Origin of the sequence: Paenarthrobacter aurescens, assembly GCF_025421775.1 — a bacterium.
Taxonomy (GTDB): Bacteria; Actinomycetota; Actinomycetes; order Actinomycetales; family Micrococcaceae; genus Arthrobacter; species Arthrobacter aurescens_B.
This window is the reverse complement of sequence record NZ_JAOEFX010000006.1, coordinates 286,981-344,651: the sequence shown is the minus strand read 5'-3', so window position 1 is coordinate 344,651 and position 57,671 is coordinate 286,981. Positions and strand designations below refer to the sequence as shown.

Here is a 57,671-nt window from a genome sequence, read left to right as displayed (position 1 = left end):
GATGGGACGTTGTAGCTGAAGTGGTTTCCCGTGACGGTGTTGTTGCTGCCGGCGATGTGCACCAGTCCATAAAGATCGTCCAGGCCGTTGTTGTACGGCTTGAGTGGATCGAACGGTTCCATCTGGCGGAGGAAGTGGTTGGCTCCCACCAGATTCTCCGTGCAGTTTCCCTCGAAATTCACCATGCCGGCATAGAAAGCGTGGAAACGGTTGGACGTAATGGAGGATCGGCCGCAGTCCTTGAAGTGCACGCTGCTCTTTCCGCGGGGGAACACGTTGTTCCCTGTCACCAGAAGGCCCCAATGGCCCTCGGCGAAGATGGAGAAACCCACGAATCCTGCGCCGATGAGGTTGTCTGTGACCTTGGAGGCCTGGCCTGATCCCGTCAGCTCTATGCACGATCCGCATTCAGCCAGGAAGTTGCCGCTGACGCTAAGGGCATCAGTGTCGCGCACCACCAGGCCGTGTTCGAGGTACACCATGCCCATGCCTTCAACCCTGCAGGAATCGTTGGCAGAGTCGAAGCGGATGCCTGTCTTGCCGTTGGTGTAGTCGTTTTCGTTGGAGCCGAAGGAGACACCGTCCAGGCAGAAGTTCTGGAACACGACGGAGCTCAGCCGCGGATCGCCGGTGCGGTAGACGCGGAAGGCGTCGCTGTTCCCGTCCGTATTTTCCACCCGGACCCGGCTGCCACCCGGGTTGATCTCATGCCACCCGGAGGTATTGCCGGCGTTGTACCGGATGCTCAGGGACGTAAAGCCGTGTCCTGATCCGCGGATCGTCAGGAAACTGATGTCCACGTTGACACGGGTCTTGAGCGAGTAGTCTCCCGGCGGAATGTAGATCACTGCGCCGGGTTTTGATGCTTGGTTGGTCTGCTGGCTCTTAATGTCAGCGATGATGCTGTTCATGATGAGCCCGATGTCGTTGTACGGGGTGGCGGCGGGGTTCCCTGGCACGCTCCAGGTGGTGACGTCGTAGACAGTGGTCAAAGCTGGTTCTCCTCATCGTTGGGGTACTGCTTGAACGGTCTGCTGCACGGATGTTGCGGCTAAAGCACTCCGATAATTGCCCGGTGGCCCGGCGCGGCTGGTACGGGGTTGACGTTCTGGTCCGGAACAGGGGTTTTCGCGGCCGCCTGATTGGCGGATAGCACGACGACGGCGGCCGCAGCTGCCGCTGCCGGAAACAGCCGGAGGATGCTCCTTCGGCTGATGGTGGGTGGTGGCTTCACGGTTCTCCTTTGAACGGGGTGCGGGTTGCTGGGACCTGCCAAAATCTGCCAAAACGGTTTGTCAGCCAGCAACGATGACTTTAGGCATCGCCAACGCCCCTCGTCAATAGCGCTGGGCCATCGAAAAGTGACTCTTGACACGGTCAAAGTTTCGCGCCTACTGTTGCTGCCAAGTCGTTTTGGCAAAACGATTCTTCACCCCAAACAGTCTTGCCATCCCGTTCGAGAGAAAGTGAGTCGACAGCGATGTCCACTCGAAACACCATCTCCAGGCTCGTCACCCTTGGCGGCCTCTGCACCGCCGTCGCACTCGCGGCTACCGGATGCGGCGCAGGGGGCCCGGCACCAACGTCGGGTAGCGCCGCCAGCACCGTCAACGTCCTGGTGGAGGCCGGCGGCCACGCCGAACTCACCGGCGTAGCCGAACAATGCAAGAAGGACGCCGGGATCGACGTCAACTTCGTCGAACTGCCCTACGACGGCATGTTCAACCGGCTCTCCAGCGAGTTCTCCTCCGGCAACGTTTCCTTCGACGTAGCCGCCCTCGACTCCGTCTGGCTCCCGAGCTTCAAGGACGCGGTCCAGCCCATCGATGAAATCTTCACCGATGAGGCCAAGAAGGACATCTTCCCCGCGCTGGTCAAGGAAGCAAACGTGGACGGCCACTTCATCGGCCTGCCAGCATGGACCAACGCCGAGATCATCCTCTACCGCAAGGACCTCTTCGAGGACGCCAAGAACAAGGCCGACTTCCAGGCCAAGTACGGCTACGAACTCGCCGCACCCACCACGTGGAAGCAGTACCAGGACATTTCGGAGTTCTTCACCAAGGACGGCATGTACGGCACGGACGTGAAGGGAGCCGTGGAAACTGAATGGCTGGCCCACGTCCTGCAGGCCGGCTCGCCGATGGTCCTCGACGGCGACAACGTCGTGATCGACAACGCGGCCCACAAAGAAGCGCTCGACTTCTACGTGAGCCTGACAAAGTCCGCCCCTCCGGGTGCCGCGCAGGTTGACTGGGCAGCCGCCCAGAACCTGTTCAACCAGGGCAAGACCGCCATGACGCGGTTCTGGGCCCACGCTTACCGCCAGATCCCCAAGGATTCACCGGTTGCCGGCAAGGTGGGCGCCGCAGCGATGATCGGCGGCAGCGCCGGCGTCGCGGGCGTCCCGGGCCCCTGGTACCTGTCCGTACCGAAGGCCACCAAGAACGCGGACTCCGCCAAGAAGTTCATCAAGTGCGCCTACGACCATAACGGTCTGGGCATCGAATCCAGCCTTGGCCTTGCCTCGCGCATCTCGGCATTCGAAAAGTACCAGGACCAGCCCGGCTACGAGAGCTTCAAGCCACTGATCGAAACCCTCAACGGCGAAGCCACAGCCACCCGACCGGCAACGGCCAAGTGGCAGCAGATCGTTGACACGGTACTGGTGCCGCTCCTGCAGAAGGCTGTGGCCGGCGGCGACTCCGCGACCCTCCTGGCTGAAGCCAAGAAGCAGATCCAGGACCTCCTCAAGTAAAGACTCCGCGGCCGGCACCCGGAACCATAAACCCCCGTGCCGGCCGCGGCCCCAACCAGCAGAAGAGAAAATCGTGCGCATCACCGATCGCCGCTTCGCCCTATATCTGATGACCCCAGCGGCGTTGTTCCTGGCCGTGTTCGTCGCCTACCCGCTGTTCCGCCTTATCGCAGACAGCTTCTTCAAGATCTCGCCCATCGCCGGTGGCCCGCGGGACTTCGTCGGATTCCAGAATTATGTGACGGCCTTTGCCTCCGAGGCCTTCATGGGCGCGGGCTGGCGGACCCTGGCCTACACCTTGGTAGTTGTCACCCTCGAGTTCGCCCTCGGCCTGGGAATGGCACTCCTGTTCACCACGCTCGGACGCAGCTCGCAGGTCTGGCGGACTGTCTTCCTTTACCCGCTCATGATCGCCCCCATTGTGGCGGGCTTGCTGTGGAAGTTCCTGATGATCGATAACTTCGGCCTCATCGGGACCCTCCTGCACCAAGCCGGCATCCTCTCCAACCCCAACCAGATCGGCTGGTTGTCGGATCCAAACATCGTGCTGTTCTCGGTGGCCATTCCGGACATCTGGCTCACCACGTCCTTCATGTGCCTCGTGCTGTTCGCCGGTCTCCAGAACATCCCCGGTGATCTCATCGAAGCTGCCCGGCTGGACGGCGCCAGGGCACCCGCCCTCCTGTTCCGCATCATTCTTCCGCTCCTCCGCCCGGTCATCGCCGTGGCGTTGGTGGTCCGGGGAATCGACGCCGCCCGCGCCTTCGACACCATATTGATTCAAACAAACGGCGGCCCACAGTCCGCTTCAGAAACCATGAGCCTGCTGATCTACCGCACCATGATCCGCTTTGGCGATCCCGGCCTGGCCAGTGCCATGGGCACCATCTACCTGCTGGCGATGCTCGCCGTCGCGTTCTTCGCGGTGGCCACCATCTGGCGGCCAGGAAAGGACAACTGATGAGCTCCCGGACCGCGATTTTACGAAACCGCGCCACAGCAGAGGGTGACGTGACAAGCCAAACCGCACTGCCGGCGTCGGACGTCACTGCACCCCATGGCCTGCGCAAGCGCCGCGGCGTCAACCGCGAAGGCCTGGAGGCCGGCCGCCGGAGCACCCGGACCATCCTCTGGATCCTGCTGGCAGTGGCCATGGTGCTGTACGGCTTCCCGTTCCTGTACCTGCTGTTTACCTCGTTCAAGACCCCGATCGACACCATCGCAGTGCCGCCCACCATCCTCCCCAAAGAATGGACACTGGAGAACTACGCCAACGCCCTGGGCCGAAGCGGAGTGCTGGCATCGTTCATCAACAGCGTGCAGACAGCCATCATCAGCACAGTGTTGTCCTTGGTCCTGGCCGTTCCGGCCGCCTACGGCATCACGCGTTACAAAACCCCCAGCGGCCGCGTGTTCATCATGGCCGCCTTGGTCACACGCATGGTCCCGCCGGTGGCCATCGGCATTCCCCTCGCGTCCATGATGTCCTCCGTAGGGCTGGCGGACACGCCGATCGCGCTGTCGATCGCCCACACCACCATCTCGCTGCCCCTGTCCATCTGGCTCATGTCCAGCTTCTTCGAGGCCGTCCCCCGCGACCTGGAGGAAGCGGCAACCGTGGATGGATGCAGCAGGCTCGGAGCGCTCTGGCGGGTGGTCATCCCGGTGGTCTCCGGAGGCATCGCCGTCACGGCGATCTTCGCCTTCCTGGCCTCGTGGAACGAGTTCCTCTTCGCCCTGCTCATGACGGCCATCCGGTCCCAGACAACCCCAGTGGTCATCGCGAACTTCCAGACCCAGTTCGGGCTGGATTGGGGATCCATGACGGCACTTGCGGCCGTCTACTCCATCCCGGTCATCCTCCTCACCCTCCTCCTGCAGCGCAAGATCGTCGCAGGCATGACGCTCGGTGCGGTTAAGGGCTAAGGGCGCGTCAGTGGCAAAGCAACTTCACGACAAAGGGAGGGAACCCATGTCAAGCAACAACTACTACGACGTCACCACGTGGCCCGTCGGTGATCCGTCCAAGGACGTTGGCGAGGTCATCAACAGCATCATCGCGGACATCAAGGACCGGCAGAAGGCCACGGATGAGAACGACGGCGGCAAGCCGGGAGCGGTGATTTATCTTCCGCCCGGGGACTACCACCTCCGCACACAGGTGCTGATTGACATCAGCTTCCTCAGGATCCAAGGCTCGGGGCACGGCTTCACGTCATCCAGCATCCGGTTCAATGTTCCCGAGGACGAATGGCCGGACCTGCATGAGCTGTGGCCCGGAGGGAGCCGCGTCATCGTCGATATTCCGCTGAGCGGAGACGAAGAGGAATCCAAGGGTGCCGCTTTCTACATTGAACGAAACGGCAGTCCCCGGATCAGCTCAGTGGAGTTCTCCAACTTCTGCATAGATGGTTTGCGCTTTACTTCGGACGGCTCCGGGCTGCCTGCGGCGAACAGCTACGTCAACGGCAAGACCGGCATCCATGTAGCGAGCGCCAACGATTCCTTCCGGATCAACGGCATGGGGTTCGTCTACCTTGAGAACGCGCTCACCATCTACAACGCGGACGCTCTTTCCATCCACGATAATTTCATTGCCGAATGCGGGAGCTGCATTGAACTGCGTGGCTGGGGGCAGGCGTCGAAGATTACCGACAACCTGATCGGAGCCGGCTTCAAGGGGCACTCGATCTACGCCCAGAATCATGGCGGGCTCCTGATAACGGCGAACAACGTCTTCCCCCGGGGCTCCAGCAGCGTCCACTTTGAGGGCGTCACGCGTTCAAGTGTCACCAACAACCGTCTGCACTCGTTCTACCCCGGTATGGTGGTCCTCGCAGCGAACAGTTCCGAGAACCTCGTGGCTACCAACCACTTCCTGCGGGACCACGAGCCCTGGACACCGTTCTTTGGGGTCGACAACGGACTGAACGACCTCTTCGGGCTGCTTTGTGTCAACGGCAGCAATAACTCCGTGATCGGCAACCACTTCTCCCAGATCGTCGACGCGCAGAGCATTCGGCCGGCAGGGGCGACGCCCGTCATCATCCGGTTGGCGGAGGGGGGTGGCAACTTCGTCTCCAACAACCACGTGGTGGCGATGGACGTTCACTCCACGTCGAGTGACTCCTGCTTCTCGGCCCAGGTTGATGCGTTGCTCAGCACCGCGGCGTCGGATGGCCTCGCGGTGACGGCAGTCCTGGTTGAGTCCGGTGCTGCGCGAAACACCATCCTTGATTCCGGGAGTGATGCCCAGGTGCTGGCAGACAGGGCTGTCAATGCTGTGCGGCCCACACCCACCATCGGTTTCCAGGCAGCAGCGGAGACGCCGAACCAGGCTGCGGGTATTCCTCGATAGCCTACTGGGACGAGCAAGCCGAACGTAGGATCAGCAACAAACATCAACACCATGAGGACGTGGGAAATCAATGAGCAACAGATCAGTTGGTATCAAAGACGTGGCGGCTGCGGCCGGAGTCTCTGTCACCACCGTCTCCCATGTCCTCAATGACGTTGCTTACGCCCGCGTGGGTACTGAAACAAGGGAACGGGTCCATGAAGCAGCCCAGCGTCTGGGCTACGGACCCAATCGTCTCGCCCAAGCCCTGCGCACCCAACGTTCGGGCATGATCGGGTTCATCAGCGAAGAAATTGCCACCACTCCGCACGCGGGCAGGATCATCCTGGGAGCTGAGGAAACAGCGCGTGCCCGCGGGTACAACATCATGATCATCAACTCCACCAGCAACGGCTCACAGGATTCCCGCGAGAGCGACGTCGCCGATCTGCTGGATCGCCAGGTGGACGGCATCCTCTACGCCACCATGTACCACCGGAAGCTGGCAGTCCCCAAAAATCTGGCCGGTGTTCCGGCAGTTCTGGTGGACTCCGAGGACATCAGCCACTCTGTCTCCTCGGTCATCCCCGATGAAGCCGGAGGTGCAAGGCTGGCGGTGCAGACCCTGATCGACGCCGGACACACGCGGATTGGCATGATCAACAACACCGACGACGTACCGGCTACGCACTCCCGGCTCAAAGCCTTCAAGGACACCTTGGCAGATGCCGGGCTGCCGTTCCACGAAGAGCTGGTCCACTCCGAACTTTCGGAAGTGCCGGGGGGCTACCAAGCGGCGCTGCGGGTTCTGGAGTCCTCCAACCGGCCCACGGCCATCTTCTGCTACAACGACCGTATGGCCATGGGCGCCTACAGGGCGGCCGGGAAACTTGGGCTGCGGATACCTGAGGATCTCTCCATCGTCGGATTCGATAACCAACAGCTCATCGCCGAAAACCTCTACCCCTCGCTGACAACAGTCGCCCTTCCGCACTATGAGATGGGTGCTTGGGCAACAAAAAACCTGATCGACGCCATCGAGGAAAAGACGGACCTCCAGCTGTTGACGGGGCAGCCAACTGTTCTTCCCTGCCCCTTGGTCCTGCGCAATTCGGTGGCCTCCCCACGGCCCAACGGAGACTCCAGCAGCGCAGACCTGTCCACACATACCAATACCTGAATTCATCGGCAGCCAGCATCGGACGCCCCAGACCACAAAGGACCATCAATGCACACCCGCCCAGTTCCCTCCTGCCCTGAAACGGATGTCGTAGTCGTCGGCGAAGCCCTCATTGACATCATCGACACCGCAGCGGGAGCCGTCGAATTTCCCGGAGGGTCCGGGCTGAACGTCGCGTTCGGACTCGGCCGGCTGGATGTCAGCACCACCTTCCTCACGGCGCTGGGCAAGGACGCACGGAGCGAGCGCATCCAGGAACACCTGGGAACGGCGGGAGTGCGATTACTTCCGGGCGCCGAACGCCTCCCCCGGACATCCACTGCCACGGCAGTCCTGGACAGCAATGGCTCGGCAGACTACGAATTCGACTTCCACTGGGACCTCCCCCACGTCAGTCCAACGTTCCTCCCGAAGGTGCTGCACACGGGGTCGCTGGCCGCGTTCATCGAGCCCGGTGCAACCCAGGTCAGGGCCTTGCTGGAACTCTTCTCCGGCCGATGCCTGATCACGTACGACCCCAACATCCGCCCGACGCTCCTCCCCCACCATGCTGAGGCTCTCCGAACCTTCGAAGACACAACAGCACTGGCTACTGTGGTGAAACTCAGTTCGGAAGATGCTTTGTGGCTATACCCCCGGTGGTCACTTGCCGCCGTCGGACGCCGGTTGCTGGATGTGGGGGCAGAAGCGGCGATCATCACTGATGGCGGCTCCGGGTCCTTCCTGTGCTCCAAGAGTGCCGAAGTCCATGTGCCGGCACGCGTTGTGGCCGTCAAGGATACTGTCGGCGCTGGTGATTCCTACATGTCAGCCTTGGTCGCGGGCCTCATCGAGGAAGGTGACGGCGATTTCGACGCCGCCAAACTCACGCGTCTGGGGACCGCTGCTTCACTCGCGGCGGCCATCACAGTGGGTCGGCACGGAGCCAACCCGCCCACACGGGCCGAACTGACCGAATCGTTGGAACTGGCACATGCTTCCCGGAAGGACTCCAATGTCTGATACAGACATGCACCTTGCCGGTCCCACCGAAGAGACCGCCCCTGCCAGCCGGCCGATACTTCACTACACGGCGAGGAACACGTGGCTGAACGACCCCAACGGCCTTGTGTTTCACCAAGGCGTTTACCACCTCTTCTACCAAAACAACCCGTTGGACAACGTCTGGGGCAATATGTCCTGGGGGCACGCCACGTCAGAGGACCTTCTGCACTGGACCGAACATCCCGTAGCCATTGCGTGCGACCAGCATGAGGACGTCTTTTCCGGCAGTGTTGTGGTGGATGAGGGCAATACGACCGGATTCGGCACCGCTGAAAATCCGGCATTGGTGGCCATCTACACGAGTGCTTTCAAGGAAGGCGCGGGACTCGAGGGGATCCAGGCCCAGTCCCTCGCGTTCTCCACTGATGCCGGCATGACCTGGTCCAAGTACGCGGGCAACCCGGTCCTCAACCGGGGTTCGGCCCATTTCAGGGACCCCAAAGTGTTTCGACACGAGGGCGACGCTGGTTCCTACTGGGTCATGGTGGCAGTAGAGGCACAGCACCAGCAGGTGGTTCTGTACCGCTCAGCCGACCTCAAGGACTGGCAGTATCTAAGCACGTTCGGCCCTGCCAATGCCACAGGCGGCGAATGGGAATGTCCCGATCTGTTTCCGCTTCCTGTCGACGGCAACCCGGACCACATCAAGTGGATCCTGGTGGTCAACATCAACCCCGGCGCTGTGGCAGGTGGCTCGGGAGGGCAGTACTTCGTGGGCCACTTCGATGGGGTGCAGTTCACCGCGGACACCGATTCGCTGGTTGCAGGTGAAGACGGACCCACGGATCTCCGGCAGTGTCTATGGCTGGATTGGGGGCGCGACTACTACGCCGCTGTCTCCTTCAGCAACGTTCCGGACAACCGCCGCATCATGATCGGGTGGATGAACAATTGGGACTACGCCAATTCCTTGCCCACGTCGCCCTGGCGGTCCAGCATGTCGCTGGCCCGTGAGCTTGAACTGGTGACGATCAACGGCCTGCCTCGCCTGGTGCAGCTCCCCGTCCTGTCAGCGGGCCCGGGGCGACCGCTCCGAACTTTGACTGACGTGGAGCTCCACGATGCCACGGTGACCTTGCCGGACGCAGATCCCGATTCCATGCAGGTGATTGACGCCGAGATCGTGCCCGGCGCGTCCCGGACAGTGGCCTTGAAGCTTCTCGCTGCAGCCGGCGACGGCCCCGCAACGGTTCTCCGCTTCGATGCGGCCACCAGCACGCTCACCCTGGATCGACGAAACTCCGGAAACACCGCTTTCCACGAAAAATTCGCATCGGCGGAGTCGGCAGCTGTGGCGCTTGAAGACGGTGTGCTCAAGCTTCGGGTGATTATCGATCACGGCTCGGTGGAGGTCTTCGCGCAGGGCGGCAAAGTGACCTTGACAGACCTGGTATTCCCTTCGCCCGGGAGCGTGGGCACCGAACTGAGCGTGAAGGGTGGCGCGGCAACAGTACGGAAACTTACCGTCTCGGCCTTATCCTGACTCCTATGGCCGAAACCATCCGCACCGCAACAACGCACGACGCCGGGAAGCTGGCAGAGCTTGCCGCTGTCACCTTTCCGTTGGCCTGCCCGCCAGGCTCCTCACAGGCCGACATCCAGGCCCACCTGGAGAAGACGCTGAGCGAAGCCAACTTTGGGGACTACCTCGCCGACGCGAACATCACCATTTTGGTGCTCGACGACGACGGGCAGCTCCTTGGGTACACCATGCTGATTGCCAAGCCGGCAAGCGACCCGGATGTGGCCTCGGTCCTTTCCGCCCTCCCCTCTACTGAACTGAGCAAGTGCTACGTCCACCCCGACCACCACGGCAAAGGCGCGGCATCACAGCTCATCAAGGCCTCGCTCGCTGATGCTGCAGACAAGGGCGCCGCAGGGGTGTGGCTCGGGGTGAACAGCGAGAACGCGAAAGCAATCCGTTTCTACGGGAAGAGCGGGTTCCAGCGGGTGGGCACCAAATCATTCAAGCTCGGCAACACCGTGGAGCACGACTTCGTCATGGAGCACCAGCTCTAGCCGAACAAGTCCCCCGTCAGCGGCGGCCGGGGATCGGACCGCAGTTCGAGCCCGGCCGGCAGCCCGGTTACCGTCCCGGAAGAACCAGTGGCCTCCACCGTGATCCGCGAGCGCCCCAGCAGCACGTTGTCGGCCTTGAACATGCCAAGGGAGTCGGGCAGGATCGGCGCCAAGTGGAGTACGTTCCGGGTGAAGTCCGGATCGAAGCGCAGCAGAATACGGGCGAGTTGCACGGGCGCCGCAGCCGCCCATGCTTGGGGGGAACACGCCGTCGGGTACGGAACCGGCTCCGAAAAATCTGTCCGGTCAAAGCCGCAGAACAACTCTGGAAGCTGGCCCCCAAAGTGCTCTGCGGCGTCGAACAGTCCGCTGGCAACCCGGCTGGCTTCCTTGACGAAGCCGTACCGCATAAGTCCAGTGGCGGCGAGCGCGGTATCGTGCGGCCAGACTGAGCCGTTGTGGTAGCTGACGGGGTTGTAGGCCCCCATGTCGGATCCCAAAGTCCGGATGCCCCACCCGGTGAACATCTCCGGCGCCATGAGCCGCTCGGCCACCAGCGGTGCCTTGTCCTCGTCCACGATGCCCACCCACAGGCAGTGCCCCATGTTGGACGTGCACGAGTCCACGGGCTTTTTGTCCTTGTCCAGCGCCAGCGCGAAATAGCCTTGGTCCGGGAGCCAGAAGGCCTCGTTGAACGCGGCTTTCAGCGCTGCGGCCCGGTCCGCGCAACGGCGTTCGACGGCGGTGTCACCCGCCGCGCGTGCCAGCAACGATCGTGCCACGTAGGCCGCGTAGGCGTAGGCCTGGACTTCACAGAGCGCAATGGGTGTCTCCGCCATCCGGCCGTCAGCGAAGTTGATGCCGTCCCAGGAGTCCTTCCAGCCCTGGTTCACCAGTCCGTGCTCATTGGGTCGTTGGTACTCGATGAATCCGTCGCCGTCCCGGTCCCCGTACTGCTCCATCCACTCGATGGCGCGGTCCGCGTGCGGGAGGAGCGAATCGATGATGTCCGAGCCGAGGCCCCATCTGCTGAGCTCGCCGAGCGTCGACACGAAGAGGGGCGTTGCATCGGCGGTTCCGTAATAAGCGGTCCCGCCCAGGGCGAGTCCTGCCGTGACCCCGAGCCGCACCTCATGGGGCATGCGTCCGGGTTCTTCCTCGGAGTCGATGTCCACTTTGCTGCCTTGCAATGCTGCGAGTGTCTGCAACGTGCCTGCTGCCAAATTGGGATCCACCATGAGGGACATGTAGGAGGCCAGCAGTGAGTCGCGCCCGAACAAGGCCATGAACCACGGAGCACCCGCGGCTACTGCGGCACGCCCCGGATGTGCGGGATCAAAGATCCGCAGCGAACCCAGGTCGCGTTGGCTCTTCTCCATGACGTCCTCCACGTTGGCATCCGACACGGAGATCCGGGGTACATGTTCTTCCCAGGCGGCGTGGCGGCGGCCACCAGGCGTATGGTGCAGCGGCGTGGTTTCCGTGAAGGGTTCCTGCGGCCTTTCTCCATTGGTCAGCGGGATGGCGATGATGCTGGTGGTCCATTGGCTCCGGGCGGGGATGGTGACGTGGAAGGTCAGTCCTTCAGCCGTTGTCTTGGAGCCCGAGGCACGGAAGGCGACGCCGCGCCTTTGGCCACTGGGGTGGGCCGACTCGATGATTAATTCCCTCTTATGGGCTGTCCTCACCACAGTTCCTGAAGTGCCGGCACGGCCACCTTTGACATCGAAAAGGTCCGCGAGGTCGGCATCGACCTTCAGGTCAATCTCGCAGGGGGCGTCGTTCCCCGAGTAATTCCTGATGGTGATGTCGTCCCGTAAGCCGTGCCCTACATGTCTTTGATGCTGCACCACCAGCGGGCTGTCGAACTTGCCATCAGCGGACAATGCCCGCCCCACGAACTCCGCTTGGAAGGCCGTGGGATTTCGCGCCACCAGCGGCTCACGGAAGGCGCCGTTGATCCGTAGCAGCCAGCGCGACACAATCCGGGTGTCCTGAAAATAGGCGCCTTGTGCACCCCCTCCGTGGATGTCACCGGTGTGCCCCGAGATACAGAAGGATGAACCTTCGACGACCGTTACTGCACCGAATTCCGAGGTTCCGGCCTCCGGGTCGGCGTTCCAAGCAGTCATGGCCCACTGAACCTTCCTCAGCTAAACGTCCTGGCTGTCTATCCCGGATGGATCGATCACAGGTGGATGGGGGCTTGCCTCTGATTGTCTTGCAACTTGTGGTCCGCGGGAAGGCCCTTGTCCTTGAATTGTTCGATCACCTTGCTGTAGACCTTCAGGTGGTCCGTGGCCATGCGCCCGGAGTTGAAGTATTCATCTATCGAGCGTCGGCAGTCCGCACGGCTTAGCTCATGAACCCGATCCACGTACCCTGCGAGCTCATCTGTTCCACCCAGGAAACCCGTGACGCCATGCCGGACGATTTCCGGAGCCGCGCCGATGGGAGTGGCCACCACCGGGGTTCCCGTGGCCATGGCCTCGATCATCACCAGACCGAACGGCTCGTGCCATTGGATTGGGTTGATGAGGGCTATCGCACCGCCCATCAGCTCAAATTTTTCCGGATCTGAAAGTTCACCGACGAACTCCTCCTGAGGTCCGAGGACAGGCTGCACCACGTCCCGGAAATAATCCTGTTCGTCCTTGGCGTGCATCTTTGCTGCGATGCGTAGGGGAACACCGGCTTTCCGCGCAACAGCCACGGCTTCCAGGAGTCCCTTGTCAGGGCACATCCGCCCCACGAAGCACGCATATCCGCCGTCCCCCGATCCGACGGAAACAGTGGAAAGGTCCAGTCCATGGTGGATGACTGCGGAGATCCGGAGATCGGGCACCCTGCTGCACTGATCGTGGGAAATGGCGATGATCGCGGTGTCCTGTGCCATGTCCCGGTACAGGCTCGCTGCCCGGGCGGCGAGCTCCCCATGAATGGTGGTCACAACGGGCACATTCGGGGGACGATGGCGGTAAAGGGGGCCAGCCAAGGTGTGATCGTGGATGATGTCCACGTTCTGCAGCCCGGCGTACGCCTTGATGACATGGGCCAGCTCGCTGAGTGTGAGGCCTACTTCTTCGGGTTCGCTGGGTCCGAAGCCCGGAAGCTGCGGGACCGGGCAGGTGCTGTCCGATGCCGTTGCCAGCAGGACCTCGTGTCCCGCGTCAACCAGTGCCCGCGCCAAGGCGTCCACAATTCGTTCGGTTCCACCGTACTTTTCGGGCGGCACGGTAAACCAAGGGCCAACAATGAGTCCGATGCGCATGCTGGAGCCTCCGCGCAAAACCCCCAGTCCAAGGGCTGGCTTCATAACCCTTTTCAAGAGTATTGGGCTTCGGTGGGAACAACAATGGGTGAGCAAAATAACAGCAGTGCAAGGAATGTCCGGACGGCCCACCGGGTTGGAGAGAGCATGAAGATTGAGATCTGGTCAGACGTCGCGTGCCCGTGGTGCTACATCGGCAAGCGCCGTTTCGAGACCGCCCTGGCACAGTTCCCGCACCGTGATTCGGTAGACATCGAGTGGAAGAGCTACCAGCTGGACCCTTCCGTTCCGGAGCACTACGACGGGACGGAGCTGGACTACCTGAGCAAGCGCAAGGGCATGGCTCCGGAGCAGGTCACGCAGATGTTCGCCCACGTCACTGAGGCGGCCAAGGGCGAGGGCCTGGACTACCACTTTGACAAGGTGGTGGTGGCCAACAGTTTCACCGCCCATCGCCTCATCCACCTTGCCGCTTCCCACGGCCGCCAGGACGCAGCCAAGGAGCAGTTGCTCAGCGACCACTTTGAGCATGGCAAGGACATCGGCAACCAGGAATACCTCACGGAACTCGGTGCGACGCTTGGACTGCCGGCCAATGAGGTCGCAGAGCTCTTCACCTCCGACAAGTTTGCCGAAGAGGTCAACCAGGACATCAATGAGGCCCGCGCCATCGGCGTCACGGGCGTCCCGTTCTTCGTCATCGACCGCAAGTACGGCATCTCCGGCGCCCAGCCTGCCGATCTTTTCAGCGAGGCCCTGAACCAGGCCTGGCAGGAAGCCAACCCCCTGATCCCGGTGGGCGCCTCCGACGCCGAGGCCTGCGGCCCTGACGGCTGCGCGATCTAGCCAGGCAACCGCCGTCGTGCGTTAAACCCACCAGGTGACAGTAACCGCCACAATGGCGGTTACTGTCCCCCAGTGGGGTGCGACGCTAGCCTTTCACCACGTCAAGCTCGACGACGGCCCACGACAAGGCGGGCAGCGTCAGGCGCAGCTCCGAACCAGTCGCCTTCACACCTTCCAGCGCCGTCAGGCCCACGCGGCCCGGCTGGTCCTGGCTGTTGACAGTCAAGCGGTCGCCGCCCTCAGGGATTTCCAGGACCTCGGCGCGGAGCACCTGGCGGGCGTCGAATCCGCGCAGGGCGACCTCGACGTCGGCGGCTTCTTCCAAGCCGCGGTTCGCGAAGAAGAGTGCCACGCGGCCCGTTTCCTCGTTCCACGTGGCGCTCACGTCCACAAGGTCCGTGTCGCCAAACCGCGCATTCGAGTACTTGTCCGAGTCCACCGAGAGCCGCAGGATCTGGCCCTTGGCGAGCTCGGCCATCCGCGCGAACGGGTGGAAGATGGTCTGTTTCCAGGCCGGGCCGTTCTCCTCCGACAGGATCGGCGCAATGACGTTGACAAGCTGCGCCTGGTTGGCGATATGGACACGGTCGCCGTGACGGAGCAGCGAATTGAGCAGGGTACCCACCACCACGGCATCGGTGACGTTGTACTTGTCCTCAATAACGCGGGGGTGCTCCCGCCAGCCGGCCTTGATCACATTGTGCGGCTGGTCCTCCGTGTCCAGGCCGCGCTGGTACCAAACGTTCCACTCGTCGAAGGACAGGTTGATGTGCTTCTTGTGCTTCCCCTTGGCGCGCACGGCATCCGCGGTGGCGATCACGGACTCGATGAAGTAGTCGGTGTCGACGGCGGAGGCCAGGAAGCTGCCCACGTCACCTTCGTGCTCCTGGTAGTAGGCGTGGAGGGACACGTAGTCCACTTCGTCGTAGGTGTGCGTGAGGACGGTCTGCTCCCAGGCACCGAACGTGGGCATTCCGGAGTTGGAGCTGCCGCAGGCCACCAACTCAATCGACGGATCAACAAACCGCATGGCCTTCGCGGCTTCCTGCGCCAAGCGGCCGTACTCATCGGCGGTCTTGTGCCCGATCTGCCACGGCCCGTCCATCTCGTTGCCCAGGCACCAGAGTTTGATGTTGAACGGATCCTTGTGGCCGTTTTTGGCGCGGAGGTCTGACCAGTAGCTGCCGCCGGGGTGGTTGGCGTACTCCACGATCTCCCGGGCAGCCTCCACTCCCCTGGTGCCCAGGTTGATGGCTTCCATGATTTCCGTGCCGGCCTGCTTGGACCAGTCCACGAACTCGTGCAGACCGAAGGCGTTGGTTTCCACGGTGTGCCAGGCCCCGTCCAGGCGGCGCGGCCTGTCTTCACGCGGGCCAATGCCGTCTTCCCAGTTGTAGCCCGAGACGAAGTTGCCGCCGGGGTAGCGGATGACGGTGGCGCCGAGCTCCTTGACGAGTTTCAGGACGTCCTGGCGGAAGCCGTTCTCGTCTGCCTCAGGGTGCCCGGGTTCGTAGATGCCGGTGTAGACGCAGCGGCCCATGTGCTCCACGAAGGAGCCGAAGAGCCGGCGGGGTACCTCGCCAATGGTGAAGTCGCGGTCGAGGGTGATGCGTGCGCGGGACATGGATCTCCTTGGTTGTGATCTGAAAACTGTTGGGTTCTGAAACTGTTTGTAAGCGCTGGATGCCCGTTCAGGTTCCGGCGAGTCCCGTCGTCGCGACGCCCTTGATGATCTGGCGCTGGAAGAACAGGAAGACAACGATCAGCGGCAACGCCGCAAGCAGTGCGGACGCCATGTTCTGCGCGTACTGGATGCCGTACGCGCTCTTGATGGTTTGCAGGCCCACGGGAAGGGTCAGCAGGTTGCCGTCGTTGGTGGCGATGAACGGCCACAGGAAGTTGTTCCACGCGCCGATGAAAACGAAGATCGCGACGGCGGCCAGGATGGGCCGGGACAGCGGCAGGATGATTTGGGTGAAGATCCGCAAGCGGCTGGCACCGTCCATCACGGCCGCTTCCTCGAGCTCGCGCGGGATCTGGTCGAAAAACTTCTTCAGCACGAACACCATGGCGGGGTGGATGACCTGCGGCAGGATGATGGCCCACGAGGTATCGATCAGGTTCAGCGCCAGCATTTGGTAGAACAGCGGGATGATCAGCACGGGTGGCGGAATGATGATGGATGCGATGATCACCGTCATCAGCACCTTCTTGCCCTTGAAGTCGATCCGTGAGAGCGCGTAGGCCACCAATGCCGAGATCACCAGGGTGATCGCCGTGATGGCCGCCGAGGTGTAGAGGGAGTTCCAGGTCCAGAGCGGGATGTTGCCGTCCTGGAAGACCTTGACGAACGCTTCAGGAGTGAAGCCCGACGGCGGCAGCCAGGTCACGTCCGGAGCTGCGGCATCCGTCTCGGTCTTGAAGGCGGTGGCCGTGGCCCAGGCGAACGGAATCAGCCAGAGCACGGCAATGAAGGCCGCTACAGCGATGGCCGCGATCCTGCCGACCGTCAGCTTCTTGCGCGGTTGGCGGATTTTGAGGCTGTTGGCGGTGGTGGCGCTGGGCGCGGGACGTGTGAGGGTAGGGGTTGCCATGGTTATGCACTCCTGCGGCGGGTGATGACGAACTGCATGACCGAGATGACCACGATCAGTCCGAAGAAGATGTAGGAGATGGCTGCCGAGTAGCCCAGCCGGTAACCGGTGAACCCGGTCTCGAAGATGTACTGGACCACTGGCCGGGTGGATCCACCGGGGCCACCTGCGGTCATCTGGTACACCTGATCGAAGATCTTCAACGACGCCAGGATCTGGAGCAGCACGATCATTACAGTGGTGGGCGTCAGCTGCGGCAAGGTGATGGAGAAGAATTGGCGCCACGCTCCGGCGCCATCAAGCGATGCTGCCTCGTAGTGCTGGGCGGGAATGTTCTGCATCGCGGCCAGGTAGAGCAGGAAGTTGAAGCCCACAGTCCACCAGAGAGTGGCTATCACGATCGCCCACATGGCCACGTTCGGATCGTTCAGCCAGGCAACCCTGGGGAGGCCGATGCCGGTCAGGAACTCGTTGATCAGGCCAAGCTGAGGGTTGTACATCCAGGTAAAGAACAGTGAAACCACCGTCGAGGCCAAGAGGTACGGCGCAAAGTAGGAGAGCCGCCACAGCCACTGGGCCGGTACCCCAATGTTGAGGAGAGCCGCCATCACCAGGGCCACGAGGACCAGCGGGACGGTGCTGATCACTGTGAAGTAAAGGGTATTGCCCAAGGAGCGCCACATATCGGCGTCGGCCAGGGCTTCGGCGTAGTTGGCGAAGCCCAGCAGGCTGTCATTGGCCCCGGTGAGGGATTTGCCCGTGAGGCTCATGTAGAAGCCGTAAAGAATGGGCCAGACGAGGAAAACGAGGAAGAACGCCAGGAACGGGGTGGCAAATCCCCAGCCGCTCAGGTTGCTTCGGGTGCGGCTCCCGGGTTTGCGCAGGCTCTCCGGCCTCGGCCGGGACAGCGTAGAGGTACTCATGAAAGGACTCCTTTGTCGCTCGGTGCGTGGGCCGGTCAGACCGGGTTGGGACGGGAGAGGAGGGTGTTGGTGCGTTGCTCGAAGGCATCCCATCCTGCGGCTGCCTTGTCCCTTCCCAGGAGGACGTTCTGCACGTTCTCCGCGAAGTAGGTCTGCCAGTCCGAGCCGGAGCCACTGAACCAGGACTCGGGATCGTAGGCGATGATGTCCGCCGCGTTGGCATAGTGCACCTGGGGTGTGAGTTCGCGGTATGCCTGTGATTGGACCACTGGCTGATAGCCGGGGATGTGTCCGGCTTCGGCCCAGGACAGCGATCCTTTGAGGACATCCGTGACGAACTTGTAGACGTCCCGGCGTTTGTCCTCGTTGAGCTTCAATTGGCGCGGGAGGACAAAGGAGTGCGAGTCCGCGTAGGAGGCCGGGGTCCCGTACAACGTGGGAATTGTGGCAGCATCAACGGGTATGCCCGCCTTTTTCATGGTGGGCAGTTCCCAGACGCCGCTGAACAGCATTCCTGAGCCGCCGCGGGCAAACTCCGCAATGCCTGTGCTGATGTCGCCGGCTTGGGCTGCGATGGTGTCGTCAAAGAGGGACGCCATGAACTCGAGCGACTCGATGGCCGCATCGCGGTCCACTTTCATCGGCTGGCCCGGGGTGAGCTCCATGTCAGCGCCGTGCTGCTTGTAGAGGGTGTAGAACAAGCGCCACATCTGCGAACCACTGCCCAGGTAGCCGAAGGACAGTCCGTGGGCCTTGGTCACCTTCTGCATTTCCAGTGCCATGGCCTTGAATTCCTCAGGCGAGTTCACCTCTTGGAGCTGCCCGTTGCTGGCCAGTACTCCCGCTTTGCCTGCCACATCCGTGTTGTAGAACATGACGAACGGGTGGGAGTCCAGGGCGATGGAGAAGACCTTGCCGTTGTGCTGGCTCTTCTCCCAAATCCTTGGAGCGAAATCCGAAGCGGTCACGCCATTCTCCGCGAGCAGGTCCAGGTCCCACGGTTCGATGAGGCCGCCGGGCGCGTATCCGGGGACCCGGCTTGCATGCATGATGGCTACCTCTGGGGGGCGCCCTCCTGCCGACGCCATGGCCAGCTTGGTGTAGTACGGCGGTCCCCATGCCAGCACCGTGGGATGCACTTTGAAACCGGGATTGGCCTGGTTGGCGCTGTTGATCATGGCCTGCATCTTGATGCCGTCACCGCCGGACAGGAGGTGCCAGAACGCGATGTCCTGGACCGTGGAAGCCTGGGCCGCACCTCCACAGCCTGTGAGGCCGGTGGCCATGAGGCCTCCGCCAAGAAGGGCCGAGCCCGTCAATAACTGTCTCCGGGATAACTGTTTCCCGGTCAAAGATTCAAACTGCTTCACCCGTCACTCCTTTGGATGGGTCCGCTGAAAGGTCACTGCTTTACTGCGCAAAATCCGGCTCCGGCGCGTCCCGCTCTCGGGTAGTTGGTGGCCCCGGGGGTGACGCAGGTCTCACATTACATCGATGTAATAGTGAGGGCAAGACAAAATTGTTAGCGCGCACAATTTAGGGGACAGCTATCGTTTCCGCCTCGACTGCTGCCGGTTCAGCCCCTGCTGCTATCCCGCTCCACAATCCTGTAGTCGATTTCAACCAGACGCTGCCCGTGGGACCTGTCGGACATGCGCTCGGTCAGCAGACGCAAGGCTTCGGTGGCAATGGCCCGTTTGTCGAAGGACACCGTGGTCAAGGACGGAACCGCGTAACGCCCATCCACTACGTCGTCGAAGCCGGCCACCGCAATGTCGTCGGGGACCCGCAGACCCCTTTTCCAGAGAGTATTCAAGGCGCCGATGGCCATGGAGTCAGTGAAGCAGAAGAGGGCCTCCGGCAGTGGGTGTCCGTCCAGGTATTCCATCAGTGATTCGGCAGCTGAAGCAGGGGTCCAGGTGTCACAGGAAATCAGCAAGGACTCATCCAGCGGAATCCCCAACTGCTGGAGTGCGGCCTGATATCCACCGGTTCTCTGAATGGCCGTGGCGGACTGCCTCCCCCGGTTCACCCCCAGGGCAGCGATACGCCGGCGTCCGGGCCTGGCCAGGGCGAGGGTCATGTCCCGCGCGGCTGCGAAGCTGTCCACAAATACGCGGTCGGCCAACTGCTGCGTGACTTCACCCAGCAGGACCACGGGAGGCAGGGCGACGCCCACCTGCACGGCGCTCTCCCTCAGCACCACCGGGTTGAGGATCAGTCCGTCGATGAGGTTGGAACGGGCACGGGTCATCAGTTCGTGTTCACGCTGTGGATCAAGGCCCGTTTCCTCGATCTGGACGCTCCACCCTTGTTCATGGGCAACCTCAACGATGTTGTGGGCGATCTCCGCCGAAAAGGGAGTTCCTAAATCCGGCAGCGCCAGCCCAATCACGCCGGAGCGCCCGTTCCTCAGGCCGCGGGCGGACAGATTGGGGACGTAGTCGAGCTCCGCCATGGCCTGCTCAACCCTGAGCCGCGTAGGACCACTGACAGGCACGACTCCGTTCATCACGTTCGACACCGTTTTGGGCGAAACCCCTGCACGTCGCGCCACGTCCTTGACCGTTGCGCGCAATACGCCCCCTAGCTACAGTGTTGACCGGCGCTGCGAGTGACCGGTTTTCCTTGATGCTACGCGAGTTTTTTGCTCTTGGACGCAGCGCCCCCGCGCAGGCAACGGCCAACGCGGGAGCCTACGGCGCCATCCCGGACACGCGGTCCGGCAGCTCTTAGCTAGCTTTCAAAGGCCGCGCGGAAAGCAGCCAGCGCGGCATCGCCTGATACCAGGCCGCCTCCCCCAGCGGCCTTGGCCTCAAGGCCGACCACCCCCGTGTATCCGGCGTTCCGGAGAGCGGCCGCGACGCCCCGGTAGTTGATTTCCCCGGTGCCGGGTTCGCAGCGGCCAGGGACGTCGGCCACTTGTATTTCTCCTACCCAAGGCAATGCGGCCTGGACAAGTTCGATCAAGTTACCCTCGCCGATTTGAGCGTGGTACAGGTCCAGCATCATCCTGACGTTGGGGTGGTCAACCGCCGAGACCAGCGCCAAGGTGTCTTTGGCCCGCGCCAGGGGGATTCCGGGGTGGTCCAGGATGGTGTTCAGATTCTCCAGCGCGAAGGTCACTCCGTGCTTCTCGCCCAGCGCCCCCAAGCGTTCGAGGGTGCTTCGGCCGGTCAGCCACATCTCACCGGTAGAACGGTGAACCGGTCGGACAGCCCGGCCACCCTCCCCGAGCTCCGCCGGGTGGACCACCATCCGCTCGACACCAAGTTCAAGCGCCACCGGAATCAACTTCTCCGCGGAAGCCAGCACCTCATCGGCACTGCCGGGATCAGTGAGGCTGCCGCCAAAATAGCCGCTCATCGACGAGAACCGGGCTCCAGTTGCTGCCAGGGCCGCGATGTCCCGGCCCCGGGTGTCCCACAACTCCACCTCAAAGCCTTGTCCGTGGATCTTCTCCACCCGCTCCGTCAAGGGCAGGTCTTCGTAGAGCATCTCAGCGCATACGGCCAGGCGGAAGGTCATGCTTTATCCCCCACAGTGAGCAGCGCGGGTTCCGCCGGACGCAGTGCGGCAATGGATGCCACATCAACCGGAAGCCCGGTGTGGGCCGAACGGGTGGCGGCCAGGGCAACGGCCAAGGCGTTCCGCGCGTCGGTTCCGCCAGCAGCCAGGCCCGCGGGAGCCTGGGTACCGTCACGATCAGCCTTGACCGAAGCCACAAAGTGCGCCAGTTCAGCCGTGTACGCATCGTGGAAGAGGTCCACGTTCAGGCGGACGGTGGCCGAACTGATACCGGCAGCGGTGTAGCTCGTGGCCGAGCTGGCCTGCGGGCCTCCGGCGGTCACCATTCCAGCAGAGCCAAAGACCTCTCCCCGCACGTCATAGCCGTACAGTGCATTGAAGTTGGCCTCGGCCACGGCAATGGCCCCGTTGCTGTAAGTCACCGTGACCACAGCGGTATCCAACAGGCCGCCCCCTTTCGCCTCGGGAGCTACCAGCGCGTCAGCCACTGCATGGACGCGAACAGGGACAGCGCCGGGGTTCAGCCAGTTCAAGGTATCAAAGTCGTGGATGAGGGTCTCAAGGAAAATGGTGCCCGGTGCAATCCGCTCCGGATTGGCAATCCCGTCCTTGTGTCCCGGGTCGCGGGTCAAGGACCGCAACAATTGCGGGGTTCCCACAGCGCCGTCATCAATGAGTCGGCGGGCGGCAGCAAAGTCTTCTGCGTAGCGGCGGTTGAAACCGAAGTGGACCGTCACACCCGCGGCCTCCGCTGCTTCCAGCGCCTCATCAAGTTCTTCCACAGTACGGCCGCCCGGCTTTTCGCAGAAGACATGCTTTCCAGCACGCGCTGCCGCAGCTATCAGCCCGGAATGAAAGCGGGCCGGCGCGGAGATCAGGACAGCATCCACTTCCGGATCAGCCAGCACATCCTCCGGGTCAGTGCTGATCTTGCGGACACCCAGCCGGTCAGCCAGTACCTGGACCGCGGGAAGGGCCGGGTCAGCGATTGCCTCGAGTCGGGCATTGGGGATGCGCCGGGCAATGGATTCGGCGTGAAAACTTCCAATCCACCCCGCTCCGATCAGACCAAGACGAACGGGCCGGTCTTCACTGACCGGATGCTGAAGGTAAACCATGAGAGCTCCTGATGAGTATCTTCTAGATCGTTCTAGTTGAACCATACTGACACGGGATTCACGCCTCGTCTAGATCGTTCTATACACTGGTTGCAACTGGAGGAAATATGTCAGAACTGCAGCGTCGCCCCACCCTGATGGACGTAGCCGAAGCGGCTGGCGTCTCGCGCGCCTTGGTTTCCATCGTGATGCGGGGCGCCCCCGGCGCGGCGGAAGCTACCCGACAAAGAGTCCTGCAGGCGGCCAGCGATCTCGGTTACCGGGCAGACTCCCGCGCGAGGCTGCTGCGGAGCAGCAGAACCAAACTCCTGGGCCTCGCCTTCTCCAGCTCACAGCCGTTTCACGCGGAGATTGTCGATGCCGCGTACGCGGAGGCGTCCGCCAAGGGCTATGAGATAACGCTGAGCGCAGTGGCCGGAGGCCGACCTGAGGCCCGCGCCATCGAGACCTTGCTGGACGTCGGCGCCGAGGCGTTGATCATCATCGCTCCCACCCTCAGCGTGGATGACCTGGCATTGCACGCCCGCCAGGTGCCGGTGGTGAGCCTCCTGCGCGATGACGTGGGCGATCTTGTGGATTCGGTCAGCAGTGACGATCATGCCGGCATCGCACTGGCCGTTGACCATCTGGTTAGCCTGGGTCATCGCCGGATCGTCCACGTGGACGGCGGCACTGCAGTCTCGTCGGACAAACGCCGGGAGGCGTACCGCACGGAAATGATCCGGCACCGCCTGCAACCCGTGGTTGTTTCGGGCGGCCCAGGAGAGGAGGACGGCATGGGGGCAGGGCAGATCCTTCAGGCCGATCTGCCAACGGCTGTTATCGCCTTCAACGACAGGTCGGCCCTGGGAATCATGGAAAGCTTCAGGGCCGCGGGAATCAGCATTCCCGCCGATGTTTCAGTACTCGGCTACGACGACAGCAACTTCGCCAAGCTGAGTTACGTCCAGTTATCCTCTGTCAGCCAGGACGCTCCGCTCCTTGCCGCCGCCGCCGTCGGCCGTGCCGTGGACCGGATTGATGGGGCAAAGTCGCCGGGCAGCGTGGTCCGGACACCGCACCTGGTCATCCGCAAAACCACGGCCCGGGCTCCTGAAGGAAACAGCGACACCTGACAAAACCCGCAGCTCTTAGTGACAGATCACTGTAAAGTGTCTATATGCCAAGGATCACGGCCGCCACGAATGCTGCCCAACGCGCCGAGACCCAACGGAGGATTCTCACTGCCTTCGGTGAACTCCTCTTCACCCACGGCCTCCCCGGCCTGACCATGACGGACGTCGCCCGTCACGCGGGCGTTGGCCGCACTGCCGTCTACAACTATTACGCGGACATGGAGCAACTCCTCATCGCGTACGCCTTGGATGAGACCGAACGATTCATCGTTGATCTCCGCGATTCACTGGCGGCGCTGGAAAACCCGGTGGACAGGCTGGCCCTCTACGTCCGCGCGCAAGTGGAAGACCTGAGCCGCCGCCACCTGCCTCCGGGACCTGCCATGGCCGCAGTCCTCTCCCCCGGTTCCTTCGCGAAGCTCGCGGACCACGTGGGCGACCTCAATATCCTGCTGCAGGACATCCTGCAGGATGGTGTCCAACAGGGATACCTCCCGGACATCGACGTCGCGCAGTTGGCGCGACTTATTCACGGAACGCTGTCTGCCAGCGCCGCACGACGCAACCGAACGCCCGACGGCGAGACTCCCCCGGCGGCCCCGGCCACCGACGTCGAGGCCCACACATCGCAAACTGTGCGCTTCATCCAACTGGGTGCGGGTGCCCGCTTCGACGAAAAGGGCAGGCCCCTCCGGTTGGATTCACCATCCCACGACGCCTTGGCCAGCTAGGCTACTGCCCTGCGGGAAGCGTGGGTACGACCGGCCACTTGGAGTTGTCCGCAATCCGCAGGTCTTCCCGCGGGCAGAGCAGCTTTCCCGGGGTCTGGTCCACCAACTGTGGTTCCACCAAGCCCTCATATCCCGAGGTGAGGATGACATCCACGGATTCGTCCTCGCGGTTGTCCTGGAAGTAGTCCGTGCCGGCAAGGTTGCGCTGGATATTGAAAGCGGCCGCTTGCCCCTTTACTCCGGAAACCACAACGCCCACGCCCGTGTAGGCGGTGTCGCTGTTGTCCACGGACGCCACCTTGAAACCGCGGGCCGTGAACTGCTCAGCGACGGTTCCAGCCAGCCCACCACGGGACGTAGCGTTGAAGACATTGAGATTTACCGTTTCGTTCGGAACGTAGTCGAACGTGGTGGTGGGGCACAGACTGGTGGGAGCTTTGCTGGCGATCGCGGTGGGGACTTTGATCACGCCGTTCATGATTGCCCAGGCGCCAACGGCGCCGGCAGCAATCACGCCCACCAGCAGCACAAGAACGATTCCGTGGAACAACCGGCGTCGGAAACGGGTCTTCTGGGCAGCGGCATCCTCGGCAAACGTTGCCCGCAGCTCCGGTCCGGTGACCACGTGGTGGCCGTGAAGCTTCGTCACATCCTTGGGACGCTTAGGTTTTTTTGCTGGGGACGTGTCCACCTCCGGACCCGTCAGCCTAGCCATCGATCACCAGGACGCGTGCGTGGATCGCCGTCCTCTGGTGGAGCGCCGTGCGCACGGCCCTATGGAGCCCGTCTTCGAGGTACATGACGCCCTGGTACTGGACAACGTGCGGGAACAGGTCACCAAAGAAGGTCGAGTCCTCAGCCAACAATGCCTCCAAATCCAGGGTCCGTTTGGTGGTTACCAATTCATCGAGGCGGATAGGGCGCGGGGGCAAGGCAGCCCAGTCCCGCGGCGCCGAGTATCCATGGTCAGGGTACGGGCGTCCCTCGCCCACAGCTTTGAAGATCACCCTGCAAGCCTATGGAAGTTGGCGCCCTAACGGAACTTGTGACCCGCGGCACAGGCAGGTTGTAGCCAAAAGGTGACTTCCGGCGCCTGCTCCTACGGCCCCGGACCTGGACGCCCGCAGATCGCCTTGAGCAACGCCCTGCCCCGGTTCACTGACACATTGAGTTCCTCGGCCACCTGCTCCGTCGTCGGGAACCGGGGCTCCTTGGCATCCTCTGGCATGCACCCCTCCTAAAGTCGTCCGCCGCATTGAACTCCCAACCCCAAACAGCAGTTATGCTAATCGTTGGATTTATCGTTCTGGTTTGGGGGCAGGCATGGGAATTGCTTTTGATGACGGCGCAGCCGACGCGCTGATCACTGCCGCGAACTCCGCCGACGAACTCCTGCGTGCCGAGGGAGGCTTCCTGCATGGGGCCGTGGAACAGGCAGTGCAGGACTTCAACGGCGGCTACGGGCGCCTGTTCAAGGACGCCTGCGGCATCAGGTCCGATGATCGCGGCAAGCTGGCAGGTGTCCTCGCGGCTCTGGCCGAGGACGTCGGCGAGGCCAAGCACAGGGCCCAGCAAGAAAAAGCCCGGCAAAAGAACATGGAAGCCTGGCAGCAACGCGACAACATCCGCAAACAGCACCTGCTCTCCGGGAACATCGCGAAAGCATCCGCGACAGTCGCCACCATGGTCCTGGACCCGATGCCCGAGAGCACACCGGTCCCTGCACCGGCTATTTCAGCGGTGTTTTCTCCGCGGGACCGGCCCCGGTTCGCCGGCGGACCAGGAACCGGAACCACCTCGGCTGACCCGGGCAAACTGCGCGGCTTCGCCTCAGTGTCCCGGACTGCCACGAACACCTTGAACTCACACTTTGTCGCAGTCCGGAACGCCTGGAGCAGCTTCACAGCATCCTGTTCCTGGGTGAACATCGAGACTGAATCGTTCATTGCTGGTTTTGAGCGGCTGCTCGCCGCCAACGCAGCAGACGCCGATTGGATAGAGCAGGTCGCCACCACATTCGAAACAGCAGGCCGCGGCTCTATCGCAGACAGCATGCTCAACGGGCTCTTCATCCAATACGCCACCCCAAACCAAGTGGGTTTGAACGACATCGGAACCATGAGTGCCGCGCAACTGAAGGTGTGGCTCGGTAATGGTGGCACCGCCCGGCTGCGGGAACTACTGACCCAACCAGGACTGGACCCCGTAGCCACAGCCACGTGGTGGTCCGGCCTCGGCCACACCGTCGAGCCCGCCACCGGGAAAGTCACCGTCGGTGAAGAACAGCACCTTCTGATCGATGCACTTCCGGACGTTATTGGGAACCTGAACGGTGTCACCGCGACCGCCAGGGACCTTGCCAACCGCAAAAAGTTGCTGCAGATGCACGACTACTGGAAGAAGTACCGCGAAGAGCACGGCGGAAAAGTTGATGAAGGCTCCCAGGAAGGCATGGTCAACAAAGTCTGGGAATCGCTCTACGACAGCCAGGGCAAGCCAAAACCAATCCTCAGGATCCATCCGACATCCGGCAACTAATCAGCTTCGCTCCCTTTAGTCTCGGGACAGGATCGGAGACCGGGTTCGGTGCATCTATTTCCGTGGGAGACCTCGACGCCGCCAAGCACGTCACCTACCAGCTCCCCGGGCTGGACACCACCATCGGCAAGGACATGGCATCCAAGACCAAACAGGCCAATGATCAGCGGCTTGATCAACGCAAACTCGCCGGTTCCAACGGGCTGGATAAGAACCGGATTGCTGTCGTTGCCTGGATTGGTGTCGAGCCGGCCCAGGGTCTGGGTGTGTTCAGCAACGACCAAGCAAAAGTCGTGGGTCCTGCCCTTCGCAACTACGCGACAGGGGTCAACGCCGTTCACCAAAACCTCGACAACGCAGCCATGACAACAGCAGTCGGGCACTCCATGGGTTCCCTCGGGGCCATGGAGGCAGCAAAAACCGAGCTGCCTGTCGATAACCTCGTTCTCGTCGGGGACGTTGGGGCCCCTGATAACGTGACCTCCGTGAACGATCTCCACCTGAACCCCGGCGGCACCGTATACCGGGGAACCTACGACTGGGACCACGTAGCTGAAGTCGGGCATGGGCTCGGCTGGCAGCGTAAAAGCACCGCAGACCCCGGATTCGGCGCCGTCACCTTCGGCACGGACGGCATCACGGGACCGGATGGTGCCACAGAACTCCCAACGAAAACCCACGACGGACAAACAGGCGGCAAGGACGGCATCTACGGGTACTTCGACAGGAGAACCCAGTCAAGCTATAACCAAGCCAGAATCGCCCTCGGCTTGAATGACCAACTCACGAATGCGACACGATGACAACCATGCACCGCCCCCTTAACAGGAGCATCCTTCCCGCCGCAGCCATCCTTCTAATCACCCTTGCAGGGTGCGGAACAACCCCTGGAACCAACCCACCTACCAGCACCGCGGAGCAAACCATGGACCCAGAACAAGCCCGCACAGAGTACTTCAACCTCTTCAACAAGATTCAGGCCCTCGCCCCCGGCGACTGGGATGTCGCGCCGCCCTCCGAATATCAAGGGGATGTCTGCCGGCTCCCGGACGGGTCTGACGGTACCCAATTCTCAATCGATACCAGTCGAAGTCCGCTGAGCCGGGAAGAAATGGACGCTCTGCACGACAAGGTAAAAACTGTCTTCGTGTCCACGGGGTTCACTGTGAAGCAAGAATCCGATGGCGGCCCGAACTTCGTCAGACACACCGACGTGTTCGGGCCCGACAAATTCGTCATGGGGCTCACCACCGGAAAGTACGAAATAAACCTTGGCGGAAACACCCGCTGCGTTCCCGACCCGGAAGGCAAATTTCGCTAGAAAACGATGACAACCATGCACCGCCCCCTTTACAGACGCGTACTTTCCACCAGTGCCGTCCTGCTGCTGCTCGTGTCCGGATGCGCCGCTGGGTCTTCGGGCAGGAGTGCTGATGGAGGTCTCCCACCCTCTCAAACCGCCGCAAGCAACATGCTTCCCAATGGTGGGAATGGGTTGAATATGACACCGGAAGAGGCCAGAACGGAGTTCTTCGGACTCCTCGATGAGATTCAGGCCTTGTCACCAGGTGACTGGGTGAACGAGGACGTACCGGCAGGTGGATACTGCAACTTCCAGGACACCGGAAGCGGCAAGCAGTTCGCCGGCGGCCGGACCACGGGACCCCTCAGCTCCGCCGAGCGCGAGACACTCAGGCAGAAAGTCTCAGCATTTTATGAATCACGCGGGTACAAAGTTCAGACCCTCGATAAATCAACCACCACGAATAATTTGCTCATCACTACTGCATTCGGACCCGATGGGTTATCCGTCGCCCTATACACGGGCGACCTCGGCACAATAATCGATGGCAGCAGCCGCTGTGTCCCGGACCCGGAGGTAGCAAAATAGCCTCTCCACGGGCACGGTAATGGTTACAGCGGCCAAAGAGGGAATCAAGAAACGTTGAATCGACTACTGATGGTGTCTAGGTCCAGACACGTCCTTACTGCCGCGGCGGTAATTCTTCTCACCCTTGCAGGATGCGGCTCAGCGCCGAGCACCAACCCGCCTATCAGCACCGCGGAGCAGACCATGGAGCCGGAACAAGCCCGCACGGAATACCTCGGCATCTTCATACAAATTCAAGCTCTCGCCCCGGGCGATTGGACGAAAATTACACCCGATAAACCCGGTATGGCGTGCCCCCTCCCGGACGGGACCGAGGGCACTCGGTTCAATTTCGACAGCATGCACGGCGCGATCTCAGAAGATCAGGCTGAAGCGATACATAAGACGGTAAAGGAAGTCTTTGAAAGCAAAGGGCTAAGAGTTGTACAAACCCAGCCCTCGGGGGCGAACCGAGACCAGATCACCACTGGCTTTGGCGATGGCAGGTTCTCCATGCAGCTTGGAACGAGCAGCTTCGGCACCACGCTCGGCGGCAACACCCGATGCGCGCCGGATCCCGAAGGCAAATTCAGGTAGGAAGCAATGACCAGTAAAGTCCGCCGGTACTGGCGCGTCCTTTCCACCAGTACCGTCTATATCCTTCGTGGGGCGTCACAGACGTCACAGCTGTGAGGGTCACCGCGCGGACTGACAGAATAGGGGCATGACTCCACCGCTCCAAGGTACTGACCGGACCGCTGCCCACGCTACGCCTGCCCTGGCGTTGCTGTTGGATGTCGACGGCCCCATCGCCAGCCCTGTGACGCGCGACGTCAAGCCGGACATCATCGTGGACATGGTGGCGCTGGCCTCGGCGGGCATTCCCGTCATTTTCAACACGGGCCGCTCTGACGCGTTCATCAGCGAGCAGGTCATGGAGCCCATGATTGCCGCCGGGATGCCGGCCAACACCGTCATCCACGCCATCTGCGAGAAGGGCGCTGTGTGGTTCAGCTACACGGCGGAGGGCCCCGGTCCCATCCACGTGGACCACGAACTCGCAGTGCCCAAGGCCTACGGCGACGATATACGCCGCCTGGTTGCCGAAGACTATTCCGCGCACATGTTTTTCGACGAGACCAAGCGCGCCATGGTTTCGGTAGAGCAGCACCTGGACGTGGCCAGCGCGGACTACCTGGCCGAACAGAAACTCTTCGACGCCGACGCCCTGGACATCATGGGACGGCATGGTCTCAACGCCGCGATTTTGGACCACCATGCACCGGAATCCGATGACACGGCGGACTACCGGCTGGACCCCACCATCATCTCCACGGACATCGAATCCGTCCGCCTCGGCAAGGACCTCGGAGCCAGCCGCGCCGTCGAACTGCTCGCGGCGCAGGGCATCACTCCGCTCTCTTGGCGGACCGTGGGTGATTCCCGCACGGACTATGCCATGGCAGACTGGCTTCACCACAACGATCACGACGTAAAGCACGTGGACGTCCGGCCCGCAGACGGCGTACCGGTGAAGCCCTACACCATCCTGACGGCCTCTGACCTCCAACTGGCGGACGACGTGATCCACGACGACGCCGGCGGCGCTTTCCTCCGCAGCTGGCGCGAGGCCCTTTCCATCTAACAACCAGCGAGTCCAGTTTCACGCACACCGACGATCCCGGAGACACAGCCATCACACAAGCACAGGTCGATCCGATTTACCACGGCAGCCCCTCCATCGAAGAGGACACGATTGCCGAGGCAATCACGCCTGCCGTCGTTGCGCATCTTAGGCACAGGTCCGACGTCGTCCGTCACCGCGGGCGGTACGCCCTGGTTAACGGCGACCTCACCCCGCAACAGGCCATGGTGTCCGATCTCTTGGCTGTACGGGCCGCCTTGGACGCTGCCGGCGTCGATTTCATCCTGGTGCGCGGCAATGACGAGAGGCCCGTTGTCGCCGTCGACTGGGAGTCGCGCAAGGAGGTCCGGGAGGCGCTGGTGTCGGCGTTCCACAATGAGCCGTTCTACTCCATGACCGTGGACGCAAAAAAGAAGACCTCGGTGCTGGTGGCCGACGGCGAGCTGTCCGCCAACCGAAAATCCCGCATCTTCCGCCTGTACCGCCCCCGCGTCGAAATCGGCGGCGGGCTCTGGTACGGCCCTGCCTTGGGCGTGCAGCTTGAGCTGTGGCGGTTCGAGGGCGACCATCTGGAGCTCCCGGTGGAGAATTCCCTGACCCGCCGCACCATGCTGCGCCAGGACGCAGTGCGCGGCACTGTCCAGCGGCATGGCCTGACGTGGCCCACCATCGAGAACATGTTCGCTGACCATGCCAGCGACATCGACTTCGACATCGACATCGTTTTCTCGTGGGTAGATGGCAGCGACCCCGAATACATCGCCAGGAGGCGCGCACAGCAGGCCGGGGCCGTCCTGGGCGAGGGTGACGACCATGAGGCCCGATTCCGCCAGATCAACGAATTGAAATATGCGCTGCGATCGGTCCACATGTTTGCGCCCTGGATCCGGCGGATCTTCATCGCTACCGACTCCCCCGCACCGGCCTGGCTGGCCGACCACCCATCAGTGACCATTGTGCGCAGCGAGGAGTTCTTCGCGGACAAGTCAGTGCTGCCCACCCACAATTCGCAAGCCGTGGAATGCCAGCTTCACCACATTGACGGCCTGTCAGAGCACTTCCTGTACTCCAACGACGACATGTTCTTTGGCCGGCCCGTTGGCCCGGACATGTTCTTCACCCCTGGCGGCATCACCAAGTTCATCGAAGCTGACACGCGCATTGGGCTGGGCGAGAACGACGCCGAACGCAGTGGCTTCGAGAACGCAGCGCGCGTCAACCGCAAACTGCTGTGGGAGCGCTTCGGCAGGATCACCACCCGGCACCTTGAGCACACCGCGGCACCCCTGCGCCGCAGCGTGGTGGCCCGGATGGAGAAGGAATTCCCGGCCGAATTCGCCAAGACCGCCGGCAGCCGTTTCCGCGCCGCCGACAACATCTCAGTGACCAACTCCTTCTACCACTACTACGCCTTGCTCACAGGTCGCGCGGTGACGCAGACCAACGCCAAGGTCCGGTATGTGGATTCCACCATGTGGGCCGGGCTGCACTACTTGCCCAAGCTCCTTGCCAAGCGCCACATGGACTTCTTCTGCCTGAACGACGGCAGCTTCCCGGAGGTTGAGGCAAACGAACGAGCGGACCTGGTGACCGACTTCCTGGAGAAGTACTTCCCGGTCAAGGCGCCTTGGGAGAAGTAAAGCCACCCGGAGAAACAAGCGGCAGCGACGAGGTGTGCGTGCCCGGCGAAGTGTGGGCACCCACCCGGGACTCATGCGGAATGCGGATGCCGGCTTCTGCCAGCCGCTGCTGAACCTCGGCTGCGTCCAGGGGTTCGCCCACGGTCACACCACCTGACATGGGCACCACTGAATGCACGATCGTGTGTTCATACACATGGATCATGTTGTACGACTGCGCTCCGTCCCGGCCCCGCTGTCCGCCCGCGCGCACGCCCAGATCCTGCGTGTAACACGTGGCTGAGGCGACAGATACCGGAATGCCGGCGAAGCCCGCCGTCGTGGAGTAATGCAGGTGGCCACCCAGGATGGTGCGGACGTCTGTATTGCGGACGACGGCGGCCAGTGCGGCTTGGCCGCGCAGCTCCACCAACACCGCGAGGTCCTGGACGCATGGTACCGGCGGGTGGTGCAGCGCCAGGATGGTGCCGTCGGGGGCCGGAGTGGCCAGTTCGGAGGCCAGCCAATCCAGCTGTGATTCTGACAGTTCGCCGTAATGGTGCCCCGGGACGGTGGTGTCCAGGGTGATGATGCGGAGCCCGTTGACAAAGTAGCTTCGGTCAACCGGGTCATGGGGCCGGCTTGCCTCGGAGGCGTCCACGAAGGCGGAGCGGAAGTTTGCCCGGTTGTCGTGGTTGCCCATGGCCCAGATGGCTTTGGCTCCCAGTGCGTCGCAGACCGGTTCGATCATGTCGCGCAGGCGCTTATACGCTTCCAGCTCGCCTTTGTCCGCGAGGTCTCCTGTGAAGATGATGGCCTCGGGCTTGATCCGTGAGGCGATGATCTGGTCGCAGATCTCCTGGAGTCTGGTTGCGCTGTCCACAGAACCATAGAGCGTGCCTGGACCACCCACCAGGTGAAGATCACTCAGGTGCAAAAGCACATGACCTGGTTTGGGGTACTCGGCCTCGATGAGCTCCATAGCTTGCCTTAGCGTTTGGTGGGAGACGGCGTCTCCCGTATCAATCCAGTAGGGCCAATCCAACCAGACAACAAGCCAACAACTGGCGAATTTCCGGCGGAATGTTGGAAAATTACTTTCCTCCCTTCGAAATTGATGGCTTTATGCCAGCGCCTTCTCCACTGCTTCCACAAGGTCTTCGGAGTCAGGCTCCACCGCGGATGGGAACCTTGCCACGAGTTCACCGCCGCGGTTTATGACGAACTTTTCGAAGTTCCACTTCACCTTGGCCGGTTGACCGTCCTCATCGCGGGTCAGCTCCGCGAACAGGGGGTGTTGCTGCTTGCCCAGGACATTGGCTTTGCTGGTCAGCGGGAAGGTCACGCCAAAATTCCGCTCACAGAATTCCGCGATCTGCTCGTCCGCGCCGGGTTCCTGCCCACCGAACTGATTGCAGGGCACGCCGAGGATCTCCAGGCCCTGCCCGCGGTACTTGCCGTACAGCTCCTCAAGGCCCGCGTACTGGCGTGTATAGCCACACTCGGAAGCGACGTTCACCACCAGGACGGCTTTCCCCTCGAACCGGCCGAAGTCTGCTTCGGAGCCATCGTTGAAGGTGAGGGGAATGCTGTACAGGCTGGTCATGGGATGTGCTTCCTGACGACGTCGGCTGGCGGGATTACCGCCATCGAGCTTACGGGAGCTGGCTTGGGGCGCGAAACGCAGGGGTGCCTGCGTTTCGCGTTCCTTCAGCGTGTGGACGTCTAAGGCGTCGGGATGATGAGCGTGGACAGCGGCACAATGACGCCGTCCGGTCGCCGGACCGAGTCCGGTCCAACCAGGACGTATCCAGGCGGAAGAATCACGGCCGGGAGCGTTTGCGGAAGTACGGCGGCGGGTGTAGGAGCCGGCACTGGAGCCACCGGCGTTACAGGGGCTGGAGCAGGAGCCACGGCCTGCGTGACGGCTGGTGCCGGGGCCGGCGCAACGACAGCGGGCGCAGGTGCCGGGGCAGCAGGCGCGACCACCGCAGGTGGTGCGGGAGCCGGTGCTGCAGGCGGTACGACGGCGGCCGGCGCCGGAGCGGCCGGGGTGGTCACAGTTGGTGCGACCGTACTGGTGACCGGTGTGGTGACCGAGGCCGTCGGCGAAGGTGTCGGCGTGGCCGTCTGCGTCGGCGTCGGGGTCGTCACGGAAGGCGAGGGTGTCGGCGTGGCCGTCTGCGTCGGCGTCGGGGTCGTCACGGAAGGCGAAGGTGTCGGCGTGGCCGTCTGCGTCGGGGTCGTCACGGAAGGCGAGGGTGTTGGCGTCTGCGTCGCAGGCGGGGTGGTGGTTGTCGGAGTGCTTCCCGAAGTGGCCGGAGGCGTGGTCACCGGCGGAACCACCACAGGCGGGGCTACAGGTTCTTCGTGTTCGCCACCGATGACGGCACGGTTGGTGCCGTCGGCTACTGGAACGGCCCACTGCGGGGCCGCCGAAGCGCCCGTACCAACACCTGGCTGGTAGTTGACCATGGCGATGGCCTGCAGCGGATCAATCTGCCGCATGGGCAGGTAGGTCCAGCCGTTGGGGTTGGTGTGGAGGCCGTTCACAATGGTCTCAAAATGGAGGTGGCAGCCTGTGGACCAGCCGGTAGTGCCAACCTCGGCGATGACCTCGCCCACGCGAACGGACTGACCCTTCGTGACCCCGATGGCCTGCAGGTGGTTGTACGTGGTGACCAGGCCGTTGCCGTGTTCGATCTCCACCCGGTTGCCACCGCCCCAAATGTGCCAGCCGACGGCCCGGACCACACCGGCGTCTGCCGCGTAAACGCGCGTTCCGCAGGCGGCAGCGTAATCCTGGCCCCAGTGGAACTCGCCGGCCAAGCCCGTCAAGGGGCTGTAGCGGTAGCCATAGTTGGAACTCAGGTTGAGGACCTCGAGGGGTGCGTACAGTGCCCCGGTGGGCGGACGGGACAACCCGGCGGAAGCTACCGTGAGGCCGGTGGAACCGTCTTTGCCAACGGTTCGGACCATGGCACGGTCAAAGTAGACCATGGGGGTGCCGGGAAGTTGTTCCGGAGGTTCGGGCATGGGATCGATGACGAGTGTCTCGGCCTCCGGCGGCACCAAGGTGCCCAACGCCGTGGGCCCGACGACGCCCTGCGCCAGAGCGCCACCAACCGAGCCCGCTGGAAGGGAGCTCAGGGGTTGGAAGCCGAACGCCAGGAAGGCCAGGAAGGCGAGGCTTCCCGCGATAAGGACGCGATGGAAGCCTGCTGCGCGGATCAGGTTTATTGCCCGGTCTGAATCATGATGCTTGCCCACAAAACACTCCCCAAAAGCCAGCGGCACCAAACCCCAGCCTGGCGTGCAAGCACCATTGTTGCGGGAATCAGATCAGAAATAAAGGCTTCGCAGGTCCCTGCAGCGGAAAGGTTTCATCAGTTTTGGCTCAAGATGTCTTGAGCTTCGTGGCGGCGAGCCTCAGCCGAGGTTTTCCTTGAGCAGCGCCCGGTGCTCGACGGCGGCCGATGAATGCAGCGCGCGGCCGGCCTCGGTCAGTTCCAGGAACAACGAGCGGCGATCATCCACGCAGGTTTGGCGGGACACCAGGCCTGCCTTTTCCAGCCGGTCAACAACTTTGGAAACCGCACTTTGCGTCATGGGGGTGCGCTCCCCCAACGCCTTCATCCGGCACGCAGACTCTTCGCTTTCGGCAACGAGATCCAGGATTTCGAACTCGTTGAGGCCGATGTCGAATTTGGCTTCCAGGGCGCGGTCGATTGCTCCTGCCGTGCGGAAGTAGGAGTTCTGGATGCTGCGCCACTGCTCAACCAGCTGGCGGTCACGCGTCGTTGCCATGCCCCGATTCTAGTTCATTACGTCATTTGAATCCACGTCATAAGATTCCACATCATATTCCTTGTCATTCAATGACGCGTCATATACATTGATGGACATGACATCACCCACCACCCTTAAAACTTCCGCCGAGCCGCCCTTGGTCTCAGCCGTCCGGTGGACGCGCGCCCAGTGGCTGCTGCTGATGGTCGTGTGCACCGTCCTGGCCCTTGATGGGCTGGACGTCTCCATGGTTGGCGTTGCCTTGCCGTCCATCGGGCAGGAGCTCAACCTCGGAACCGATTCCCTGCAGTGGATCGTCTCCGCCTACGTCCTTGGCTACGGGAGCCTCCTGCTCCTCGGTGGCCGACTCGCGGACCTGTTGGGCCGCCGTCGTATCTTCCTTATTGCTTTGACCGTTTTCGCCGCGGCGTCGCTCCTTGGCGGCTTGGTGGACGATCCCGCCATCCTGATCGCCACCCGCTTCATCAAGGGACTCGCGGCCGCCTTCACCGCACCCACCGGCTTCTCCATCATCACCACCAACTTCGCGGAGGGACGCGAGCGCAACAAGGCGCTGTCCATCTTCACCACGTTTGGTGCCAGCGGTTTCTCACTGGGCTTGGTGGTGGGTGGCCTCATGACCAGCCTCAGCTGGCGCTGGACGTTCCTGGTTTCGGTGCCGATCGCCGTCGTGGTTGTTCTCCTGGGCATGAAGTTCATTCCCAAGGACAAGCCGTCTGTTGAAGACAGCGGCCACGACATCTGGGGTGCCGTAACACTCGCGCTGGGCATGCTCGGCCTCGTCTACACCTTGGTTTCAGCACCTGAACAGGGCTGGGGATCTGTGGCAACAATCGCCGGATTCGCAGTGTCCGTTGCCGTGCTGGCAGCCTTCGCGGTGATCGAGAACAAGGTCAAGCACCCGCTGATCCGCTTCAGCATCCTCAAGGAAGGGTGGGTGGCCCGGGCAAACCTGAGCGCAGTGGGGTTGTTCGGCTCCTACTTGAGCTTCCAGTTCATCGTCACCATGTTCCTGCAGTCCGTGCTCGGCTGGACACCGCTGGGAATGGCGCTGGCCCTGCTGCCGGCCGGTTTGTTGGTGGCGACCAGTGCGCCCTTCGCGGACAAGCTCATCGAGAAGTTTGGCGCCACGCAGCTGATCCTGACCGGCCTGACGGCGCTCGGGCTGGGCTACGTCCTGTTCCTCCGCGTCGGCACTACGCCCAACTACGTGCTGGACATCCTGCCGTCGGTGGTCCTGCTGGGTGTCGGGTTTGCGCTGGCCTTCCCGTCCATCAACGTCCAGGCGACGGCCGGGATCAAGGATTCGGAACAGGGATTGGCGGCCGGCCTGATCCAGACCAGCACGCAGGTGGGAGCCGCACTGGTCCTGGCGGTGACCACGGCGTTGGTCAGCGGTCACGGCCAAGGCGCGGGTACCGTCAGCGCCCAAGCCATGCTGGAACAGTACCGGCCGGGGCTGATCCTGAGTGCCGCCGTCGCCATTGCCGCCCTGCTGGTGGCAGCGGCACCCTCCCGTCGCCGCATCCGCTCCTAACCCCCCGGAGTTTTTGTACAGATAATGCCCTTATGTGACTCTCATAAGGGCATTACCTGTACAAAATCTGCTCTGTACACCTCCGCCAAATGGAGGTCTCATGGGATTTATGAGGAATTACCTCACCGAGTACAGGCACGAACTGCAGCGCACCTTCACGGGAACGTCGGGCACGCCTCCGGAGTGGGTGCCGCGCCTCGCAGACGGGAACGACGCCGGTTATCACCTTCCGGGGTCGGCCGTCTGGGCGGTGCACGGACATGTGGCTACCATCGTGGCGGGGATCAGGGTCCTGCTGATGCAGGCCCTGCACCCCGGCGCTTTGGCTGGAGTGTACGAGCACTCCGGTTTCCAGAAAGACCCCCTGGGCCGCCTGGCCAACACGGTTCGGTGGATCTTCACCGTGACCTATGGCTCCACCGAGGCCGCCGAAGCCGCGACCGCACGGGTCCGGAAGATCCACGAGCGTGTACGGGGGACGTATGTGGACGGAAACGGCATCCTGCGCGAATACGCCGCCAACGATCCCGAACTCCTCCGCTGGGTCCACGTCACCTACGCGGACTCCTTCATCGCCGCCAACCGCATCTGGGGCCGGCCCATTCCGGGCGGTCCCGATGCTTATGTCCGCGAGTGGGCGGCCGCGGGACAGCTTATGGGAGTGACCGATCCCCCGTTGACCGAGGCCCAGGTCCGGGACGAACTGGAGGGCTGGTATGCCTCCGGAGTCCTGCGCGCCGATGACCGGCTCGCCGAGACGGTGTCCTTTATCAAGCATCCGCCATTGAGCCCTCTGCTCAAACCCGGGTATCGCATCCTCTTCGCTGCCGCCGTCGCAAGTCTTGAGCCCAAGTACCGGGACATGTTGGGGCTTCAACGCGCCCGGTTTGGTCCCGTTCCGTCGCCCGTGATCACCGCCGCCAGGGCAGTGTTGGCCATGGTCCGTTTTGCCTTGGGCTCCCACGGACCGAGCGAGCAAGCGGCCCGCCGCAGGCTGCAAAGGCTGGGCTACGCGGAAGCTTAAGTGCGAAGGCCAACCCCTCGACGCCACCTCACGTTGTGTGGGTTTCGCCAAGGGGTTGGCTTTCAACCCTTAAGTGCGTGCTTTCAGCCGAGAATCCGCCCTTCGGCGCACTCCCTTATCAGGCCCCTAGATCAGGTGATCCGACAGGTGGTTCGGGGTCCCGAAGCGGTGGGCGGTGATGGACACAGCCTGCTCGCGGAGGAACGGCAGCATCTCGATCCGGCCAGCCTGGGTCACAGCACCGTGGTAGACCGCGACGTCGGGGCGGCCGCCCATGGCTGCGCTCAGCGCGGCGAAGTCGCCACCGATCAGGCGGATCCGGCCAGCGTCGAACTTTGCCGCACGGGCCAGCCACGCGGCGTCGTCCTCGACCCGGACGCTGACGCCCAGGTTCGCGAAGACCGTCACCACTGCGTCAGGGAGTACGACGGCGGAGCTCACCTTAAGCGCTGATCCCGCTGCTGCACCGGCTGCTACGACGCGCAGCAGGTCTGCGAGACGCTCGCCTTCGGAGAGGCGGATGGTGACGGGGAGGGAGCGGTAGCGGAAGACGTTGCGCTCTGCGGACAGGGCGGAGACATCCTTGGTGGTGCCGAACTCGGATTCCCAGGCTGCGGCGTCGCTGAAGAGTGACTGCTGCAGGATCTGAAGCTCGTCAGCCGTCACATCAGCGGACTTTGCAGCAGAGAGCAGCTGCGCGGCCGCACCCTGAAGCACGGTGCCACGCTTGGCCTTGGCTTCGGCGGGGAGCCAGCTGCCCAGGCCGATCAGGTAGTTGGGGCCACCGGCCTTGGTTCCGGCACCAACAGCCGACTTCTTCCATCCACCGAACGGCTGGCGCTGAACGATCGCACCCGTGATGCCGCGGTTGACGTACAGGTTGCCCGCCTGGATGGTGTCCAGCCAGACGCCCATTTCGGCGGAGTCCAGGGAGTGCAGGCCGGCGGTGAGGCCGTACTCGATCTCGTTCTGGATGGCGATGGCCTCTTCAAGGGTTTCGGCAGTCATGACACCCAGCACCGGGCCGAAGAACTCGGTCAGATGGAAGTAGGAGCCGCGCTTGACGCCCGAGCGGATGCCCGGGGACCACAAGCGGCCGGTTTCGTCGAGGCGCTCAGGCTCGACGGCCCAGGTTTCGCCTTCGCCCAGGGTGGTGAGGGCGTTGAGGAGCTTGCCGTTGGCCGCTTCGATGATCGGCCCCATCTGGGTGGTGGCGTCCTCCGGGTAACCGACCGTCAGGGAGCGTGCGGCGTCGATCAGCTGGTTGTGGAAGCGGGCGCTCTTGGCCACCGAGCCCACCAGGATCACCAGCGAGGCAGCCGAGCACTTCTGGCCCGCGTGACCGAAGGCCGAGTACACAACGTCTTTGGCAGCGAGGTCCAGGTCGGCACTCGGGGTGACGATGATGGCGTTCTTGCCGGAGGTCTCCGCGAGCAGCGGCAGGTCCTGACGGAAGGAACGGAACAGTTCAGCGGTTTCGTAGCCACCGGTGAGGATCACGCGGTCAACGCTGGGGTGCGAGACCAACTGGGTGCCAAGATCACGCTCTTCGAGCTGCACGAGTGCCAGCACTTCGCGCGGCACACCGGCTTCCCAGAGGGCATCCACCATCACGGAACCGGAGCGGCGGGCCTGCTTTGCAGGCTTGATGACGACGGCGGAACCTGAGGCGAGCGCTGCGAGGGTCGAGCCTGCGGGGATCGCCACCGGGAAGTTCCACGGCGGGGTCACCACGGTGAGGTTGGCTGGGACGAACGTGGCGCCGTCGACCGTTTCCAGGTCCTTGGCGCGCTCGGCGTAGTAGTGCGCGAAGTCGATTGCTTCGCTGACCTCGGGGTCGCCTTGGTCGATGGTCTTGCCGGTTTCGGAAGCCATGACCTCAAGAAGTTCAGCGCGACGCGCCTCGAGGACTTCGCCGGCGCGGTGCAGGATGGCTGCGCGCTCGGCAGCCGGACGGGCGCCCCAGGCCTTGCCGTGATCCACGGCTGTGGCGATGATCCGGTCCAGTTCGGCAGCGTCGGAGACCTTGGTGGACTCGACGATCTTGTCACCGGCGGTGGAACCGGGGATGCGGGCGAGGATGTCGCGGCCCCAGGCGCGGTTGGCCGGGAGCGCCGGGTCCGTGTCCGGGGTGTTGCTGAAGCCCTCGAGCGGCGCGGGCTCGGCCGGGAGGCGGCGGTCCTGCTTGCGGTTGGGGCCCGGAACTTCGGCCGTCATGCCTGCCAGGGAGTCCAGGAAACGCTGCTGCTCGCGCTTGAACAGCGCTTCGTTCTCGCTGAGTTCGAAGACCGCGCTCATGAAGTTTTCCTGGCTCGCCCCTTCTTCAAGGCGGCGGATCAGGTACGCGATGGCGACGTCGAACTCACCCGGGTGGACCACCGGCGTGTAGAGGAGGAGGCTTCCGACGTCCTTGCGGACCGCGGTGGCCTGGCCGGTGGCCATGCCGAGGAGCATCTCGAATTCGATGGCTTTCGGTCCCTGCTGGGCAATTCCACGCTGTTTGGCGAGCAACCACGCGAAGGCGACATCAAAAAGGTTGTGGCCTGCGACGCCGATGCGGACCGCGTCAATGCGCTCCGGGGTGAGGGCGTAGTTGATGACGTTCTTGTAGCTGGTGTCCGAGTCCTGCTTGCTGCCCCAGGTGGCCAGTGGCCAGTCGTGCAGCGAGGCTTCAACCTGCTCCATGGGAAGGTTGGCGCCCTTGACCACGCGGACCTTGATGGGCGCGCCACCCTGGGCACGGCGGGCAGTGGCCCATTCCTGCAGTTCCTGCATGGCACCGAGCGCGTCCGGGAGGTACGCCTGGAGGACGATGCCGGCCTCGAGGTTCTTGAACTCGGGCATGTCCAGGATGCGCTTGAACACCGCGATGGTCATGCTGAGGTCCTTGTATTCCTCCATGTCCAGGTTGATGAACTTGGGCTTGGGGAAGGACGCTGCGAGGCGGTAGAGCGGGGTGAGCTTCTCAACGACGTGGTCGACGGCTTCGTCGAAGGCCCACGGGGAGTGCGGTGCAACGGTGGAGGACTCCTTGATGGAGACGTAGTCCACGTCATCACGGGCAAGGAGCTTCAGGGTGCCTTCCAGGCGGCGCTGGGCTTCGTGCTCGCCCAGGACGGCTTCGCCGAGGAGGTTGACGTTCAGGTGGACGCCGTCCTGGCGGATCTTGGCGATGGCCGGGCCGAGCTTGGCGTCGGTGGCGTCCACGATCAGGTGGCCCACCATTTCGCGGAGCACGCGGCGGGCGATCGGGATGACAACCTGCGGGACGATCGGAGCCATGACCCCACCCACGCGGACAGCGCTGCGCATGTACCACGGGAGGAACTTGGGCACCTTCGGTGCGAGCTCGGCGAGCTTACGGCCGGCGACCGACAGATCCTCGGGGCGGATGACGCCGTCGACGAATCCGACGGTGAAGTCAAGGCCGTTTGGGTCCTTCAAGACGCCGGCGAGGCGCTGTGCCGAGACGTCCACGGGGATCTTGCTGGCTTCAGTAAGCCAGTGGCGGACCAAGGCGATAGCTTCCTGAGCCAAGGCATCGAACTGCCCGGAATCCTGGGTGCGTGGGGCGGTGGCATCCGGGAGGGTGCTGGTCATGGGGGCTCCTTCTGAGGCGGAGAAGTTTGTTTGTTTCCATCAGTATGGATCTACAATCTCATTAGGAAAAGCGATCTTTTCTGACGAATATTGATTACCCATCCCGAACCTTTGGAGGCCGCCTTGCTGGACGTTCGCAGACTGCGTTTGCTGCACGAACTAAAGATCCGCGGAACCCTCGCCGAGGTGGCCGACGCGATGCAATACAGCCCTTCATCGGTATCCCAGCAGCTGACCTTGCTGGAGAAAGAAGCGGGCGTCGAACTGCTGCGGAAAGCTGGTCGTCGGGTACAGCTGACTCCGCAGGCCGAGATCCTCGTGGCCCACACCGCGGCACTGCTTGAAACCCTGGAACGCGCGGAAACCGAGCTCGCGGCGTCCCTTTCCATGGTCACGGGAACTGTTCGACTGGCGGTCTTCCAATCCGCTGCACTGGCGCTGCTGCCCGATTTCCTCAGCATCATGCGCCAGGAGTATCCAGAGGTGCGGGTGGAGATGACGCAGCGCGAGCCCGAGACAGCCCTCTACGAAACGTGGGCGCGGGACTTCGACCTGGTGGTGGCCGAGCAGTACCCGGGCCACGCGGCTCCGCACCACAGCGGCCTGGACCGGGTCATTCTCACCAGCGACGCCATCCGGTTGGCCACTCCCCCGGTAGGACTCGGCGGCGAGACCGTTTCCTCCCTTGCAGACACCGCTTCCATGCCGTGGGTCATGGAACCCCGGGGTGCCGCTTCCAGACATTGGGCAGAGCAGGCATGCCGCTCAGCGGGCTTCGAACCTGATGTACGTTATGAAACGGCCGACCTCCAAGCCCAGATCCGCCTCATTGAATCGGGGAACGCCGTGGCCCTCATGCCTGACCTCGTCTGGACCGGACGACCCCGCACCGTCCAACTGCTGGATCTTCCAGGCTTGCCAAAGCGGACCGTATTCACTTCCACCAGGACAGCCGGCCGCATCCATCCCGCAACCGCAGCCTGCCGCGAAGTCCTGGAACGGGTGGCCGCAGCACAGCAGCTGGATGCAGAGCAACAGGCCGACGCTGACTAGCCCGGCTCCACGCGACGGCGTCCGGGAACGCAAAAGGCCCCAGTCCAAGGACTGGGGCCAACCGCGGAGAATGGGGGATTTGAACCCCCGAGGGCGTTAACCCAACACGCGTTCCAGGCGTGCGCCATAGGCCGCTAGGCGAATTCTCCTTGCTTCCGATTCGAAAGCAGATACTACTGTACCTGAGAATTTCAGCATCGTGTAATCGGCCGGATTGGCCACGCCTGAACGGCCTTGGAGAAACGCCCGTTAACGGAAAAATGGACGCCCCCAACGCGCCCATTCTTGCGGTATCACCGTTGAGCTACCGGGTCCGGCCCCTCGCCCCCAGGCCCCGCAGCTCACAATCTTGAGATTGCCCCAATCGGTGTACATACCCATGGTCCGCTGCCGCCTATGGATTTGCAATGGCTGAGACCTGTTTGTAGCCGAAGTTACTGACAAAATGTCTCCATGACGCAGCTTCATGCTTTGGTGGTTTACGTACCGGAGACTCACATTGAAGAGGTTCTCCAAGCGATAGGCGACGCCGGCGCGGGACGAATCGGCGACTACTCACATTGCTTCTACACCACCCTTGGGATAGGCCGGTTCACTCCCCTGCCCGGCGCCCAGCCGTTCGTGGGAGAGGTGGGAATTGAGGAGCAGGTGCCCGAAACCAGGGTTGAGTGCGTGGTTGAGAAAGACATGCTCGACGCCGTTGAGCTGGCTTTGCGGGCAGCCCACCCATACGAGGAACCCGCCTTTATGACCTGGCCGGTGAACGGGTGGCGATAATTTCGCCTTACCCAGCCACCCGCCGTCGAGCCTTATCCACAGCCGTTGGAGTCGATTCGAACCCCAACCCAAGTTCGGGTAAGCTTGTCGACGGCCCCTCATGTGGCGTCATCCTGTTGAACTCCCCCAGGACCGGAAGGTAGCAAGGGTAGATGGGCTCTGGCGGGTGCATGAGGGGTCACTTACTTTAAATGTCAGTCCCTATAGGTAGGTTTCCCCTGTGACTGTTACAACTGCCCTGTACCGCAGATATCGGCCGGACTCTTTCGCGGACGTTATCGGGCAGGAACACGTCACAGAGCCGCTGATGACGGCCCTCCGGAAGAACCGCGTGAACCACGCCTACCTCTTCTCCGGCCCCCGCGGCTGTGGCAAGACCACGTCTGCGCGCATTCTCGCCCGCTGCCTCAATTGCGCCGAGGGCCCCACTGATACCCCTTGCGGCAAGTGCCCCAGCTGCATCGAACTCGCACGCGGCGGGTCCGGCTCGCTGGACGTCATCGAGATCGACGCCGCCAGCCACGGTGGCGTGGACGACGCCCGCGACCTTCGCGAACGCGCAACGTTCGCCCCGGTCCGGGACCGCTACAAGATCTTCATCATTGACGAAGCCCACATGGTCACGTCGGCCGGCTTCAATGCGCTTCTGAAGATCGTCGAAGAGCCGCCGGAACACATCAAGTTCATCTTTGCCACCACGGAGCCGGACAAGGTCATCGGCACCATCCGCTCCCGCACGCACCACTACCCCTTCCGGCTGGTGCCGCCGGAGCCGCTCATGCACTACCTTGAGCTGCTCTGCCAGCAGGAGAACGTGCCGGTAGCTCCCGGCGTGCTTTCGCTGGTGATCCGCGCTGGTGGCGGCTCGGTCCGCGACACTTTGTCCGTTTTGGACCAGCTCATGGCTGGTGCCGGCCCTCATGGCCTGGACTACGAACTCGCCGTCGCCCTGCTGGGTTACACGCATGCTTCCTTGCTGGACGACATCGTGGATGCCGTTGCCGCGTCGGACGCCGCTACTGTCTTCCGGGCCGTGGACCGCGTTATCCAGACCGGCCACGATCCCCGCCGCTTCGTCGAAGACCTGCTGGAACGCTTCCGCGACCTCATCATCGTCCAGGCAATGCCCGAGAGCGCCCAAGCCATCCTCCGCGGCATGCCGGCGGACCAGATCGCCCGCATGCGCAATCAGGCGACCAACCTGGGCGCCGCCGAGCTGTCCCGGGCAGCGGACGTCACCAACACTGCCCTCACGGAGATGACCGGCGCCACCTCGCCGCGGCTACACCTTGAACTGCTGTGCGCGCGCATCCTGCTGCCCAGCGCTGAGCAGACAGAACGGGGTATCGCAGCACGCATCGACCGCGTGGAACGCCGCCTGAATTACACGGGCGACGGCGGCGCGCCAGCTGTTGCTGCTGCCCCACCGGCTGCCGCGGCTGCTGCGCCGGCGCCTGCCTCTGCGACCGTGGCACCAGTTGCCGCTGAGCCGACCACGCCCGCCCCAGCTCCCGCTGCAGTTGCTCCGCCTGCAACGCCTGCGCGGGTCGAGCCAACCACGGCCGCCCCAGCCCCGGCCGCCCCGGCTCCCGCGGCACAGGCTGCTGCCCCGGCACCCACCGCACCGGAGCCGTCCTCCGGCGCAGGGCATCGCGACGCCTTCACAGCGCCACGAGTGTCCACCAACGATTGGCCAGTTGAGGACCGTCCCGTTTCCGGTCGAGCCCAGCAGGCTCCTGAATCCCAGGCTGCTCCGGCCCCGGCACATCCCGTCCAGGCACCCACCTCGCAGCCCGAGCCTGTGCAAGCGCCCACGCCTCCCCCAGCGCAGGGACAACCCGCAGCCCCCGCCGCGCAACAAGCACCGGCCCCGGCGCCGCAGCCCGCTGCTGCTCCAACTCCGACTGCCGGAGGCAGCGGCGACGTCGAGGCTCTGCGCCGCGCATGGCCGGATGTCCTGCAGACTCTGACCAAGATCAAGCGCAGCACCTGGGCGCTGGTGGAACCGAATGCCCAAGTGGCCCAGTTCGACGGTCAGGTCCTGACGCTCGCTTTCACAACCGGCGGCCTTGCCGGTGCCTTTGGTCGGGCCGATCACTCAGAGAACCTTCGCCAGGCAATACACAAAACCCTCGGCATCGACTGCCAGATCGTGGCAGTCGCTGGCGGCAACAGCTCAGCGAGCTCTGAGCCAAACCCAAAAGCGCCTACTAGCCGGGAAACTCCGGCTGCTGCATCCCCAGTGGGCGCCCCGGCGTCGGCTGACAGTGAATCGCCGGCGGCAACAGCTGCAGAACCGCCAACAGCCCCCGTGTCAGCGGTCGACTCGGCGTGGGGTCTCGCCCCAGCCAGCCCTGCCGTAGCGCCTGTGCCAACGCCAACCCCAGCGACGGCGGCAACTCCGGCGGCACCAGCTCAAGCTCCGACGCCAGCTCAAGCTCCGACACCAGCTCCGGCGACAGCAGCTCCAACCCAGGCAGCGACGCCGGCTCCACCAACCGCTGCACCCGCGCCGTCGGAGGTCCCTGCCCAAGCCCCGGCTCCGGTCGCATCCGCGCCCACTCCCGGCGTGCCCGTGCAAACACCTGCCTCCGAGCCAGCCGGCGATTACTCCTACCCTGACGACGACTGGGGTCCGCCGCTCGACGAAGATGCCCCGCCGCTGGACGAAGAACCCCCGGCTGACTGGGAACCACCGTCCGGATACACCCGCCAGAGCCAGCCTCCGGCAGCTACGGCTCCATCAATCCAGCCTCCGGCAGCTACGGCTCCATCAACCCAGGCACCGGCAGCAACGGCTCCATCAACCCCGGCCCCCGCCGCAACGTCCAGGACCTCAGACGACCCTTGGTCCAGGGCAGTTGAGCAGGCGCCGGGCACCTGGGTTGTGGGCACGGAATCCAATGTGGGCAAGCAACCCCAGGCCGCAGAAGAATCCGCTGTCCCAACAACGGACACCCCGGACTACGAGCCAGCTGCAGCGCAGGTTCCCGAGGCAACCACAGGGGCTTACGGTCACCCAACCAATGCCGAGCAAAACCCCAGCTCCAGCTGGGACGTCGCACCGGCGTCGAGCTGGCCCGCAACGCAATCCATGCCCGCCCATGCAAGCAGCGGCGCCCCGGCAGCCAGCAACCCGGGGGCCGGCAACGCTCCCGCGGTGTGGCCGTCCTTGGCGACGCAACCTGAGGAAGCGCATGGTTCGGTTGCGACGCTCGAGGAGGACGCGCCGTCGGGCAATCCCAACGGCCGTCAGAGCCTGTACCAGCGGCTGACGAACAGTCCTGAAGCCCAAGCCGGTCGTGTCCAGGCACCCGTGCGGACCCAGGCGGCGCCGGCCGCCGTGACTGAGGACATCCCCAGCCCCGAGGACGAAACCATCGAGGAATCGCGGGTCTTTGGACGGGCCGCAGTGGAGCGTATTCTGGGCGGAAAGCTGATCGAAGAGCGCGCCTTGGACGGTTCTCCTTTGCAAACCCGCTGACTCCAGCATTGATTTCAAACAAATGAGGACATTGTGTACGAAGGTGCAGTTCAAGAGTTGATTGATGAGCTCGGCCGGCTTCCCGGCGTGGGCCCCAAATCGGCGCAGCGCCTGGCGTTCCACATTCTTGAGGCCGATCCCGAGGATATGAAACGCCTCGTCGCGGCCATCACCACGGTCAAGGAACGCGTGAAGTTCTGCAGTGTCTGCTTCAACGTGACCGAGCAGGAAACGTGCAATATCTGCCGCGACCCACGCCGTGATCCGTCGGTGATCTGCGTGGTTGAGGAGTCCAAAGACGTTCTGGCCGTTGAGCGTACGCGGTCCTTCCGCGGGCGCTATCACGTGCTGGGCGGGGCCATCAATCCCATTGCAGGCGTCGGTCCCGAGCAGTTGCGGATCCGGGAACTCCTGACGCGCCTCAACGACGGCGCAATCCAGGAAATCATCATCGCTACGGACCCGAACCTTGAGGGTGAGGCCACGGCGACGTACTTGGCGCGCATGCTCAAATCGATCGGGATCACCGTGACACGGCTGGCTTCAGGCCTGCCCGTGGGCGGGGACCTTGAATATGCAGACGAGGTCACTCTCGGCAGGGCGTTCGAGGGCAGGCGCAACGCGCTGTTGTAGTCTCGCAATCACAACAACACCGTGATGGGGGTCCCGTGCGAGAGCTTGTGTACTACGTTGCCGTCAGCCTGGACGGATATATTGCCGGTCCCGGAGGCGAGTTCGACGCGTTTCCGGTTGAGGGCGACCACATGGCCGCGCAAAACGAACGCTTCTCTGATGCCATACCAACGGCGATTGCCGACGCCATGGACATCGAGCGCAGCGGGACGATGTTCGACACCGTATTGATGGGTTGGAACACCTACGCGGTAGGCCTGCCTTTTGGCATGACCAGCCCGTATCGGCATCTGCGGCAGGTGGTCTTTTCCCGGACCCGGTCCGAGGCTGACATCCCGGGAGAGCACCCGAACCTTGCGCTGACCTCCGAAGATCCGGTGGACGTCGTTCGCCAATTGAAAGCCGAGCCAGGAAAATCGATCTGGCTGTGTGGCGGCGGTCAGTTGGCGACTCAGCTCTCCGGTGAGATCGACAGGCTTGTGCTCAAACGAAGCCCGCTGCTTTTTGGCGATGGCATACCGCTCTTTGCGCCCGGCGCTTACCAGCCCAGCGCCTTCAAGGAGGTCTCCACGACGGCGTTCGCGTCGGGCGTCGTGATCTCTGAGTACGCGCGCCAAGGCGCTAGCCAGAACCCGAACTAGCACTCAGCCTTCGCGCCCTCAGCCAGCGACCCGGTACCAGCACCACCGCGGCCGCCAAGGCCTGGAGCGCGAGACCGGTCAGAAATACGGGCACCGAAGGAGCGCGTCCCGCGCTTGATTCCCCGCCGAGGCACGGGACTTCGCGGGAGGGCCCGTCGGCGGCCCATTGCAGTCCGGACAACATCCATCCCACTTCGTTGTCCGTGGACACAAAGTCAGCGCCGACGCTGCCCAGGAGCAAAGCGGGGTTGGACGCTGCCACCCAGGCCACCCGATCCGTGTGCGCCACTTCCACCGGGCGGAGATCGCCCACGCACTGGTAGGAAATGACCCTGCCTGAGTCGTCCCGCTCCACGTTCACGGGCACGGAAGCCTGATCCATGGCGGTGGTCCCCGGCAGCAACAGAAGGGTGATCGCAACGTTCCCAAAGCAGAGGAACACCACCAGCACCCCGGCAAGCGCCACACCCGGCGCGGCCCTTGCGAAGCATGCCCTCGAACCGGCACCGATCAGCCCGAACAGTGCTGCTTCAAGGACAATAACGACGACGGCGGCACCAGCCAGCGCGATCGGCCCGCCCATGCTGAAGCCCACCACCAGCAAAGCAGTATACGCCGGAGCGGCCAAGGCCATGCCACGCATTGTTCCTGCCAGCAGCATCTCCAAGACGCTTCCGCCCGCGTGGCGGAATCCCCAGCCTGTACCCAGTACTGCTGCAGTCAATGCCAGGAACGCGGCCATGAACAACAAGACAGCGCCCGGCACCGTACCTTGGAACCACCCGTTGGTATCTCCCCAGCTGACGAAGGCTGCGGCCGTCCCCCATGCAAGAGCTATACCAAGGGCGCAGGCAACCCAGAACCACCAGGAAGTGAGGGATGTTCGGACGCTCAGCCATGCCGCAGCAATCGCGGTGCTGAAGACCGTACCGGGATGAGTACGCGGATCTTGCCCAGACCGCGGAGCGTTGGCAACCCGCCGCTGATCATCGATCATTCCGCCGCCTATGACCTCATATTCGGGCTCATTCCGCCCCGGACCCGAACCGTCCGGATGGTCAGGAACGCCGGCCATCGCCTCTCGCAATCCTCATGAATTGGATAGTACGCCGGGCCTGCCCCCAGCAATATGAAACGTCCGGGCCCAAATTTCCCGGTGATCTCCCAGCCGAAGGCTGCAGCATGGAGATATGGTCCCTGTTCCCGGCAATTCGCAGTTCTTTCGCCGCCCCAAGCCTGTCAAGCCCAAGGCCGGTCAGGAATCGGTGTGGGATTATCCACGGCCGCCGAGGGTCGAGCCACGCTCGGAACGGATCGTGGTGCGGCTGGGCGGTCAAGTGATTGCCGACTCCGCCCATGCTGTCCGGGTTTTGGAGACAAGTCACCCGCCGGTCTATTACTTGCCGCTGGATGCCTTTCGCTCCGGTGTCCTGGTTCCCCGCGAAGGGACCAGCTTCTGCGAGTTCAAGGGCGAAGCGAGCTATTTCGACGTCGTCGCCGGCGGCGTTGTGGTTCGCCGCGGCGGGTGGACCTACCCGCAGCCAGCACGTGGTTTCGAGGCACTCAGCAGTCGGGTGGCCCTCTACCCGGAGCACATGGATTCCTGCGAGGTGGACGGAGAGCAGGTGACGTTCCAGGAAGGCAGCTTCTACGGCGGCTGGATCACACACCGGATCGTCGGTCCGTTCAAAGGCGGCCCGGGCACTTCGGGGTGGTGAGACCAGCCCAAGCCTGGAGAGAATGCACGTGGCCGCTATGTGGTCACAATTCCTGTCAGTGCTGCGCGCGGCGATAAACTGGGCAAATAAGCTACGCAGGCGTGCTCCAATTTCGAAATTGGCATGCCGCGTTCGAACCCTATTGATGCAGTGAGGGTGCGCGCATGACTATGCCCACTACCGAAGTGAAGATCGACGAGCTCGCCAACGGGGCTGCCATTACCAAGCAGCTGATCGTTCAGAAGTTCGGCGGTTCCTCGGTTGCCGATGCTGATGGCATCAAACGGGTCGCGCAGCGTGTCGTGGACGCGCAGAAGGCCGGCAACGAGGTTGTGGTTGTTGTCTCCGCGATGGGCGACACCACCGACGAACTCCTGGATCTCGCGGGGCAGGTCACTGACTCCGCTCCCGCCCGCGAAATGGACATGTTGTTGTCCGCCGGCGAGCGAATTTCCATGGCCCTCCTTGCTATGGCCATCAACAAGTTCGGCGCCTCCGCGCAGTCCTTCACGGGCTCCCAGGCCGGCATGATTACCGACGGCATCCACGGCAAGGCCCGGATTATCGACGTCGACCCCCACCGCATCCGCACTGCCCTGGACAAGGGACACATTGCGATCGTGGCCGGTTTCCAAGGCATGAGCCGCATCACCAACGAGATCACCACTCTTGGCCGCGGCGGCTCGGACACCACTGCTGTGGCTTTGGCCGCAGCACTTGAAGCCGACGTCTGCGAGATCTACACAGACGTGGATGGCATCTACACCGCCGATCCCCGCGTTGTGACCTCCGCCCAGAAGATCGACCGGATCTCCAGCGAAGAAATGCTGGAACTGGCAGCCTCCGGCGCCAAAATCCTGCACCTGCGCTGCGTGGAGTATGCCCGCCGGTTCGGTGTGCCCCTGCACGTCCGTTCTTCATTCAGCCAGCACGAAGGCACCTGGGTCATCCCGGGCGCCGATGAAAAGTTCAACATTCAAGAGGGAGTTGCCTTGGAGCAGCCAATCATCTCCGGCGTTGCACACGACCGGTCCGAAGCGAAGGTCACCGTTGTAGGCGTCCCGGATATCCCCGGCAAGGCTGCCGCAATCTTCCAGGTGATCGCCGATGCGCACTCGAACATCGACATGATCGTCCAGAACGTCTCCACCCACGGCACGGGCCGCACGGATATCTCGTTCACCCTGCCGATCGTCGAAGGCGCTGACGCACTGGCTGCCCTGCGCGCTGCTGAAGGCCAGATCGGCTTCGAGAGCATCGAATACAACGAGCACGTGGGCAAGCTGTCCCTCATCGGCGCCGGCATGCGTTCGCACCCCGGTGTCTCGGCAACGTTCTTCAAGGCCCTGTCCGACGCCGGCATCAACATCGACATGATTTCCACCTCGGAAATCCGCATCTCCGTGGTCACCAGCGCGGACGCCCTGGATGACGCCGTCCGCGCCATCCACAATGCGTTCGAGCTCGACGGCGACGCTGAGGCTACCGTCTACGGCGGCACCGGCCGCTAGGGTCACCAAGCCTTCACACGGGAAGGGCCGGGGCAAGTGCTCCGGCCCTTCCTGCGTTAACGCTGCGGCGCCAACAGTACGTCAATGAGCTGCCGGAGTCCGTCCGCCATGTCCACGTTCTTGTCGTAGAGCCACTGGAGCTGCAGGCCGTCAAAGGCGGCAACTGTCAACCTGGCCAACATCACGGCGTCAACGTCGGTCCGGACGGCCCCTGAAGCCTGGCGCCGCTCAATGTCAGCAGCGATATCCCGCACCACGGTCTCATAGCGTTCCTTGAAGTAGCCGTGGGAATCATGCCCGGGATCATTGGCCGTGGCCGAAGCGACAGCGTAGAGCGTGGTGAGCCCTGGCTCGCGCTCGTTCCTTTCGGCGATGGGGGGCATGAGGTTGAGCCCCACGTCCTCTTGGCCGCTGACGGCAATGGAGCGCCGATCCCGTTCGGCAAGGACGGCCGTGAGGAGTTCCTGTTTTCCTTTGAAGTAGTGGAACAGGGTGGCTTCCTTGACCCCTACGAGTTCGGCGACGCGCTTGAGGGCGGTCCCCTCGAAGCCTTCAGTGGCGAAGACGTCGGTGGCGGTCTGGATGATCTGTTCGCGGCGTTCCGCTCCCTTGGCATACTGGCCACGGGCCCTCGAAGTAGGCATTGAGTCAGTCTATTTCACACTCCAAAGCCCAGTGCCACTCGACATATTTCGCGAAAACCTAGTCAGACTCGATTTTTGCCGCTACAGTCTTTGCAGAGACCCAACGGTGGGTCACCGTTCACAGGAGGCAATGTGGCCCTCGATATCACCCAACAGGCTCCGGTCTCCAGTGCCGAGCCAAAGACTGCGGCAATCGGCCCGGCACCACGCGCCTACGTCATCGGAATGCCTATCGCGAGCGCTGGGCTTTGGATGGCCGTCCTCGCCCCGGCCCTGGTAGTCCTCGCCATCAAGGTTTCAGAAATCACCACCCCGGATACCCGGGCGGGCGCACTCAGCCTCGTGGCAGGCGTCGGAGCGGCTGTCGCTTTGCTCGCCAACCCGTTCTTTGGCCGGCTCAGCGACCGGACCACGTCCCGCTTCGGGATGCGCAAACCGTGGATTGTGGGCGGCTCCCTCATCGGCCTTGCAGCACTTTTCTTCCTGGGTTCGGCCACCGACGTCGGGGCCGTCCTTGCGGCTTGGGTTGTAGCGCAGCTGAGCTACAACGCCGCCCTGGCCGCCCTGGTCGCGACCCTTCCCGATCAAGCTGCCCCGGCGGAGCGCGGACGCCTTTCCGGCCTCATCGGCATGACGTTGCCCATCGGCCTCGTGGCGGCGGCATTCTTCGCGCAAATGTTTGAGACCGCCCTGCAGATGGCCGTAGTCCCCGGAATCGTAGGCACGGCAATAGCGATTGCCTTCGCCTTCACCTTCAAGGACCGGGTTCTCACCAAGAAACCGGCACCGCTGAATTTCAAGGAAATCCTCGGTTCCTTCTACTTCAACCCCAAGGATCACCCCGGCCTTGGGTGGGCCTGGGTCACCAAGTTCTTGGTCTACGTGGGCTATTGCGCCGGCCTTCTCTACTTGCCCTACTTCTTCACGGACCACCTCCACGTCGCCGAAACGCAGGTCACCAGCCTGGTGTTCCAAGCAACCTTGGTCAGCTCTGCCGGCACCGTCATCACCAGCCTTGCCGGTGGCTGGATCAGCGACCGTCTTGGCAAGCGCAAAAGCATGGTCATCATCTCTGCCCTCATCATGATGGGCGGCCTGGTGATCATCGCTACCAGTTCCGACACCGGCCAGGTTCTGGTGGGCCAAGGAATCCTGGGCTTGGGCCTCGGCGTCTTCAGTGCCGTGGATGTAGCCCTCATTACCGACTTGCTGCCCAGTGACCAGTCAGAAAATGCCAAGACCTTCGGTGTCTTCAACATTGCCCAAGCCCTCCCCCAATCCCTGGTGCCTGCAATCGCTTTCCCTGTTATCGCTCTGGGTGGATACCCGGCACTGTTCCTCGGAGGTGCGGTTGTCGGCATCATCGGAGCCCTCCTCGTCACACGAATCAAAGGAGTCAAATAATGAATCCAGCACTTTCGGCCGCTGTCACAGCACCACAAACGGGAGCACCGGACGCCGAGGCACGGATCCGCGAACTCGCTCAGAGCCTTTCCCTTGAACAGCAGATCCAACTGCTGACGGGTGCGGACGTCTGGTCCACCCACTCAATTCCCGAAATCGGCCTCACCCGCGTTGTCATGTCGGATGGCCCTGCGGGTGTCCGCGGCGAAGACTTCGACGAGCGGCACGACTCAGTCTCCCTGCCGTCGTCGTCCGCTTTGTCCGCGACGTGGAGCGTCGAAACGGCCCACCGCTACGGCCAGGTCCTGGGCCAGGAGGCCCGCCGCAAGGGTATCCACGCCGTTCTTGGCCCCACCATCAACCTGCACCGTTCCCCGCTGGGCGGTCGCCACTTTGAATGCATGAGCGAGGACCCCCGGCTGACCGCAACCATGGCCGCCGGGTACGTGGCCGGCGTCCAGTCCATGGGTGTTGGCGCGACGCCCAAGCACTACTTGGCCAACGAAGCCGAAACCGAGCGCTTCACCGCGGATTCCGTAGTGGACGAGCGTCCGCTGCGGGAGCTCTACCTGGCAGCGTTCGAGGACGCCATCACCGAAGCCCGCGCCTGGCTGGTCATGAGCTCGTACAACTCCATCAACGGCACCACCGCCAGCGAGAACAAGCTGCTCGAAACCCCACTGTCCACCGAATGGGGCTTCGACGGCGTGGTGGTGTCCGACTGGACCGGCGTGCGCTCCATCGACGCCGCCAATGCCCACCAGGACTTGGAAATGCCCGGTCCTGTAGGCCACTGGGGCCCCAAGCTCCTTGCCGCCGTCAACGATGGCCGCGTGAGCAAGGACGCGATCCTTGAAAAGGTCACCCGCATCCTCCGGCTCGCTGCACGTGTGGGCTCGCTCGAAGGTTTCGAACCTGCCGTCACCCAGCTCCCCACCGAACTGAACGGTGCCGCCGTCGCGCGTGAAGTCGCTGTGCGCGGCGCCGTGCTGGTCCGTAACAAGGGCCTCCTCCCGTTGGATGCCAGGACGCTCACGAGCGTGGCTGTGATCGGCCACAACGCCGATGAAGCGCGCACGCAGGGCGGCGGCAGCGCCACCGTGATGCCCAAGTACACCGTCTCCCCGCTCGCGGGGCTGCGGAAGGCGCTGCCCGACGACGTCAGGGTCACCTACGCGCGCGGCGCCAAGGTTGCCGAGGGCATCCAGGCCTTCCCCCGGGAGTCCCTCCACAACCCCGTTTCCGGCGTGCCCGGAATCCGCGTGACCTTCCTCGCTGCGGAAGGCACTGAAATTTCCGGCGAAGACCGCCTGGCCTCACACCTGATCTGGTTCGGGATCGGAATTCCCGACGGCGCGGCCTCCATCCGAATGGAAGCGGACTGGACTGCCGAAACAGCAGGTGTCCACCACCTGGGCGTCGGTACCGTGGGCCGTATCCGCTTTGTCCTTGACGGCACGGAAGTCTTCAACAGCGAACTTGAGGACGACACCGAGGTCCTGGGCGCGGCACTGTTCGATCCCCCCAAGACCGTCCACGCCATCGAAACCACGGCAGGCCAAAGCGTTCGGATCGAAGCCGAATATCAGTTGCCCAAGGAACAGGTCATCCCGTTCACGGCCATCCTGTTGGGTGAGGAAACTGTGGTTTCGGATCCTCAGGCCGAGATTGACGCGGCCGTGCACGCTGCCCGGGCTTCCGACGTCGCCGTGGTTGTGGTGGGCACCAACGCCGCCATCGAGTCGGAAGGATTCGACCGCAAGGACCTGGACCTCCCCGGTTACCAGAACCAGCTGGTGGAGGCTGTCGCGGCGGCCAACCCCCGCACGGTGGTTGTGGTGAACTCCGGTTCGCCTGTGCTGATGCCGTGGCTGGACACCGTGGATGCGGTGCTGTTGGGCTGGTTCGGCGGACAGGAATTCGGCAGCGCCATCGCCGATATCCTGCTGGGCATCGAAGAGCCGGGCGGCCGCCTTCCCACCACGTGGCCGACAGCGCTGGCAGACGTTCCCGTCCTTAACACCACGCCGACTGAAGGCAAGGTGGTGTACTCCGAGGGAATTCATATCGGCTACCGCGCGTGGCTGAAGCAGGTAGCCGAAGGCGGCGCAGCTCCTGCCCTGCCATTCGGCTTCGGGCTGGGTTACACCACCTTCGAGCTCGGCACAGCGCACGCACCCCAGGCAGTCACTGCCGGAAACGATGTTGTGGTCCATGTGCCCGTCAAGAACACTGGTACGCGTACCGGACGCGAAGTGGTGCAGGTCTACGTGGAGCGGGCAGAATCCGCCGTTGACCGCCCCATCCGGTGGCTCGCCGGCTTTGCAGGAACGCACCTGGCCCCGGCCGGCACGGAGAGCGTGGAAATACGCGTCCCCGCCAGGGCGTTTGCACATTACGACGGCGGCTGGCAGTTTGAGCGGGGCACGTTCCGTCTGCTGGTGGGTCGCCACGCGGCCGACGAGTTCCAGTCTTTGGACATCGAACTTCGGTAATACACGGGCAAAACCACCGTGTGTGGCGGCTTTTTTGGGCCGCCACACACGTGGTTTTCGCCACAAGCGGTAGAACTGGGGTATGGTATGGAATTTTCGTGGCATGCTGTACGTTGCATACCCGGTAACCCCCTAACACGAAGAGGCATTAAAAAGTGGCAGCCGATTACGACGAACTCCGTACCGATGTAAAAGAGAACCAGGAGCAATCCCTCCAGGCTCTTCAATCCGCCAGCGCCCCCACGGCCAAGAGCGTCGTGCTGGAACTGGACGAAACTGACGGCCTTGACGCCAACGGCCCCGGCGGCGAAATCGTCGCCGAAGAGCTGGTCATCCAGGTCATTCCGCAGGCAAACGACGAGTTCACCTGTAACTCTTGTTTCCTGGTCCGCCACCGCTCGCAGATTGCCCGCGAAAAAGATGGCGTCGCCTACTGCACTGACTGCGAAGGCTAAGACGGCCAACCACCCCGGCGGACTGAACGTCGTCAGGGAGTGCCGCCGTCGGGATTAAATTGCGGAAGGACCGGAGCAAGCGCTCCGGTCCTTCCGCAATTAAGTGCCAGTGCTAGAGTCGCTCTCCCGGCCCTCCTACGGCCTTCTTGCGGCGATGGTTGGTTATCCTGAGCTGGAGGATCCTGGCACCGCCGGCCAAGGCCACCAGTACACCGCCACCCACAGCCGCGATAAAGAGCGTGGTTCCGAGCGCGAGGGTTCCCTGCAGCCCGAAGAAGCGGACCGTGATCATGTCCTGGTTCTGAACGAAGAACACGATCAGCATTACCAGGACCACCAAGCCAACAGCCACCGCCACCCATAGGGCAGCAGTGCGGGTTGGCCTGCTGTTCCCTGCTACGGGCGGCGTTGCCACCCGCTCCTTTGGCTCAGACCCCGCGGGGATCCTTGCAGCATCATCCTGAAAACTCATAGAAGGCCTCTTTCCCCAGCAGTAAACCGCACACTCGCATAATAAGCATGCTGATTAGCTGCTCAACAGTGGCACGTGAGGCGGGCAAGGGTCAAGGACAAAGCACCTATACGCTGTAGTCAGTTGAGGTCGGGCCGGGATCGTTGTTCCGGACGGCGTAGTGATGGCCTTCGGAATCGGTCTCGACGTCGAAGTTCTTCAAGTCCGCCTCTGAGGCTGTCTCAAAGTCGTCGTGCTTGTGCAGCACCGGGCTGTCTGTGTCACCGTGGGTAGCCGG

Annotated in this window: 53 protein-coding genes, 1 tRNA gene and 1 other RNA gene (2 of these 55 only partly in view); 31 read left to right on the top strand and 24 right to left on the bottom strand. The window is 63.0% G+C overall.

Annotated features, from left to right (window positions below; translation table 11 throughout):
* Positions 1–992: the 5' portion of a NosD domain-containing protein gene (locus tag N7568_RS15200; RefSeq protein WP_261610619.1), read on the bottom strand. The gene continues 214 nt to the left of window position 1, outside the view; 992 of the gene's 1,206 nt are visible here — the first part of the coding sequence; it begins with the start codon at positions 990–992; the stop codon falls past the left edge of the window.
* Positions 993–1,051: 59 nt separating this feature from the next.
* Positions 1,052–1,234, bottom strand: coding sequence for a hypothetical protein (locus N7568_RS15195; protein WP_261610618.1), 183 nt, complete (start codon positions 1,232–1,234; stop codon positions 1,052–1,054).
* Positions 1,235–1,480: 246 nt separating this feature from the next.
* On the opposite strand from N7568_RS15195, the gene N7568_RS15190 reads away from it, so the two are divergent.
* The 8 genes from N7568_RS15190 (at position 1,481) to N7568_RS15155 (ending at position 10,338) form a co-directional block, all read left to right on the top strand.
* Positions 1,481–2,758 (top strand): ABC transporter substrate-binding protein, encoded by a 1,278-nt coding sequence (locus N7568_RS15190; RefSeq protein WP_261610617.1) that lies wholly within the window; start codon positions 1,481–1,483, stop codon positions 2,756–2,758.
* A 73-nt stretch (positions 2,759–2,831) separates the two neighbouring features.
* On the top strand, positions 2,832–3,719 hold the full coding sequence (locus tag N7568_RS15185; protein ID WP_261610616.1) for a carbohydrate ABC transporter permease: 888 nt from the start codon (positions 2,832–2,834) through the stop codon (positions 3,717–3,719).
* Positions 3,719–4,684: a carbohydrate ABC transporter permease gene (locus tag N7568_RS15180; protein WP_261610615.1), complete on the top strand. Its 966-nt coding sequence runs from the start codon at positions 3,719–3,721 to the stop codon at positions 4,682–4,684. Before N7568_RS15185 ends, N7568_RS15180 begins: the two co-directional genes overlap by 1 nt.
* Positions 4,685–4,730: 46 nt before the next feature.
* Positions 4,731–6,116 carry a right-handed parallel beta-helix repeat-containing protein gene (locus tag N7568_RS15175; RefSeq protein ID WP_261610614.1) on the top strand — a complete coding sequence of 462 codons (1,386 nt, stop codon included), beginning with the start codon at positions 4,731–4,733 and terminating at the stop codon, positions 6,114–6,116.
* A gap of 70 nt (positions 6,117–6,186) precedes the next feature.
* Complete coding sequence (locus tag N7568_RS15170; protein ID WP_261610613.1) at positions 6,187–7,275, top strand: LacI family DNA-binding transcriptional regulator; 1,089 nt, start codon at positions 6,187–6,189, stop codon at positions 7,273–7,275.
* Between the two features lie 48 nt (positions 7,276–7,323).
* Entirely contained in the window at positions 7,324–8,277 is a 954-nt protein-coding gene (locus tag N7568_RS15165) for a PfkB family carbohydrate kinase (RefSeq protein WP_261610612.1), read from the top strand.
* Complete coding sequence (locus tag N7568_RS15160) at positions 8,270–9,802, top strand: glycoside hydrolase family 32 protein (RefSeq protein ID WP_261610611.1); 1,533 nt, start codon at positions 8,270–8,272, stop codon at positions 9,800–9,802. The genes N7568_RS15165 and N7568_RS15160 overlap by 8 nt, the downstream gene beginning before the upstream one ends.
* A gap of 5 nt (positions 9,803–9,807) precedes the next feature.
* A complete protein-coding gene (locus tag N7568_RS15155; RefSeq protein WP_261610610.1) occupies positions 9,808–10,338 on the top strand; it encodes a GNAT family N-acetyltransferase in 531 nt (176 codons plus the stop codon).
* Here N7568_RS15155 and N7568_RS15150 read toward each other — a convergent pair.
* Together N7568_RS15150 and N7568_RS15145 are read right to left on the bottom strand one after the other, a co-directional pair.
* A complete protein-coding gene (locus N7568_RS15150) occupies positions 10,335–12,470 on the bottom strand; it encodes an amylo-alpha-1,6-glucosidase (protein WP_261610609.1) in 2,136 nt (711 codons plus the stop codon). The two genes, N7568_RS15155 and N7568_RS15150, sit on opposite strands and share 4 nt — an antisense overlap.
* 56 nt (positions 12,471–12,526) lie before the next feature.
* The gene (locus N7568_RS15145) at positions 12,527–13,609 is read right to left on the bottom strand and encodes a glycosyltransferase family 4 protein (RefSeq protein WP_261610608.1); all 1,083 of its coding nucleotides are present in this window, start codon (positions 13,607–13,609) and stop codon (positions 12,527–12,529) included.
* A 147-nt stretch (positions 13,610–13,756) separates the two neighbouring features.
* On the opposite strand from N7568_RS15145, the gene N7568_RS15140 reads away from it, so the two are divergent.
* The gene (locus N7568_RS15140) at positions 13,757–14,455 is read left to right on the top strand and encodes a DsbA family oxidoreductase (RefSeq protein WP_261610607.1); all 699 of its coding nucleotides are present in this window, start codon (positions 13,757–13,759) and stop codon (positions 14,453–14,455) included.
* 85 nt (positions 14,456–14,540) lie between these two features.
* Here N7568_RS15140 and arfA read toward each other — a convergent pair whose 3' ends face one another.
* From arfA to N7568_RS15105, 7 genes are all read right to left on the bottom strand, one after another.
* Positions 14,541–16,079 carry an arabinosylfuranosidase ArfA gene (arfA, locus tag N7568_RS15135; protein WP_261610606.1) on the bottom strand — a complete coding sequence of 513 codons (1,539 nt, stop codon included), beginning with the start codon at positions 16,077–16,079 and terminating at the stop codon, positions 14,541–14,543.
* A 67-nt stretch (positions 16,080–16,146) separates the two neighbouring features.
* Positions 16,147–17,049, bottom strand: coding sequence for a carbohydrate ABC transporter permease (locus N7568_RS15130; RefSeq protein WP_261610605.1), 903 nt, complete (start codon positions 17,047–17,049; stop codon positions 16,147–16,149).
* Between the two features lie 2 nt (positions 17,050–17,051).
* Entirely contained in the window at positions 17,052–17,972 is a 921-nt protein-coding gene (locus tag N7568_RS15125; protein WP_261610604.1) for a carbohydrate ABC transporter permease, read from the bottom strand.
* Positions 17,973–18,007: 35 nt separating this feature from the next.
* Positions 18,008–19,342 carry an extracellular solute-binding protein gene (locus tag N7568_RS15120; protein ID WP_261610603.1) on the bottom strand — a complete coding sequence of 445 codons (1,335 nt, stop codon included), beginning with the start codon at positions 19,340–19,342 and terminating at the stop codon, positions 18,008–18,010.
* A gap of 206 nt (positions 19,343–19,548) precedes the next feature.
* Positions 19,549–20,550 carry a LacI family DNA-binding transcriptional regulator gene (locus tag N7568_RS15115; RefSeq protein WP_261610602.1) on the bottom strand — a complete coding sequence of 334 codons (1,002 nt, stop codon included), beginning with the start codon at positions 20,548–20,550 and terminating at the stop codon, positions 19,549–19,551.
* Between the two features lie 158 nt (positions 20,551–20,708).
* Entirely contained in the window at positions 20,709–21,500 is a 792-nt protein-coding gene (locus tag N7568_RS15110) for a TIM barrel protein (protein WP_261610601.1), read from the bottom strand.
* A complete protein-coding gene (locus N7568_RS15105) occupies positions 21,497–22,618 on the bottom strand; it encodes a Gfo/Idh/MocA family oxidoreductase (protein WP_261610600.1) in 1,122 nt (373 codons plus the stop codon). Before N7568_RS15105 ends, N7568_RS15110 begins: the two co-directional genes overlap by 4 nt.
* A 107-nt stretch (positions 22,619–22,725) precedes the next feature.
* Here N7568_RS15105 and N7568_RS15100 point away from each other — a divergent pair, with 107 nt between their 5' ends.
* Positions 22,726–23,733 carry a LacI family DNA-binding transcriptional regulator gene (locus N7568_RS15100; RefSeq protein ID WP_261610599.1) on the top strand — a complete coding sequence of 336 codons (1,008 nt, stop codon included), beginning with the start codon at positions 22,726–22,728 and terminating at the stop codon, positions 23,731–23,733.
* Between the two features lie 44 nt (positions 23,734–23,777).
* Positions 23,778–24,464 carry a TetR/AcrR family transcriptional regulator gene (locus N7568_RS15095; protein WP_261610598.1) on the top strand — a complete coding sequence of 229 codons (687 nt, stop codon included), beginning with the start codon at positions 23,778–23,780 and terminating at the stop codon, positions 24,462–24,464.
* Between the two features lies 1 nt (position 24,465).
* On the opposite strand, the gene N7568_RS15090 is transcribed toward N7568_RS15095, so the two are convergent.
* From N7568_RS15090 to N7568_RS15080, 3 genes are all read right to left on the bottom strand, one after another.
* Entirely contained in the window at positions 24,466–25,113 is a 648-nt protein-coding gene (locus N7568_RS15090) for a LytR C-terminal domain-containing protein (RefSeq protein ID WP_261610597.1), read from the bottom strand.
* Between the two features lie 58 nt (positions 25,114–25,171).
* Entirely contained in the window at positions 25,172–25,471 is a 300-nt protein-coding gene (locus tag N7568_RS15085; protein ID WP_011773432.1) for a type II toxin-antitoxin system VapB family antitoxin, read from the bottom strand.
* Between the two features lie 92 nt (positions 25,472–25,563).
* Positions 25,564–25,692: a hypothetical protein gene (locus N7568_RS15080; RefSeq protein WP_261610596.1), complete on the bottom strand. Its 129-nt coding sequence runs from the start codon at positions 25,690–25,692 to the stop codon at positions 25,564–25,566.
* Positions 25,693–25,787: 95 nt separating this feature from the next.
* Between N7568_RS15080 and N7568_RS15075 the strand changes: the two genes are divergently transcribed.
* The 7 genes from N7568_RS15075 to N7568_RS15045 all read left to right on the top strand — a co-directional run bounded on the left by N7568_RS15075 (position 25,788) and on the right by N7568_RS15045 (position 32,157).
* A complete protein-coding gene (locus tag N7568_RS15075) occupies positions 25,788–27,002 on the top strand; it encodes a hypothetical protein (protein ID WP_261610595.1) in 1,215 nt (404 codons plus the stop codon).
* A gap of 62 nt (positions 27,003–27,064) precedes the next feature.
* Complete coding sequence (locus tag N7568_RS15070) at positions 27,065–27,805, top strand: alpha/beta hydrolase family protein (protein ID WP_261610594.1); 741 nt, start codon at positions 27,065–27,067, stop codon at positions 27,803–27,805.
* Positions 27,806–27,927: 122 nt separating this feature from the next.
* On the top strand, positions 27,928–28,323 hold the full coding sequence (locus tag N7568_RS15065) for a hypothetical protein (protein WP_157731655.1): 396 nt from the start codon (positions 27,928–27,930) through the stop codon (positions 28,321–28,323).
* A gap of 180 nt (positions 28,324–28,503) precedes the next feature.
* On the top strand, positions 28,504–28,893 hold the full coding sequence (locus N7568_RS15060) for a hypothetical protein (RefSeq protein ID WP_261610593.1): 390 nt from the start codon (positions 28,504–28,506) through the stop codon (positions 28,891–28,893).
* Positions 28,894–29,076: 183 nt separating this feature from the next.
* Positions 29,077–29,469: a hypothetical protein gene (locus N7568_RS15055; RefSeq protein WP_261610592.1), complete on the top strand. Its 393-nt coding sequence runs from the start codon at positions 29,077–29,079 to the stop codon at positions 29,467–29,469.
* 127 nt (positions 29,470–29,596) lie between these two features.
* Complete coding sequence (locus N7568_RS15050) at positions 29,597–30,517, top strand: hypothetical protein (protein ID WP_261610591.1); 921 nt, start codon at positions 29,597–29,599, stop codon at positions 30,515–30,517.
* A gap of 224 nt (positions 30,518–30,741) precedes the next feature.
* Positions 30,742–32,157: a stealth family protein gene (locus N7568_RS15045; protein WP_439898989.1), complete on the top strand. Its 1,416-nt coding sequence runs from the start codon at positions 30,742–30,744 to the stop codon at positions 32,155–32,157.
* Here the strand turns inward: N7568_RS15045 and N7568_RS15040 are convergent.
* The 4 genes from N7568_RS15040 to N7568_RS15025 form a co-directional block, all read right to left on the bottom strand.
* Positions 32,135–33,118, bottom strand: a complete 984-nt coding sequence (locus N7568_RS15040; protein WP_261610590.1) for a phosphodiesterase — start codon at positions 33,116–33,118, stop codon at positions 32,135–32,137. The genes N7568_RS15045 and N7568_RS15040 overlap by 23 nt on opposite strands.
* Positions 33,119–33,259: 141 nt before the next feature.
* Positions 33,260–33,742 (bottom strand): glutathione peroxidase, encoded by a 483-nt coding sequence (locus N7568_RS15035; protein ID WP_261610589.1) that lies wholly within the window; start codon positions 33,740–33,742, stop codon positions 33,260–33,262.
* A gap of 119 nt (positions 33,743–33,861) precedes the next feature.
* Positions 33,862–35,406, bottom strand: coding sequence for a M23 family metallopeptidase (locus N7568_RS15030; protein WP_261610588.1), 1,545 nt, complete (start codon positions 35,404–35,406; stop codon positions 33,862–33,864).
* A gap of 159 nt (positions 35,407–35,565) precedes the next feature.
* Positions 35,566–35,943 (bottom strand): MarR family winged helix-turn-helix transcriptional regulator, encoded by a 378-nt coding sequence (locus N7568_RS15025; RefSeq protein WP_261610587.1) that lies wholly within the window; start codon positions 35,941–35,943, stop codon positions 35,566–35,568.
* 97 nt (positions 35,944–36,040) lie between these two features.
* On the opposite strand from N7568_RS15025, the gene N7568_RS15020 reads away from it, so the two are divergent.
* A complete protein-coding gene (locus N7568_RS15020) occupies positions 36,041–37,483 on the top strand; it encodes an MFS transporter (protein ID WP_261610586.1) in 1,443 nt (480 codons plus the stop codon).
* Positions 37,484–37,583: 100 nt separating this feature from the next.
* Positions 37,584–38,507 carry an oxygenase MpaB family protein gene (locus tag N7568_RS15015; protein WP_261610585.1) on the top strand — a complete coding sequence of 308 codons (924 nt, stop codon included), beginning with the start codon at positions 37,584–37,586 and terminating at the stop codon, positions 38,505–38,507.
* 126 nt (positions 38,508–38,633) lie between these two features.
* On the opposite strand, the gene N7568_RS15010 is transcribed toward N7568_RS15015, so the two are convergent.
* On the bottom strand, positions 38,634–42,107 hold the full coding sequence (locus N7568_RS15010) for a bifunctional proline dehydrogenase/L-glutamate gamma-semialdehyde dehydrogenase (protein ID WP_261610584.1): 3,474 nt from the start codon (positions 42,105–42,107) through the stop codon (positions 38,634–38,636).
* A gap of 123 nt (positions 42,108–42,230) precedes the next feature.
* On the opposite strand from N7568_RS15010, the gene N7568_RS15005 reads away from it, so the two are divergent.
* Positions 42,231–43,160, top strand: a complete 930-nt coding sequence (locus N7568_RS15005; protein WP_261610634.1) for a LysR family transcriptional regulator — start codon at positions 42,231–42,233, stop codon at positions 43,158–43,160.
* Between the two features lie 64 nt (positions 43,161–43,224).
* Here N7568_RS15005 and N7568_RS15000 read toward each other — a convergent pair.
* Positions 43,225–43,309 (bottom strand) — tRNA-Ser (locus tag N7568_RS15000).
* 304 nt (positions 43,310–43,613) lie between these two features.
* On the opposite strand from N7568_RS15000, the gene N7568_RS14995 reads away from it, so the two are divergent.
* The 5 genes from N7568_RS14995 (at position 43,614) to N7568_RS14975 (ending at position 48,695) form a co-directional block, all read left to right on the top strand.
* Positions 43,614–43,937, top strand: a complete 324-nt coding sequence (locus N7568_RS14995) for a hypothetical protein (RefSeq protein WP_261610583.1) — start codon at positions 43,614–43,616, stop codon at positions 43,935–43,937.
* An 89-nt stretch (positions 43,938–44,026) separates the two neighbouring features.
* An RNA gene (ffs, locus tag N7568_RS14990) (signal recognition particle sRNA small type) lies at positions 44,027–44,123 on the top strand.
* Between the two features lie 34 nt (positions 44,124–44,157).
* On the top strand, positions 44,158–47,421 hold the full coding sequence (locus N7568_RS14985; RefSeq protein ID WP_261610582.1) for a DNA polymerase III subunit gamma and tau: 3,264 nt from the start codon (positions 44,158–44,160) through the stop codon (positions 47,419–47,421).
* A 33-nt stretch (positions 47,422–47,454) separates the two neighbouring features.
* Positions 47,455–48,054: a recombination mediator RecR gene (gene recR / locus N7568_RS14980; RefSeq protein ID WP_261610581.1), complete on the top strand. Its 600-nt coding sequence runs from the start codon at positions 47,455–47,457 to the stop codon at positions 48,052–48,054.
* A gap of 35 nt (positions 48,055–48,089) precedes the next feature.
* Complete coding sequence (locus N7568_RS14975) at positions 48,090–48,695, top strand: dihydrofolate reductase family protein (protein WP_261610580.1); 606 nt, start codon at positions 48,090–48,092, stop codon at positions 48,693–48,695.
* On the opposite strand, the gene N7568_RS14970 is transcribed toward N7568_RS14975, so the two are convergent.
* A complete protein-coding gene (locus tag N7568_RS14970; RefSeq protein WP_261610579.1) occupies positions 48,676–49,770 on the bottom strand; it encodes a DUF3488 domain-containing protein in 1,095 nt (364 codons plus the stop codon). The two genes, N7568_RS14975 and N7568_RS14970, sit on opposite strands and share 20 nt — an antisense overlap.
* A gap of 115 nt (positions 49,771–49,885) precedes the next feature.
* Between N7568_RS14970 and N7568_RS14965 the strand changes: the two genes are divergently transcribed.
* A complete protein-coding gene (locus N7568_RS14965) occupies positions 49,886–50,413 on the top strand; it encodes a DUF427 domain-containing protein (protein WP_261610578.1) in 528 nt (175 codons plus the stop codon).
* Positions 50,414–50,577: 164 nt separating this feature from the next.
* Entirely contained in the window at positions 50,578–51,924 is a 1,347-nt protein-coding gene (locus N7568_RS14960) for an aspartate kinase (protein WP_261610577.1), read from the top strand.
* A 56-nt stretch (positions 51,925–51,980) separates the two neighbouring features.
* Here the strand turns inward: N7568_RS14960 and N7568_RS14955 are convergent, their stop codons facing one another.
* Entirely contained in the window at positions 51,981–52,568 is a 588-nt protein-coding gene (locus tag N7568_RS14955) for a TetR/AcrR family transcriptional regulator (RefSeq protein ID WP_261610576.1), read from the bottom strand.
* A 132-nt stretch (positions 52,569–52,700) separates the two neighbouring features.
* On the opposite strand from N7568_RS14955, the gene N7568_RS14950 reads away from it, so the two are divergent.
* The 3 genes from N7568_RS14950 (at position 52,701) to N7568_RS14940 (ending at position 56,922) form a co-directional block, all read left to right on the top strand.
* The gene (locus tag N7568_RS14950; protein ID WP_261610575.1) at positions 52,701–53,972 is read left to right on the top strand and encodes an MFS transporter; all 1,272 of its coding nucleotides are present in this window, start codon (positions 52,701–52,703) and stop codon (positions 53,970–53,972) included.
* Positions 53,972–56,467 carry a beta-glucosidase family protein gene (locus N7568_RS14945; RefSeq protein WP_261610574.1) on the top strand — a complete coding sequence of 832 codons (2,496 nt, stop codon included), beginning with the start codon at positions 53,972–53,974 and terminating at the stop codon, positions 56,465–56,467. The genes N7568_RS14950 and N7568_RS14945 overlap by 1 nt, the downstream gene beginning before the upstream one ends.
* Before the next feature lie 155 nt (positions 56,468–56,622).
* Complete coding sequence (locus N7568_RS14940) at positions 56,623–56,922, top strand: DUF4193 domain-containing protein (RefSeq protein WP_018778105.1); 300 nt, start codon at positions 56,623–56,625, stop codon at positions 56,920–56,922.
* Between the two features lie 112 nt (positions 56,923–57,034).
* On the opposite strand, the gene N7568_RS14935 is transcribed toward N7568_RS14940, so the two are convergent.
* Positions 57,035–57,394 carry a LapA family protein gene (locus N7568_RS14935; RefSeq protein WP_261610573.1) on the bottom strand — a complete coding sequence of 120 codons (360 nt, stop codon included), beginning with the start codon at positions 57,392–57,394 and terminating at the stop codon, positions 57,035–57,037.
* Between the two features lie 106 nt (positions 57,395–57,500).
* A protein-coding gene (locus N7568_RS14930; RefSeq protein ID WP_261610572.1) for a hypothetical protein crosses the window boundary here: on the bottom strand, positions 57,501–57,671 show its 3' portion. The gene runs 60 nt beyond the window's last position; 171 of the gene's 231 nt are visible here — the last part of the coding sequence; the start codon falls outside the window, past its right edge; it ends in the stop codon at positions 57,501–57,503.

Excerpts from the sequence above, each read along its gene's own strand:
- N7568_RS15190 (WP_261610617.1), top strand. The coding sequence starts at position 1,481 with ATGTCCACTCGAAACACCATCTCCAGGCTCGTCACCCTTGGCGGCCTC.
- N7568_RS15180 (WP_261610615.1), top strand. The coding sequence starts at position 3,719 with ATGAGCTCCCGGACCGCGATTTTACGAAACCGCGCCACAGCAGAGGGT.
- N7568_RS15175 (WP_261610614.1), top strand. The coding sequence starts at position 4,731 with ATGTCAAGCAACAACTACTACGACGTCACCACGTGGCCCGTCGGTGAT.
- N7568_RS15170 (WP_261610613.1), top strand. The coding sequence starts at position 6,187 with ATGAGCAACAGATCAGTTGGTATCAAAGACGTGGCGGCTGCGGCCGGA.
- N7568_RS15165 (WP_261610612.1), top strand. The coding sequence starts at position 7,324 with ATGCACACCCGCCCAGTTCCCTCCTGCCCTGAAACGGATGTCGTAGTC.
- N7568_RS15160 (WP_261610611.1), top strand. The coding sequence starts at position 8,270 with ATGTCTGATACAGACATGCACCTTGCCGGTCCCACCGAAGAGACCGCC.
- N7568_RS15155 (WP_261610610.1), top strand. The coding sequence starts at position 9,808 with ATGGCCGAAACCATCCGCACCGCAACAACGCACGACGCCGGGAAGCTG.
- N7568_RS15150 (WP_261610609.1), bottom strand. The coding sequence starts at position 12,470 with ATGACTGCTTGGAACGCCGACCCGGAGGCCGGAACCTCGGAATTCGGT.
- N7568_RS15145 (WP_261610608.1), bottom strand. The coding sequence starts at position 13,609 with ATGCGCATCGGACTCATTGTTGGCCCTTGGTTTACCGTGCCGCCCGAA.
- N7568_RS15140 (WP_261610607.1), top strand. The coding sequence starts at position 13,757 with ATGAAGATTGAGATCTGGTCAGACGTCGCGTGCCCGTGGTGCTACATC.
- arfA (WP_261610606.1), bottom strand. The coding sequence starts at position 16,079 with ATGTCCCGCGCACGCATCACCCTCGACCGCGACTTCACCATTGGCGAG.
- N7568_RS15130 (WP_261610605.1), bottom strand. The coding sequence starts at position 17,049 with ATGGCAACCCCTACCCTCACACGTCCCGCGCCCAGCGCCACCACCGCC.
- N7568_RS15125 (WP_261610604.1), bottom strand. The coding sequence starts at position 17,972 with ATGAGTACCTCTACGCTGTCCCGGCCGAGGCCGGAGAGCCTGCGCAAA.
- N7568_RS15110 (WP_261610601.1), bottom strand. The coding sequence starts at position 21,500 with ATGACCTTCCGCCTGGCCGTATGCGCTGAGATGCTCTACGAAGACCTG.
- N7568_RS15105 (WP_261610600.1), bottom strand. The coding sequence starts at position 22,618 with ATGGTTTACCTTCAGCATCCGGTCAGTGAAGACCGGCCCGTTCGTCTT.
- N7568_RS15100 (WP_261610599.1), top strand. The coding sequence starts at position 22,726 with ATGTCAGAACTGCAGCGTCGCCCCACCCTGATGGACGTAGCCGAAGCG.
- N7568_RS15095 (WP_261610598.1), top strand. The coding sequence starts at position 23,778 with ATGCCAAGGATCACGGCCGCCACGAATGCTGCCCAACGCGCCGAGACC.
- N7568_RS15080 (WP_261610596.1), bottom strand. The coding sequence starts at position 25,692 with ATGCCAGAGGATGCCAAGGAGCCCCGGTTCCCGACGACGGAGCAGGTG.
- N7568_RS15075 (WP_261610595.1), top strand. The coding sequence starts at position 25,788 with ATGGGAATTGCTTTTGATGACGGCGCAGCCGACGCGCTGATCACTGCC.
- N7568_RS15065 (WP_157731655.1), top strand. The coding sequence starts at position 27,928 with ATGGACCCAGAACAAGCCCGCACAGAGTACTTCAACCTCTTCAACAAG.
- N7568_RS15060 (WP_261610593.1), top strand. The coding sequence starts at position 28,504 with ATGACACCGGAAGAGGCCAGAACGGAGTTCTTCGGACTCCTCGATGAG.
- N7568_RS15055 (WP_261610592.1), top strand. The coding sequence starts at position 29,077 with ATGGAGCCGGAACAAGCCCGCACGGAATACCTCGGCATCTTCATACAA.
- N7568_RS15050 (WP_261610591.1), top strand. The coding sequence starts at position 29,597 with ATGACTCCACCGCTCCAAGGTACTGACCGGACCGCTGCCCACGCTACG.
- N7568_RS15045 (WP_439898989.1), top strand. The coding sequence starts at position 30,742 with ATGGTGTCCGATCTCTTGGCTGTACGGGCCGCCTTGGACGCTGCCGGC.
- N7568_RS15040 (WP_261610590.1), bottom strand. The coding sequence starts at position 33,118 with ATGGAGCTCATCGAGGCCGAGTACCCCAAACCAGGTCATGTGCTTTTG.
- N7568_RS15035 (WP_261610589.1), bottom strand. The coding sequence starts at position 33,742 with ATGACCAGCCTGTACAGCATTCCCCTCACCTTCAACGATGGCTCCGAA.
- N7568_RS15025 (WP_261610587.1), bottom strand. The coding sequence starts at position 35,943 with ATGGCAACGACGCGTGACCGCCAGCTGGTTGAGCAGTGGCGCAGCATC.
- N7568_RS15020 (WP_261610586.1), top strand. The coding sequence starts at position 36,041 with ATGACATCACCCACCACCCTTAAAACTTCCGCCGAGCCGCCCTTGGTC.
- N7568_RS15015 (WP_261610585.1), top strand. The coding sequence starts at position 37,584 with ATGGGATTTATGAGGAATTACCTCACCGAGTACAGGCACGAACTGCAG.
- N7568_RS15010 (WP_261610584.1), bottom strand. The coding sequence starts at position 42,107 with ATGACCAGCACCCTCCCGGATGCCACCGCCCCACGCACCCAGGATTCC.
- N7568_RS14995 (WP_261610583.1), top strand. The coding sequence starts at position 43,614 with ATGACGCAGCTTCATGCTTTGGTGGTTTACGTACCGGAGACTCACATT.
- N7568_RS14970 (WP_261610579.1), bottom strand. The coding sequence starts at position 49,770 with ATGGCCGGCGTTCCTGACCATCCGGACGGTTCGGGTCCGGGGCGGAAT.
- N7568_RS14965 (WP_261610578.1), top strand. The coding sequence starts at position 49,886 with ATGGTCCCTGTTCCCGGCAATTCGCAGTTCTTTCGCCGCCCCAAGCCT.
- N7568_RS14960 (WP_261610577.1), top strand. The coding sequence starts at position 50,578 with ATGACTATGCCCACTACCGAAGTGAAGATCGACGAGCTCGCCAACGGG.
- N7568_RS14955 (WP_261610576.1), bottom strand. The coding sequence starts at position 52,568 with ATGCCTACTTCGAGGGCCCGTGGCCAGTATGCCAAGGGAGCGGAACGC.
- N7568_RS14945 (WP_261610574.1), top strand. The coding sequence starts at position 53,972 with ATGAATCCAGCACTTTCGGCCGCTGTCACAGCACCACAAACGGGAGCA.
- N7568_RS14935 (WP_261610573.1), bottom strand. The coding sequence starts at position 57,394 with ATGAGTTTTCAGGATGATGCTGCAAGGATCCCCGCGGGGTCTGAGCCA.